The organism is Nocardia abscessus NBRC 100374, from assembly GCF_000308455.1.
Lineage (GTDB): Bacteria > Actinomycetota > Actinomycetes > Mycobacteriales > Mycobacteriaceae > Nocardia > Nocardia abscessus.
On the sequence record NZ_BAFP01000150.1, the window covers coordinates 1 to 57,671 of the forward strand.

The 57,671-nt window shown below is 67.7% G+C and carries 51 protein-coding genes, 1 pseudogene and 1 riboswitch (1 of these 53 running past the window's edge); of the genes and pseudogenes, 23 read left to right on the forward strand and 29 right to left on the reverse strand.

Going from position 1 to position 57,671, the window contains the following annotated elements; genetic code table 11:
* Positions 1-1,543: fatty acyl-AMP ligase (locus ON19_RS30370; RefSeq protein WP_051169443.1), on the forward strand; the 1,543-nt coding region annotated here is incomplete at its 5' end.
* A gap of 84 nt (positions 1,544-1,627) precedes the next feature.
* On the opposite strand, the gene ON19_RS30375 is transcribed toward ON19_RS30370, so the two are convergent.
* The 3 genes from ON19_RS30375 to ON19_RS30385 form a co-directional block, all read right to left on the reverse strand.
* Positions 1,628-2,032: an RNA-binding S4 domain-containing protein gene (locus ON19_RS30375; protein WP_083899717.1), complete on the reverse strand. Its 405-nt coding sequence runs from the start codon at positions 2,030-2,032 to the stop codon at positions 1,628-1,630.
* A 3-nt stretch (positions 2,033-2,035) separates the two neighbouring features.
* Complete coding sequence (locus ON19_RS30380) at positions 2,036-2,623, reverse strand: C40 family peptidase (protein WP_043700472.1); 588 nt, start codon at positions 2,621-2,623, stop codon at positions 2,036-2,038.
* A gap of 78 nt (positions 2,624-2,701) precedes the next feature.
* A riboswitch (cyclic di-AMP (ydaO/yuaA leader) is annotated at positions 2,702-2,870 on the reverse strand.
* A 220-nt stretch (positions 2,871-3,090) separates the two neighbouring features.
* Positions 3,091-3,348: a hypothetical protein gene (locus ON19_RS30385; protein ID WP_043700564.1), complete on the reverse strand. Its 258-nt coding sequence runs from the start codon at positions 3,346-3,348 to the stop codon at positions 3,091-3,093.
* A gap of 167 nt (positions 3,349-3,515) precedes the next feature.
* On the opposite strand from ON19_RS30385, the gene ON19_RS30390 reads away from it, so the two are divergent.
* From ON19_RS30390 to ON19_RS30420, 7 genes are all read left to right on the forward strand, one after another.
* On the forward strand, positions 3,516-4,697 hold the full coding sequence (locus ON19_RS30390) for an ATP-binding protein (RefSeq protein ID WP_043700474.1): 1,182 nt from the start codon (positions 3,516-3,518) through the stop codon (positions 4,695-4,697).
* A gap of 158 nt (positions 4,698-4,855) precedes the next feature.
* The gene (locus tag ON19_RS30395) at positions 4,856-6,811 is read left to right on the forward strand and encodes an acyl-CoA dehydrogenase family protein (protein WP_043700476.1); all 1,956 of its coding nucleotides are present in this window, start codon (positions 4,856-4,858) and stop codon (positions 6,809-6,811) included.
* Positions 6,812-7,115: 304 nt separating this feature from the next.
* Positions 7,116-8,078, forward strand: a complete 963-nt coding sequence (locus ON19_RS30400; protein ID WP_043700478.1) for an alpha/beta fold hydrolase — start codon at positions 7,116-7,118, stop codon at positions 8,076-8,078.
* Positions 8,079-8,269: 191 nt separating this feature from the next.
* Entirely contained in the window at positions 8,270-8,557 is a 288-nt protein-coding gene (locus tag ON19_RS30405) for an Rv0250c family protein (protein WP_043700481.1), read from the forward strand.
* Positions 8,558-9,449: 892 nt separating this feature from the next.
* Positions 9,450-10,280 carry a succinate dehydrogenase subunit SdhC gene (gene sdhC / locus ON19_RS30410; protein WP_043700483.1) on the forward strand — a complete coding sequence of 277 codons (831 nt, stop codon included), beginning with the start codon at positions 9,450-9,452 and terminating at the stop codon, positions 10,278-10,280.
* A gap of 25 nt (positions 10,281-10,305) precedes the next feature.
* Positions 10,306-12,246, forward strand: a complete 1,941-nt coding sequence (locus ON19_RS30415; protein ID WP_043700485.1) for a fumarate reductase/succinate dehydrogenase flavoprotein subunit — start codon at positions 10,306-10,308, stop codon at positions 12,244-12,246.
* 2 nt (positions 12,247-12,248) lie between these two features.
* Positions 12,249-12,995: a succinate dehydrogenase/fumarate reductase iron-sulfur subunit gene (locus ON19_RS30420; RefSeq protein WP_043700487.1), complete on the forward strand. Its 747-nt coding sequence runs from the start codon at positions 12,249-12,251 to the stop codon at positions 12,993-12,995.
* Between the two features lie 50 nt (positions 12,996-13,045).
* Here ON19_RS30420 and ON19_RS41455 read toward each other — a convergent pair whose 3' ends face one another.
* From ON19_RS41455 to ON19_RS30445, 5 genes are all read right to left on the reverse strand, one after another.
* On the reverse strand, positions 13,046-13,243 hold the full coding sequence (locus tag ON19_RS41455; RefSeq protein WP_043700489.1) for a hypothetical protein: 198 nt from the start codon (positions 13,241-13,243) through the stop codon (positions 13,046-13,048).
* Between the two features lie 83 nt (positions 13,244-13,326).
* The gene (locus ON19_RS30430) at positions 13,327-13,551 is read right to left on the reverse strand and encodes a DUF397 domain-containing protein (protein WP_043700566.1); all 225 of its coding nucleotides are present in this window, start codon (positions 13,549-13,551) and stop codon (positions 13,327-13,329) included.
* Between the two features lie 200 nt (positions 13,552-13,751).
* Positions 13,752-14,084, reverse strand: coding sequence for a DUF1616 domain-containing protein (locus ON19_RS30435; RefSeq protein ID WP_227954530.1), 333 nt, complete (start codon positions 14,082-14,084; stop codon positions 13,752-13,754).
* 348 nt (positions 14,085-14,432) lie between these two features.
* Positions 14,433-15,371 carry a DNA-3-methyladenine glycosylase family protein gene (locus ON19_RS30440; RefSeq protein ID WP_051169448.1) on the reverse strand — a complete coding sequence of 313 codons (939 nt, stop codon included), beginning with the start codon at positions 15,369-15,371 and terminating at the stop codon, positions 14,433-14,435.
* A gap of 320 nt (positions 15,372-15,691) precedes the next feature.
* A complete protein-coding gene (locus ON19_RS30445; RefSeq protein ID WP_043700570.1) occupies positions 15,692-18,481 on the reverse strand; it encodes an FAD-binding and (Fe-S)-binding domain-containing protein in 2,790 nt (929 codons plus the stop codon).
* A 183-nt stretch (positions 18,482-18,664) separates the two neighbouring features.
* Here ON19_RS30445 and ON19_RS30450 point away from each other — a divergent pair, with 183 nt between their 5' ends.
* Positions 18,665-20,545, forward strand: coding sequence for an ABC transporter ATP-binding protein (locus ON19_RS30450; RefSeq protein ID WP_043700493.1), 1,881 nt, complete (start codon positions 18,665-18,667; stop codon positions 20,543-20,545).
* Positions 20,546-20,557: 12 nt separating this feature from the next.
* On the opposite strand, the gene ON19_RS30455 is transcribed toward ON19_RS30450, so the two are convergent.
* The 4 genes and pseudogenes from ON19_RS30455 to ON19_RS30470 form a co-directional block, all read right to left on the reverse strand.
* Positions 20,558-22,042 carry an alpha/beta hydrolase gene (locus tag ON19_RS30455; RefSeq protein WP_051169449.1) on the reverse strand — a complete coding sequence of 495 codons (1,485 nt, stop codon included), beginning with the start codon at positions 22,040-22,042 and terminating at the stop codon, positions 20,558-20,560.
* A gap of 151 nt (positions 22,043-22,193) precedes the next feature.
* On the reverse strand, positions 22,194-22,913 hold the full coding sequence (locus tag ON19_RS30460; protein WP_043700496.1) for a TetR/AcrR family transcriptional regulator: 720 nt from the start codon (positions 22,911-22,913) through the stop codon (positions 22,194-22,196).
* 187 nt (positions 22,914-23,100) lie between these two features.
* Positions 23,101-24,096 (reverse strand): oxidoreductase, encoded by a 996-nt coding sequence (locus tag ON19_RS30465; protein ID WP_043700574.1) that lies wholly within the window; start codon positions 24,094-24,096, stop codon positions 23,101-23,103.
* 37 nt (positions 24,097-24,133) lie between these two features.
* A pseudogene (locus tag ON19_RS30470) lies at positions 24,134-25,217 on the reverse strand (DNA polymerase IV).
* 175 nt (positions 25,218-25,392) lie between these two features.
* On the opposite strand from ON19_RS30470, the gene ON19_RS30475 reads away from it, so the two are divergent.
* Complete coding sequence (locus ON19_RS30475; RefSeq protein ID WP_043700498.1) at positions 25,393-25,977, forward strand: TetR/AcrR family transcriptional regulator; 585 nt, start codon at positions 25,393-25,395, stop codon at positions 25,975-25,977.
* On the forward strand, positions 25,974-26,426 hold the full coding sequence (locus tag ON19_RS30480) for a PaaI family thioesterase (protein WP_043700500.1): 453 nt from the start codon (positions 25,974-25,976) through the stop codon (positions 26,424-26,426). The genes ON19_RS30475 and ON19_RS30480 overlap by 4 nt, the downstream gene beginning before the upstream one ends.
* A 456-nt stretch (positions 26,427-26,882) precedes the next feature.
* Here the strand turns inward: ON19_RS30480 and lon are convergent, their stop codons facing one another.
* Positions 26,883-29,213, reverse strand: coding sequence for an endopeptidase La (gene lon / locus ON19_RS30485; protein WP_051169450.1), 2,331 nt, complete (start codon positions 29,211-29,213; stop codon positions 26,883-26,885).
* A 269-nt stretch (positions 29,214-29,482) separates the two neighbouring features.
* Between lon and ON19_RS30490 the strand changes: the two genes are divergently transcribed.
* From ON19_RS30490 to ON19_RS30515, 6 genes are all read left to right on the forward strand, one after another.
* Positions 29,483-30,838 carry a DUF445 domain-containing protein gene (locus ON19_RS30490; RefSeq protein ID WP_043700504.1) on the forward strand — a complete coding sequence of 452 codons (1,356 nt, stop codon included), beginning with the start codon at positions 29,483-29,485 and terminating at the stop codon, positions 30,836-30,838.
* Positions 30,839-30,950: 112 nt separating this feature from the next.
* Positions 30,951-31,742, forward strand: coding sequence for a TIGR03084 family metal-binding protein (locus tag ON19_RS30495; protein WP_043700577.1), 792 nt, complete (start codon positions 30,951-30,953; stop codon positions 31,740-31,742).
* A gap of 340 nt (positions 31,743-32,082) precedes the next feature.
* Positions 32,083-32,772, forward strand: a complete 690-nt coding sequence (locus ON19_RS30500; RefSeq protein WP_157229893.1) for a hypothetical protein — start codon at positions 32,083-32,085, stop codon at positions 32,770-32,772.
* Between the two features lie 22 nt (positions 32,773-32,794).
* Positions 32,795-33,979, forward strand: a complete 1,185-nt coding sequence (gene lhgD, locus ON19_RS30505) for an L-2-hydroxyglutarate dehydrogenase (protein WP_043700507.1) — start codon at positions 32,795-32,797, stop codon at positions 33,977-33,979.
* A 128-nt stretch (positions 33,980-34,107) separates the two neighbouring features.
* Positions 34,108-34,578 carry an SRPBCC family protein gene (locus ON19_RS30510; protein WP_043700510.1) on the forward strand — a complete coding sequence of 157 codons (471 nt, stop codon included), beginning with the start codon at positions 34,108-34,110 and terminating at the stop codon, positions 34,576-34,578.
* Between the two features lie 10 nt (positions 34,579-34,588).
* On the forward strand, positions 34,589-35,161 hold the full coding sequence (locus tag ON19_RS30515; RefSeq protein WP_043700511.1) for a ribonuclease H family protein: 573 nt from the start codon (positions 34,589-34,591) through the stop codon (positions 35,159-35,161).
* 76 nt (positions 35,162-35,237) lie between these two features.
* On the opposite strand, the gene ON19_RS30520 is transcribed toward ON19_RS30515, so the two are convergent.
* The 9 genes from ON19_RS30520 to ON19_RS30560 all read right to left on the reverse strand — a co-directional run bounded on the left by ON19_RS30520 (position 35,238) and on the right by ON19_RS30560 (position 44,810).
* Entirely contained in the window at positions 35,238-36,038 is an 801-nt protein-coding gene (locus ON19_RS30520) for a hypothetical protein (protein ID WP_043700512.1), read from the reverse strand.
* A gap of 132 nt (positions 36,039-36,170) precedes the next feature.
* Positions 36,171-37,349 carry an MlaD family protein gene (locus tag ON19_RS30525; RefSeq protein ID WP_043700513.1) on the reverse strand — a complete coding sequence of 393 codons (1,179 nt, stop codon included), beginning with the start codon at positions 37,347-37,349 and terminating at the stop codon, positions 36,171-36,173.
* Positions 37,346-38,437: an MCE family protein gene (locus ON19_RS30530; protein ID WP_043700515.1), complete on the reverse strand. Its 1,092-nt coding sequence runs from the start codon at positions 38,435-38,437 to the stop codon at positions 37,346-37,348. Before ON19_RS30530 ends, ON19_RS30525 begins: the two co-directional genes overlap by 4 nt.
* Before the next feature lie 8 nt (positions 38,438-38,445).
* Positions 38,446-39,555 carry an MCE family protein gene (locus tag ON19_RS30535; protein WP_043700517.1) on the reverse strand — a complete coding sequence of 370 codons (1,110 nt, stop codon included), beginning with the start codon at positions 39,553-39,555 and terminating at the stop codon, positions 38,446-38,448.
* The gene (locus tag ON19_RS30540; RefSeq protein WP_043700519.1) at positions 39,552-40,550 is read right to left on the reverse strand and encodes an MCE family protein; all 999 of its coding nucleotides are present in this window, start codon (positions 40,548-40,550) and stop codon (positions 39,552-39,554) included. Before ON19_RS30540 ends, ON19_RS30535 begins: the two co-directional genes overlap by 4 nt.
* Positions 40,550-41,593, reverse strand: coding sequence for an MCE family protein (locus ON19_RS30545; RefSeq protein WP_043700521.1), 1,044 nt, complete (start codon positions 41,591-41,593; stop codon positions 40,550-40,552). Before ON19_RS30545 ends, ON19_RS30540 begins: the two co-directional genes overlap by 1 nt.
* Complete coding sequence (locus tag ON19_RS30550; protein ID WP_043700523.1) at positions 41,590-43,080, reverse strand: MlaD family protein; 1,491 nt, start codon at positions 43,078-43,080, stop codon at positions 41,590-41,592. Before ON19_RS30550 ends, ON19_RS30545 begins: the two co-directional genes overlap by 4 nt.
* Before the next feature lie 7 nt (positions 43,081-43,087).
* A complete protein-coding gene (locus ON19_RS30555; RefSeq protein ID WP_043700525.1) occupies positions 43,088-43,951 on the reverse strand; it encodes an ABC transporter permease in 864 nt (287 codons plus the stop codon).
* A 4-nt stretch (positions 43,952-43,955) separates the two neighbouring features.
* On the reverse strand, positions 43,956-44,810 hold the full coding sequence (locus tag ON19_RS30560; protein ID WP_043700527.1) for an MlaE family ABC transporter permease: 855 nt from the start codon (positions 44,808-44,810) through the stop codon (positions 43,956-43,958).
* A gap of 516 nt (positions 44,811-45,326) precedes the next feature.
* Between ON19_RS30560 and ON19_RS30565 the strand changes: the two genes are divergently transcribed.
* A complete protein-coding gene (locus ON19_RS30565; protein WP_043700529.1) occupies positions 45,327-46,001 on the forward strand; it encodes a S1 family peptidase in 675 nt (224 codons plus the stop codon).
* A gap of 52 nt (positions 46,002-46,053) precedes the next feature.
* Here the strand turns inward: ON19_RS30565 and ON19_RS30570 are convergent, their stop codons facing one another.
* Positions 46,054-47,505, reverse strand: coding sequence for an MFS transporter (locus ON19_RS30570; RefSeq protein ID WP_043700531.1), 1,452 nt, complete (start codon positions 47,503-47,505; stop codon positions 46,054-46,056).
* A 92-nt stretch (positions 47,506-47,597) separates the two neighbouring features.
* Complete coding sequence (gene lppU / locus ON19_RS30575) at positions 47,598-48,221, reverse strand: LppU family putative lipoprotein (protein ID WP_043700533.1); 624 nt, start codon at positions 48,219-48,221, stop codon at positions 47,598-47,600.
* 187 nt (positions 48,222-48,408) lie between these two features.
* Here lppU and ON19_RS30580 point away from each other — a divergent pair, with 187 nt between their 5' ends.
* From ON19_RS30580 to ON19_RS30590, 3 genes are all read left to right on the forward strand, one after another.
* Complete coding sequence (locus tag ON19_RS30580) at positions 48,409-48,918, forward strand: DUF6764 family protein (RefSeq protein WP_051169451.1); 510 nt, start codon at positions 48,409-48,411, stop codon at positions 48,916-48,918.
* 127 nt (positions 48,919-49,045) lie between these two features.
* The gene (locus tag ON19_RS30585; protein WP_372478711.1) at positions 49,046-50,269 is read left to right on the forward strand and encodes a serine hydrolase domain-containing protein; all 1,224 of its coding nucleotides are present in this window, start codon (positions 49,046-49,048) and stop codon (positions 50,267-50,269) included.
* Between the two features lie 422 nt (positions 50,270-50,691).
* Complete coding sequence (locus ON19_RS30590; RefSeq protein WP_051169452.1) at positions 50,692-51,582, forward strand: L,D-transpeptidase; 891 nt, start codon at positions 50,692-50,694, stop codon at positions 51,580-51,582.
* Between the two features lie 108 nt (positions 51,583-51,690).
* Here ON19_RS30590 and ON19_RS30595 read toward each other — a convergent pair whose 3' ends face one another.
* From ON19_RS30595 to ON19_RS30605, 3 genes are all read right to left on the reverse strand, one after another.
* Positions 51,691-53,709 (reverse strand): M13 family metallopeptidase, encoded by a 2,019-nt coding sequence (locus ON19_RS30595; protein ID WP_043700537.1) that lies wholly within the window; start codon positions 53,707-53,709, stop codon positions 51,691-51,693.
* A gap of 61 nt (positions 53,710-53,770) precedes the next feature.
* Positions 53,771-54,145 (reverse strand): DUF397 domain-containing protein, encoded by a 375-nt coding sequence (locus tag ON19_RS30600; RefSeq protein WP_043700539.1) that lies wholly within the window; start codon positions 54,143-54,145, stop codon positions 53,771-53,773.
* A gap of 10 nt (positions 54,146-54,155) precedes the next feature.
* Positions 54,156-55,007 carry a Scr1 family TA system antitoxin-like transcriptional regulator gene (locus tag ON19_RS30605; RefSeq protein ID WP_043700542.1) on the reverse strand — a complete coding sequence of 284 codons (852 nt, stop codon included), beginning with the start codon at positions 55,005-55,007 and terminating at the stop codon, positions 54,156-54,158.
* A 131-nt stretch (positions 55,008-55,138) separates the two neighbouring features.
* On the opposite strand from ON19_RS30605, the gene ON19_RS30610 reads away from it, so the two are divergent.
* Positions 55,139-55,663, forward strand: coding sequence for a hypothetical protein (locus tag ON19_RS30610; RefSeq protein ID WP_043700544.1), 525 nt, complete (start codon positions 55,139-55,141; stop codon positions 55,661-55,663).
* Here the strand turns inward: ON19_RS30610 and ON19_RS30615 are convergent.
* A complete protein-coding gene (locus ON19_RS30615) occupies positions 55,632-56,147 on the reverse strand; it encodes a DUF4190 domain-containing protein (RefSeq protein WP_043700546.1) in 516 nt (171 codons plus the stop codon). The two genes, ON19_RS30610 and ON19_RS30615, sit on opposite strands and share 32 nt — an antisense overlap.
* Before the next feature lie 112 nt (positions 56,148-56,259).
* A complete protein-coding gene (locus ON19_RS30620) occupies positions 56,260-57,048 on the reverse strand; it encodes a pirin family protein (RefSeq protein ID WP_043700582.1) in 789 nt (262 codons plus the stop codon).
* 235 nt (positions 57,049-57,283) lie between these two features.
* On the opposite strand from ON19_RS30620, the gene ON19_RS30625 reads away from it, so the two are divergent.
* Positions 57,284-57,671, forward strand: the 5' portion of a protein-coding gene (locus ON19_RS30625) for an NUDIX hydrolase (RefSeq protein WP_227954532.1). The gene runs 77 nt beyond the window's last position; the window shows 388 of its 465 coding nt (coding positions 1-388); its start codon is at positions 57,284-57,286; the stop codon falls past the right edge of the window.

Below are 57,671 nucleotides of genomic sequence, written 5' to 3' on the forward strand. Positions count from 1 at the left end.
CGACCGCCTGCATGCCGTCCTGGCCGACGCCCGGCCAACGCTCAGCGTGCTCTCGGCCCACGACGAGACCACCGCGCCGACCCTCGGACCCGCACTGGGCCGGACACTCGCCTTGCCGGTGAATCTGTCGGCACCTGAATGGAACGCGGCCGGGCAGATCGTGCCGGCCGCACAATCCGTGCTGGCGGCGGCGGGCATCACCGATCCGCTCGCGCGGTACGCGGGACCAGTGCATTCGCATTTCGTCGCGCCGGGCACGGGTTCTCTCGCGCTCGACGTCGCGGTCGTTGATCCGATATCCGACGAGCTGGCCTATTTGCAGTACACGTCCGGGTCGACCAAGTCCCCCGCAGGCGTCCGGGTCACGCACGAGAACCTCGCGACGGCGTTGACCCAACTCGGGAACGCCGTGTCGACCGCAGCCGATCGACCCATCGTGACCTGGCTGCCTTTCTTCCACGACATGGGTTTGATCCTGGGCCTCTCGCTACCGCTGTTCCTGGGCGTGCACGGCATCACGCTGGCACCGGCGGAGTTCGTGAAGCGCCCGGTCCGCTGGTTGCGCGCGATCGCCGACTACCGCGCCGGTATCACTGGGTGCCCCAATTTCGGCTTGAAGCTCGCGGTTTCGGGCACCACCCCCGCCGAGCGGGCCGGGCTCGACCTGTCCGGACTGGATATCGTGCTCAACGGCTCCGAGCCGGTCCGCGCGGATGCGCTCACCGAATTCACCGAGACCTTCGGCCCGTACGGTTTCCGCCATCACGCGCACACCCCGGGCTTCGGCTTGGCCGAGGCCACCCTCACGGTCACCGTCTGCGACCAGAACGAGGCCCCGGTGTGGCACCGCTTCGACCGGGCGGCTCTGGCCGAAGGACGCGCGGTCGCACTACCCGAGGACGCGCCGGAATCCCGCAACGGTGTGGCGCTGGTCGGGTGCGGCGCACCTGTCGGACAGGAGCTGCGGATCGTCGATCCGGTGGACGGGACCGCGCTGCCCGCAGGCCGCGTCGGCGAGATCTGGGTGGCCGGAAGCAATGTGTGCGACGGATATTTCGGCAGGCCCGATGCCACCGAGGAGACCTTCGGCGCCACGGCGCCGGGCAGCGTCGTTCGCTGGCTGCGCACCGGCGACCTCGGGTTTCAGCACGAGGGACAGCTCTACATCGCCGGACGCCGCAAGGACGTCATCGTGGTCGACGGACGCAATCACTATCCGGCCGACATCGAGGCCACGGTGCAGGCATGCGCCGCGGAGGTCAGGCCGGGCCATGTGACGGCGTTCGGGCACGACGACGGGCGGCGCGAAGACCTCGTCGTGGTCGCCGAACTCGTCACGGTCGGCGGCAGCGACCCCACCGAACTCTTCGCCTTGGCCCGCCGCATCCGCACGGCCGTCGCCTCCACACACGAGGTGATGCCCGGTGCGGTGCTGCTCGTGGAGCCGGGACGCATCCCGAAGACCAGCAGCGGGAAACTTCGCCGCGGCGAGTGCCGGGCCCGTTACCTCGCGGGCCATCTGCGCCCGGTCGCCATGATCTGACACCACCGCATCGCGCGAACCGCGCCAGCCGGGTTCGTCACGGTTTCGTGCGACGCGAACGGACCCGACGACGGGCAGGCGTGTTCAGGACTCGTCCCGGCCCATCAGGCGATCGGTCTCGCGGCGCTCACGTTTGGTGGGTCGTCCCGCACCGCGATCCCGGCGCGGCATGCTCGCCACGATTTCCCGGGGCGGCGGAGGGGGACTGCGATCGATCAGGCATTGCGCGGCGATCGGGGCGCCCACCCGCTTGGTGACGATTCGCTCCACGATGACGATGCGCTCGATACCGCTCGCCCGGATGCGTACCTCGTCACCGGGGCGCACAGGCTGCGCGGGTTTGGCCGGCGCGCCGTTCACTCGAACGTGCCCACCACGACATGCTTCCGCAGCAGCGGATCTCGTCTTGAACAGACGCACCGCCCAGGTCCACGAATCGACGCGGGCCTGGGTGGCGGTGTTCTGGATGCCGGATTCGGCGCGGGCCACTCGTTAGACGATACGGCGTGCGGTAACCACCATGTCGGGGCGCAGCGGCGTGTAGGACACCGGCGTACCCGACTGCACCGCATTCAGGAGCTTGTTGTCGCCGGCGTAGATGCCGACGTGACCGCCGCCGTTGGTGATGACGATGTCACCCGGCTGCAGTTCGTGGTAGGCGACCGGAGCGCCGACGTGCGACTGCTCGAAGCTGGTGCGGGGGAGTTCGACACCCGCCTGCCGGAATGCCCACTGAACGAGGCCGGAGCAGTCGAAGGCGCGGGGACCCGCAGCGCCCCAGGAGTACTGGGCGCCGACCTTGGTCCTGGCGGCGTCGAGGGCGATGTCGCCCGCGGTGTTCTGCTGCTGACCGAACAGGCCCGGCAGCATCGGCGCGAAATTGGGGGCCTGCGGAGCGACCGCCTGCGGCGCAGGGGCGGCGGGAGCGGCCGCGAGCGCCTGCTGAATCTGCTGGTTGAGCTGCTGGACCGGCTGTTCCCATTCCTGCGGAACATCGAAGTTGCCGACACCGGGAACGTTGATGGTCGCGGCCATGGCCGGAATCGCGGGCATGGCGCCGGTTGCGGCTACCGCACCCATGACTATCGCACCCTTGACGGAATTCGGTACCCGAGAATCCCGCTGCAAGCTGTGTTTACCCACCGAGCTACGTCTCCGATCTTGCTGCTCTTCCGCCGACCGGGTTAGCTGACGGGTTCGGACCGGGAGAGCGGCCCTACCTCGCGACCGAAATGGCCGCAAGGATTCACCCCAGACGAACCTGTGGGTCCCCGGCACGACAGTCGAGACCGGTTGGCCCCGACAGCCGTTTAGGCGGTAACTAGTGGCGCCGTTTCTCTTACGAAGCGACTGGTTCCACTAAGTCACGAGAAGATTACGGTGCCGACGCGATGTTGTCCAGCGCACAGAGCTGCGACTTTTCCATCACCGGCGGACCCGCCGCTCGATCGGCGGAAAACGGTCGGGCGCCTCGGGTCACGAACCGATCTCGTGCTAGTCGATAGATCACCGAACGGACAATGCCCTCCCGGGTACCGGCGCGGCACTCAGGATTGCGCGCCGCGCACCGCGCGCTCGAGCTCATCGATCCTGCGGCGCGCTTCGGCCAGTTCGACCTCGAGCTTGCCCAGCGCCATGACCAGCGGACCGACCGCGAGATCGGCCACCAGCTGGGGATCGTCGTAGCCGCGTTCGATCGCGACCAGGATGTTGGACCGGATGCGCTGTGCCACCGTGGCGCCGGCCGGAACGTTCCAGGACCCGACCACTTCGGCGATACCGGCGGCAGTGGGTTCGTCGGACATGCCCCTCCGTTCCCGCGCGCCGTGACGCGCGACCATTCTGGCGAACCGCCACCGGCCTGAAGAACCGACGGCGAGAGCCATAGTGCAATACCGGCCGCTAAGGCTCTCTAGGACGCGCCGTAGATGTGCCCAGATTATCCGGACGAAACGCGCTACGGTGTCGGGGCATGGACCCCGTGCGCAATCCGTATGCCCCCGGCGCGGGACAGCGCCCGCCCGAATTGGCCGGGCGCGACAAGCAACTCACGGCTTTCGACATCGTGCTCGAGCGCGTGGCACGCGGCCGCCCGGAACGCAGCGTCGTGCTAACCGGCCTGCGGGGGGTGGGAAAGACGGTGCTGCTCAATCAACTTCGCTCGGCGGCGGTATCGCGCGGCTGGGGCACCGGCAAGATCGAAGCGCGGCCGGACCAGGAATTGCGCCGCCCGCTGTCCTCGGCGCTGCACATGGCGGCGCGGGCGATCGCCACGTCGCACCGCAACCCGGAACGGGTGGACGATTTCCTGGGCATCCTCAAAGCTTTCGCGTTGCGGTCCACCGCGGACAAGGGCATGCGGGAGCGCTGGCAGCCGGGCATCGACGTGCCCGCGGTGAGCGGCCGGGCCGATTCCGGCGACATCGAGATCGATCTGGTGGAACTGCTGGTCGAGGCCGCGGCGCTGGCCGGTGACATCGGCGTCGGCATCGCGATCTTCATCGACGAGATGCAGGATCTCGGGCCCGCGGACATCTCCGCGATCTGCGGCGCGTGCCACGAACTGAGCCAGGACGCCGCGCCGCTGATCGTGGTCGGCGCGGGTCTGCCGCATCTGCCCGCCGTGCTGTCGGCCTCGAAGAGCTACTCCGAGCGACTATTCAGCTATCACCGCATCGATCGGCTGGACCGGGAATCGGCGGACCAGGCGCTGATCGCGCCCGCCCAACGGGAAGACGTGAAGTTCACCGACGACGCGCTGGACGCGCTGTACCGCAAGGCCGATGGCTACCCGTATTTCGTGCAGGCTTATGGCAAAGCCACCTGGGATCAGGCGCCCGAGAGTCCGATCACGGCCGAAGATGTCGAGGTGGCCTCGCCCGCTGCCGAAGAGGAGTTGGCCGTCGGATTCTTCGGCTCCCGTTACGAGCGGGCAACACCGGCCGAACGGGAATACATGCGCGCCATGGCCGACCTGTCCGGCGACGACGGCCCGGTGGCGACCGCGGCCGTGGCCAATGAACTCGGCCGGAAACCGGCCTCGCTCTCACCCGCCCGCGACGGCCTGATCAAGAAAGGTCTCATCTACTCCGCCGAGCGCGGCACGATCGGCTTCACCGTGCCGCACTTCGGCCGCTATCTGCGCTCGGTCTGACCGCCGCCCGGGCCGAGCAGCGATGAATTGCTCGGTATTCGTCTGTATTCCAAGATCACTAGATATTCGTAGATATCCGTCGAGCAGCAGGGCTACCGGTGGGTAACAAACCCTCCTACACTCGGATGTGACCCTGATCACGTCCAAGGGAGGACATCATGGCGACAGCCGCGAAAGTCGACGCCACCGAAGAGCAGGCCCGCGCACTGGTCGAGGAGTCCCGTGAAACGAGCTGGGCCAAGCCGTCGTTCGCCAAGGAGATGTTCCTGGGCCGGTTCCGGCTCGACCTGATCCACCCGTACCCCCAGCCGGGACCGGAGGACACCGAGCGGACCGAGGCGTTTCTGGCCCGGCTGCGGACGCTGTGCGAGTCCATGGACGGCTCGGTGATCGAAGCGGAGGGCCGGATCCCGGAGGAATACGTGAAGGGCCTGGCCGAACTCGGCTGCTTCGGCCTGAAGATCCCGCAATCGTATGGCGGCCAGGGACTTTCCCAGTTCGGCTACAACCGCGCGCTGATGATGGTCGGCTCGACGCACCCGAGTCTGGGCGTCCTGCTCTCGGCGCACCAGTCCATCGGCGTGCCCGAACCGCTCAAGCTGGCGGGCACCGACGAGCAGAAGGCCGAGTTCCTGCCGCGCTGCGCGGCCGGCGCGGTCAGCGCGTTCCTGCTCACCGAGCCCGATGTCGGCTCCGACCCGGCGAGGATGGCCAGCACCGCGACGCCGACCGAGGACGGCGAGGCCTACGTACTCAACGGCGTGAAGCTGTGGACCACCAACGGCGTGGTCGCCGAACTGCTGGTGGTGATGGCGCGGGTGCCCAAGGGCGAGGGGCATCGCGGCGGCATCTCGGCCTTCGTGGTCGAGGCCGATTCACCGGGCATCACCGTGGAGCGGCGCAACTCCTTCATGGGCCTGCGCGGCATCGAGAACGGCCTGACCCGGATGCACGACGTCCGGGTGCCGAAGCGCAACCTGATCGGACGGGAGGGCGACGGGCTCAAGATCGCGCTCACCACGCTGAACGCGGGCAGACTCGCCATCCCCGCGTTGTGCACCGCCGCCGCCAAGTGGTCGTTGAAGATCGCGCGGGAGTGGAGCACCGAGCGTGTGCAGTGGGGCAGGCCCGTCGGCGAGCACGCCGCCGTTGGCCAGAAGATCTCGTTCATCGCGGCCACCACGTTCGCGCTGGAAGCGGCACTCGACCTGTCGGCCAGCATGTCCGACGAGGGGCGCAACGACATCCGCATCGAAGCGGCGCTGGCCAAACTGTGGGCCAGCGAGATGAGCTGTCAGATCGCCGACGAGCTCGTGCAGATCCGCGGCGGCCGCGGCTACGAGACGGCGGCGTCGCTCGCCGCGCGGGGCGAGCGGGCCGTCCCCGCCGAGCAGCTGGTGCGCGACCTGCGGATCAACCGCATCTTCGAGGGCTCCAGCGAGATCATGCGGCTGCTGATCGCGAGGGAGATGGCCGACGCCCACATGGCGGCCGCGGGCGCGCTGGTCGACCGGAAGGCCGAGTTCAAGGACAAGGCGAAGGCGGCGGTCGGCGCGACGGGGTTCTACGCCAAGTGGTTCCCGCAGCTGGCAGTGGGAGCGGGTACCGTGCCCGCGGCCTACACCGAGTTCGGGGTGCTGGCCCGGCACCTGCGGTTCGTCGAGCGCAGCGCGCGCAAGCAGGCGCGGTCGCTGATGTACGCGATGGGCCGCTGGCAGGCGGGCTTGGAATACCGGCAGAATTTCCTCGGCCGGATCGTCGACATCGGCGCCGAGCTGTTCGCCATGTCGGCGGCCTGCATGCGGGCCGAGGCATTGCGCGCCTCCGGCGCGCCGGAGGGCAAGGCGGCCGAGGAGCTGGCCGACACCTTCTGCAGGCAGGCGCGGCTGCGCGTGCGCAAGCTGTTCGACGCGCTGTGGGAGAACACCGATGACGACGACCGCACGCTCACTCGCGGCGTGCTCGACGGCCGGTACGACTGGCTGGAGGACGGCGTGCTCGATCCGAGCGAGGGGACCGGGCCGTGGATCGCGGAGTGGCAGGTGGGTCCCTCGACCGAGGAGAACCTCTTGCGCCCGTTCCTGCCTTCGACGCGCACCCGTGCGGAGGCTTGACCCACGCCGATTGCGCATTATCAACCAGTCTCGGTTTTCTACTAGAAAGCCGCAGATTCGCCCCGCGACCCGAGCGGGGCGAAGCCTGCACGGACTGTCGCCGGGGAAATCTAAAGGAATCTACTGTCTTAGCTATTGCCCTGTAGATTTTTCGGACGAACGCCGGGGAGACTGCTGGATCGATCGGCAGCCTCAGTTGGGCAACGTGTCCATAACGGCAGGTGTGGAGCGGTAACGACATGGAAATTCAGCTCGACAACCGGGCAAGAAGCGCCTACCCGGCGCCTCGCCCCAGGAGAGCGCCATGTCCTCGACCATCGCCCGCCGCGCCGCCGATCACGACGGCCACCGCGTCACGGTGTCGGCCACAGACGGCGTCCCCCTCGCGGTCCGCGTCTTCGGCGCCGAGGAAGCCCCCGCGACCGTCGTCTTCGTCCACGGCCACTGCCTGCACACCGAATCCTGGTCCTACCTGCGCGGCCACCTGCTGCAACGGTGGGGAAGCGACACCAGGATGGTGTTCTACGACCACCGCGGCCACGGCGAATCCGGGGCGGCGCATCCGTCGACCTACACCATCGAGCAACTCGCCCACGACCTGGACACCGTGCTGCGGACGGTAGCGCCGACCGGGCCGGTGATCCTGGTCGGCCACTCGATGGGCGCTATGGTGGTGCTCGCCTACGCCCGGCTCCACCCGGAGACCATCGGCACCCGCGTCGCCGGGGTCGGACTGCTCGCCGGCGCGGCCAACTCGATCACCGAGGTCGGGCTCGCGCGCCTGCTGAACCGGCGGACGGTGACCTCGTTGCAAGCCGCCGTCACCCGCGCTCCGCGCGCGATGCGGGCGTCCCAGCGCCTGACCCGTCGTTTGCTCGCGCCGTTGCTGCGCGAAGCCGGCTTCGGGACCAGGAAGGTGAACCCGAGAATGGCCGCGCTGGCCACCGCGATGCTGAACGACACGCCTTTACTCACCATGGCCGGCTTCCTGCACTCGCTGATCACCTTCGACGAGACGGCGACACTGCACCGTCTCGGAACCATCCCCGCGCTGGTGCTGGCGGGCTCGGCGGACCTCATCGTGCCGTTCGCGCACTCGGTGGCGCTCGCCTCCCAGCTGGCCGGTTCCGAGCTGGTGCGCCTGGAAGGCGCTGGTCACAGCGTGATGCTCGAGCGGGCCGAAGAGGTCGCGCTGTCCATCGTCGCGCTGGTCGAACGCGCCTTCGCCACCGCGCACTCCCACACCGGCTACGCCGCCGCCGGCTGACCTTCGGCAATCGGGCAGCAACTATCGGATTTCGACCTGATACGAGCCACCAGCGGATTCTTTCGGTACTGTGTTAAAGATCACGTTGTGTGGTGGGTCACACAACTCGGTGTTGCGCGGTCCAAGGCAGACGGGCAACCGCGCGCCACGGCACCGAGTTCGCATGCCCGCCAGGGAATTCAGGAGGATCGATGACTCGCAGCGAATTCGCGGAACTACGCTACGCGGTCGGCCAGCTCCGGCAATCCATCGGCGTACTGCGCACCCAGTTCGGCGACGCCAGCACGGTGCGCCGGTTGGAGAACGACCTCGAGCGCCTCGTCATCGACGCCGACGAACTCGAGCAGTCTCCGCCGCCGGAGGTACAACGCCGCCCCCAGGACGTCATCTACGTACCGGACAGCAAGTCCGACGAGGCCGCCTGGATGGGTGCGCAAGACGAAGGGCTCGGCTTCCACTCCCGGCCACGGACGAAGTAACCCGGATGGGCGGCACGCGCCGCCCATCCCGGTGCGCTCCGGACCAGGGGCTCGGCCGCCCATGCCGGTGACGAGCGCCGCGCCCTGCGGTGACGAGCCCCACCTCGCGACAGCCGGGCCTGCGGCGACCGGCGACTCGCACACCCCCGCGACGCCGGAACCGCGGAGGATCTCCGAGTTCTAGCGGGCCATCGGCGCGCGCCGAGCATGCCGCGGTCCCGTGAATTGCCCCGGCGGCGACCTGGAAGTCTTGGGTGCGCGGCGCCACCGACCCTCGCCGGTCGCCTGCGGATACCCGGCCGGGCAGATGTCCAGCACACGCCGAGCCCAGCTACGGTGACCGCCGACTCGCCCCCCGCTGCGATGTCACGACTGGGGCCGCTTACCGATTCCCACGCCATAGCGCCTCCTCGGCTCACGCGGGAGTCCTGCGACTTCGCGAGAGTGGCGGCGCACAGAGTTTGGGTGCCGGAAGCGCACTCGATAGCGTTCGACCGATCATGAAGCCACCGGGTCGGGCCGACAACCGCGACCCACATCGCCCCGCCATCGGGCACGGCTCCGCCACCTCGTACATCTGCGCTGACCGGCCACTCGATAACCCCATTCGGTCCAGACGGAGTTCCGATCCGCCCCGAGTCCAGTCGCCCCGGTCACCACTCGAAACTCGTTCCGCTCGAGTCGAGTTCGAAAAGTCCGGTTGGCCCGCTACCCGGCGTAAGCAATCAGGCGGCACACCGAGATGTGGCGTAAATCATACGGTTGACCGTGGGGCAGGTTTGTCGAGACCCCGCTCTATCAATAGCGGACGTGTCGTATGGTGCTCAGCATCACATTCGATTGCGGAGGTAACGATGACCACCCGCACACAAGATCAGCGAGGCATCCACCTGTGAGTGCCGCACCGACCGCCGCCCCGGAAGAGGGCACCGGCGTATTCAGCAGAACAAGGGCCCGGATCTCGGAACGCACATTGCGCACCGACCGATGGTGGATCCCCCCACTCGTCACGGTGCTCGGCCTGGGCGCGTTCCTTGTCTACGGCTTGATCAGATCGTATGTGCGCACGGCATATTGGGTTCCGGACTACCACTACCTGACGCCCTTCTATTCGCCGTGCCTGAGCACCTCGTGCGTGGAGGGTTCGAGTCATTTCGGGACGCCGTTCGGTGAGCTGCCCGCGATTCTGCCACTCGGCTTCGTGGTGCTGCCCTTCCTGCTCGGGTTCCGCCTGACCTGCTACTACTACCGCAAGGCCTACTACCGGTCGGTGTGGTTCTCCCCGCCCGCCTGCGCCGTGGCCGAGCCGCACGCAAAGTACACCGGCGAGACCAGGCTGCCGCTGATCGTCCAGAACGCCCACCGCTACTTCTTCTATGTGGCCTTGGTGGTCTCGGTGATCAACACCTACGACGCCATCGTCGCGTTCCACGGCAAATCCGGCGGCTTCGGCTTCGGCCTCGGCAATATCGTGCTGCTCGGCAACGTCATCCTGCTCTGGGGATACACGCTGTCGTGCCACTCGTGCAGGCATATCGCCGGCGGACGGTTGAAGAACTTCTCCGCGCATCCGGTGCGCTACTGGTTCTGGACTCAGGTCTCCAAGCTGAACACCCGGCACATGACGCTGGCCTGGACCACCCTCGGCACCCTCGTGCTGACCGACTTCTACGTCATGTTGGTGGCCAGCAACACGATTTCGGACCTGCGGTTCATCGACTGACCGCCTCATCGAGGAGTTTCTCTGCATGGCAGAAGTGGAACGGCACAACTACGACGTCGTCGTGATCGGAGCGGGCGGCGCCGGACTGCGCGCGGTCATCGAAGCCAGAGAGCACGGGCTGTCGGTGGCGGTGGTGTGCAAATCGCTGTTCGGCAAGGCCCACACGGTGATGGCCGAAGGCGGCTGCGCGGCGTCGATGGGCAACGCCAACGAGAAGGACAATTGGCAGGTTCATTTCCGCGACACGATGCGGGGCGGCAAGTTCCTCAACAACTGGCGCATGGCCGAATTGCACGCGCAGGAAGCGCCCGACCGGGTGTGGGAACTGGAAACCTACGGTGCGCTGTTCGACCGCACCGCGGACGGCCGCATCAGCCAGCGCAATTTCGGTGGTCACACCTACCCGCGGCTCGCGCACGTCGGTGACCGGACCGGCCTCGAGATCATCCGCACCATGCAGCAGAAGATCGTCTCGCTGCAGCAGGAGGATTTCGCCGAGACCGGCGACTACGAAAAGCGCATCAAGGTCTTCGCCGAGTGCACGATCACCGAATTGCTCAAGGACGGCGACCGCATCTCCGGCGCGTTCGGCTACTGGCGCGAATCCGGCCGCTTCATCCTGTTCGAGACCCCCGCGGTGGTGCTGGCGACCGGTGGCATCGGCAAGTCGTACAAGGTGACCTCGAACTCCTGGGAGTACACCGGCGACGGCCACGCACTGGCGCTGCGCGCGGGCGCGACGCTGATCAACATGGAGTTCCTGCAGTTCCACCCGACCGGCATGGTCTGGCCGCCCAGCGTGAAGGGCATTCTGGTCACCGAGGGCGTGCGCGGCGACGGCGGGGTGCTGAAGAACACCGAGGGCAAGCGGTTCATGTTCGACTACATTCCGCCGGTCTTCAAAGGGCAGTACGCCGAGACCGAGGAAGAGGCCGACCAATGGCTGCGGGACAACGATTCCGCACGCCGCACGCCGGATCTGCTGCCGCGCGACGAGGTCGCCCGCGCGATCAACGAAGAGGTCAAGGCCGGACGCGGCACCGAGCACGGTGGCGTCTATCTGGACATCGCCTCCCGGATGCCGGCCGACGAGATCGTGCGGCGGCTGCCGTCGATGCACCACCAGTTCAAAGAACTCGCGGACGTGGACATCACCAAGGAGCCGATGGAGGTCGGGCCGACCTGTCACTACGTGATGGGCGGCGTCGAGGTCGATCCGGACACCGGTGCGGCCACGGTGCCCGGGCTGTTCGCCGCGGGCGAGTGCTCCGGCGGCATGCACGGGTCGAATAGGCTGGGCGGTAACTCGCTGTCGGACCTGCTGGTGTTCGGCCGCCGGGCCGGACTGGGCGCCGCTGCCTATGTGGAACAGCTCGGCGCGCGGCCGTCGGTCTCGGACGACGACGTCTCGAAGGCCGCGAAGGCCGCGGTAGCGCCGTTCGATCCGCCCACCGACGGCAACGGGGAGAACCCCTACACCTTGCACACCGATCTGCAGCAGACGATGAACGACCTGGTCGGCATCATCCGCAAGGAGCACGAGGTCCGGGAGGCGATCGACAAGCTCAGCGAGCTGCGCGCGCGATTCCGTCACGTGACAGTGGAGGGTCATCGCCAGTTCAATCCCGGCTGGCATCTGGCGCTCGACCTGCAGAACATGCTGTTGGTCAGCGAATGCGTGGCACACGCGGCGCTGTTGCGGACCGAGAGCCGCGGCGGGCACACCAGGGACGACCACCCGTCGATGGATCCGGATTGGCGGAACAGGCTGCTGGTCTGCGCCGTGGACCCGGGCACGATCGGCGACCCGATCCCCGACGTCACGGTGACGCGCAAGGAACAACAACCGATGCGCTCGGATCTGCTCGCCCTCTTCGATCTCGGCGAGCTCGAAAAGTACTACACCCCGGACGAACTCGCCGGGCACCCGGCCACGGCCGGGCACTCGACGGAGCGAGAGGCGTAACGATGGGTTACGACGCCACATTCCGCGTATGGCGCGGCGATCTCGACGGCGGAGAACTGCACGATTTCACCGTACTGGTGAACGAGGGCGAGGTGGTGCTCGACATCATCCACCGGCTACAGGCCACGCAGGCGCCCGACCTGGCGGTGCGCTGGAACTGTAAGGCGGGCAAGTGCGGTTCTTGTTCGGCCGAGGTGAACGGGCGGCCGCGTCTGCTGTGCATGACACGAATGTCCACCTTCGGCGAGGACGAAGTGATCACGGTGACGCCGATGCGCACGTTCCCGGTGATCAAGGACCTCGTGACGGACGTGTCGTTCAATTACGAAAAGGCTCGACAGATACCGTCTTTCACGCCGCCCGCCGATCTCAAACCGGGCGAGTACCGGATGAAGCAGATCGACGTGGAGCGTTCGCAGGAATTCCGCAAATGCATCGAGTGCTTCCTGTGCCAGGACACCTGTCACGTGGTGCGTGACCACGAGGAGAACAAAACCGCGTTCGCGGGACCGCGCTATCTGATGCGGATCACCGAATTGGAGATGCATCCGCTGGACGTCGGCGATCGGACCGACCTCGCCCAGGACGAGCAGGGGCTCGGCCTGTGCAACATCACCAAGTGCTGCACCGAGGTCTGCCCGGAACATATCAAGATCACCGACAACGCCCTGATTCCGTTGAAGGAACGAGTGGCCGATCGCAAATACGACCCGGTGGTGTGGTTGGGCAACAAACTGTTCCGCCGTTAGGCCACACAGAGACGACCGGCCGGGACGATTCCCGGCCGGTCGGCGCACCCTTATAGTATTGCCACTACACCGAGGGCGACGATCCACACCAGCAGGCCGACGAGCAGCGCCGACAACAGCGAGTTGGTGAGGACGAAGACTCCGACCGCCGACACCGCGAACAACAGTGCGACGATCAGCCATTCCACCCAATCGTCCGGAAACAATTTCTTGTACCGGGGATGGGAGCTCTTGAGCCCTCGGTCCACGAATAGAGGGCTACCCGTAATTCAGCCGCGGCAAACGTCTTTTCGTTGTCGAATATCTGTCATTTCGTGATCTTCGAGGCGCCCTACCGCGGCCGATCGAACTCACCGTCGTGCACCCCGGCCGTGAAAGCGGCCCACTCTCCGGGGGTGAAGACCAGCACCGGCCCGTCGGGGTCCTTCCCGTTGCGCAGGCCGACGTGTCCGTCGGCCAGCAGGGCCACCTCCACGCTGTCGCTGCCCGGCCCTTCTCCGGCCTTCCGCCAGGTGGCGCCGGTCAGGTCGATGTTCGCGTTGCCTTGAATGCTCACGAATTGGACTCCTTCGCTGTCTGCCGGGGCAGACGTGTACGGACCGAGAATCCAGCACAACTGCTGGACGCATTCACGCGCGCCCGATAGTACCGCCGCTGACCGGCACTGTCGGGCGAACAACGAGGCCGGATGATCGGGCCGGTGACACCGGCAGGCCGGGACGATTCCGGCGCAACACTCAGCGGGATCACAAGCTCTCAGCGGCGGCGCTGCACCGGCTCGGCCCACGCGCGGATAGCCGCCACCACCACCCGGCCGGAAGGGCGAAACCGATTGCGCGGCGGCACGATCCACCGGCGAATCGCGCCGACCGACGCGGTGGGAGACGGCAACGCGATCGTCGACCCGGTGCGCGAGACCGACACGTCCAGCCGGAACAACTCCGCGAACAGTCGCGTATCGCTTTCGGGCAGGTCCGGCGCGATCAGGAAGGTCCACCGGTTCGAGCGCGGGTGCGCCAGGATCGGGCCGAGCCGAACGCTCTTGCTCTGCATGTGTGCCTTGACCGCCTGCCCCAGGCTGCTCGGCATGGTCAACGCCCAGACCGATCCGGCGCGCATCACGATGCGGCCGAGTTCTGGTGGGTCGACAACGGCGGGCAGGTCACATTCCCGCCGATAGAACTGACATCTGGACCGTGGTGTATCTCCAAGTGGCCGCTGCTCCACCGACAACCCCCTGCAGTTGTGTGGTTCGACAATTAGGTGCACGCCATACCGAAAGCCCCTGCGATCCGACTGCGCCCCCGCTCGTGCCGAGATGCATACGGAGATGGTGCTACCTTCAGTTTCGCGTTGCTGCCGCCCGGATTAAGGGATAAAGACAGTGCAAAAGTGGGGAAAATAGGTTTGAGCCGGGACCTATGTGAAAGCTGTGACTCAGTGCCGGCTGTGGTCGGTGAGCGGAGTCCGGGGGCCGAACTTCGGTTTGTGGAATTGGCCGCTGATTTCGAGCAGGCGGATCGCCCGGTAGCGGTGCGGGCGCAGCGGTTCCAGATATTCGACCATCGCCTCGTCGTCCATCGGACGGCCGAGCAGGGTCCAGCCGACCGCGGCGGCGAGGTGGTAATCGCCGACCGACAGCGCGTCCGCGTCGCCGAAGGCCCGCTGCGCGATCTCCGCGGCGGTCCACACCCCGATTCCGGGGACACTGCACAGCATGCGCGCCGCCTCGGCCGGATCGACTCGCGCCGCACGCTCCAGCGACTCGGCGAGCCGCGCCGCGCGCACGATGGTCTGCGCGCGCTGTGGTCCGACATTGGCCCGGTGGTAGACCCAGGAGGGGACGCGCCGCCAGGTATCGGCGTCCGGTGGCAGCAGCATCCCTTCCGGCGCGGGGCCCGGTGCGGGTTCGCCGAACCGCCGCACCAACTTCCGCCACGACGCGCGTGCGGAGATGGTGTGCACTTTCTGCTCCAGCACGGCGGGCACCAAAGCTTCGAAGACCAGACCCGTGCGCAGCATGCGCAGTCCGGGGAAGCGGCGATGGGCGTCGACGAGCTTCGGATGAGCGGGGAGGAACGCCGAGACGTCCTCGTCCAGACAGAGCATGTGCTCGATACCGTCGAGGAATTCCGTCGCGCCCGGCCCCCACGCACGCGCCTGTACCGCGCACGGGCCGGACTGGGTCAATCGGTAGGTGACCGGCCCGGTCGGCAAACGGGAGGCGTGCCAGTGCGCGCCGTCGCCGGTCACTCGGTGGCAAGGATCTCCGGTGCCGCGGCCGAGCGGCGCGACGGTGCACGCCAGATCGATCGGACGATCCGTGGTCACGGTCCGGCTCGCTCCCGGCTCGACCGTCACGCTGCGCACCCGCATCATTCTGCCCGGTGCGGCGCGCGGGGGCGCGTCCCCCTCGACCCGCGTGACGCGGATTATTATCCGAGACACACCATAAGGCTTTTCATACCATTTGCGCATAATCGGAGTTTCCCGGACTCGGATGTAACAGCAGGCGATTCACGGCGATAACGATCTCGATCGGCAAATAGCTGGCAGAAGCCATTACGGAGGTTATGGAGATGATCACCAATCTGCTCAACTGGCTGCTCAACGCCTGGGGTGGGGTCTTCGCGGGCAGCTCGGGTTACCAGATTCCCCCCGGCATCCTGCCGTTCGGTAGCTGAACCGCGCGAAGGTCAGCGACCCGAAAGAAACTGCGCGATATGCCGCGCCTGTCGCCCGGCCAGGGCAGCGGCCTGGGTGCGACAGGAGAAGCCGTCGGCGAGGAGGATCGCGTCCTCGCCCGCGGCGCGCAACGCGGGCAACATGCCGTTCTCGGCCACCGCCACCGAAATGTCGTAGTGGCCTGCCTGCATTCCGAAGTTTCCCGCCAGACCGCAGCACCCGGTGATTTCTGTCACCTGCACTCCCATGCTGGCTAATAATTGGCGATCGATATCGAATCCCAGAATCGCGTGCTGGTGACAATGCGGCTGGACCACCACGGATTGTCCGGTTCGCGTCGGCGGGCGCCAGGTCGGCTGTTCGGCGAGGAACTCGGCGAGAGTGCGCACCGCGGCCGCGGTCGGCGCGGCTCTCGGGTCGTCCGGCAATAGTTCGGTCAGGTCGCCACGCAGGACCGCGGTGCAGGACGGTTCCAACCCGACGATCAGACCACCTGATCGGACGTGTTCTTCCAGCGCAGTCAACGTGGCCCGCAACCGCGCACGGGCGCCGTCGAGCTGCCCGGTGCTGATCCAGGTGAGACCGCAGCAGACGCGGCGCTCGGGGATCCGCACGCGGTAGCCCAATGTGGTCAGCAGCCGGGCCGCGGCCAGCGCGATCTCCGGATCGAACGCGTCGGTGAAGGTATCGATCCACAGCATCACCTCGCCGGAACCACCGGCCGTTGTCGGCTCCTCGGGCGCATAGGACGACTCGGCCAGCAGGGCGCCCTCGTCCAAGTCGCGCCAGATCCGGCGGAAACTGCGCTGGGCCAGGCGCGGGACGTTCCGCCGCGGATCCATCCCCGCCGCTCGTAAACCGGCCCGGCGCAGCGCCGCCCGGCCGGCCAGCGCGTTGACCACACGCGGCAGCCGGGCGGCCACGGACAACCACCGGGGCAGCCAGCCCAGCGAGTAGTGATCGATCGGGCGCAGCCGATGACGGTAGCGCCGATACAGCGTCTCCGACTTGTAGGTGGCCATGTCCACGCCCGCCGGGCAGTCCTTCTGGCACGCCCGGCAGGACAGGCACAGGTCCAGCGACTCGGCCACCGCCTCCGAGGACCACGGCAGCGCACCGCGCACCACCTCCTGCAGAATCCTCGCGCGCCCGCGCGTGCTGTCCTTCTCATCCCGGGTGGCCAGGTAGGACGGGCACATGAAACCGCCGTCGGCCCGGCATTTGCCGACGCCGACGCAGCGGTGGACCGCGACGCCCACATCGCCGCCGTCTTCGGCGAACGCGTAACCGTTCGACGGCCGGACCCGCGGCAGTCCGGCCAGCCGCAGGTCGGCGTCGATCGGACGCGGTGCGACGAGCACGCCCGGATTCAGGACGTCACCGGGATCGAACAGCGCCTTGTACCCGGCGAAGACGTCGAGCACCGCAGGGGAGTACATCACCGAAAGCAGTTCCGAGCGGGCCCGGCCGTCGCCGTGCTCGCCGGAGAGCGAACCGCCGTGCCGGACGACCAACTCCGCGGCGTCGAGGAGGAAAGCGCGGAAACGGCGCGGCGCGTCGGTGATCGGGAGATCTAGGCGGACGTGGATGCAGCCGTCGCCGATGTGCCCGTACAGCAGCCCATCGACGCCGTGGGCGCGGGTCAGCGCGGCGAAATCACGCAGGTAGGCGCCGAGGCGCGCGGGTGGGACCGCCGCGTCCTCCCACCCCGGCCAAGCCGGCTGCCCGTCGGGCGTGCGACCCGCGAGCCCGGCGCCATCGGCCCGGATCCGCCAGAGCGCGGCGGCGGTGCCGGGATCGGTGACGATCCGGGTATCCATCGCGCCTGCCGTCCGGCACAGCCGCTGTGCGACGGCCAGCGCGTCGGCCTTTGTCTCGCCCGCCGTCTCCACGAAGAGCCAACCGCCGCCACGCGGCAGGTCGGGGACCAGTCCCCGATGCGCGCGGACCACGTCGACCAGCCGCGCGTCGATGCCCTCCACCGCGATCGGCGCGCAGGCGAGCACGGCGGCGACGTCGTCGGCCGCGGTGGCGATGTCCGGGTAGCCGAGCACCGTCAGCACGGTGGCCGCGGGCAACCCGACCAGCTCGACAGTCGCATCCAGCAGCAGGCCGCAGGTGCCCTCGCTGCCGACGAACGCCTTCGCCGCCGACCCGCCGCGTTCGGGCAGCAGGTGTTCCAAGCCGTAGCCGGAGGCCTGCCGGTCGAAGCGCCCGAGATCGGTCCGCAGCACCGCGAGATTCGCCCGGCTGAATTCCGCGAGACCCGGGACCGCGGACAGGTCGGCGGCCAGTGTGCGTTCGGTGCCGGTGCCGTCGAGGACGCGTAACGCGCGCACGGTGTCGGAGGTGCGGCCCCACGCGACGGCGCGCGGTCCGCAGGCGTTGTTGCCGATCATGCCGCCGAGCGTGCAGCGATTCTGCGTCGATGGGTCCGGGCCGAAGCGCAGGCCGTGCGGGCGAGCCGCGCGCTGCAATTCCGAAAGCACCACGCCGGGCTGCACAGTGGCGACCCGCGCGGCCGGATCGATCGCGACGATCCGGTTCATGTGCCTGCTGAAGTCGAGCACCAGCCCGGAGCCGATGGCGTTGCCCGCCACCGATGTTCCCGCGCCACGGGCGGTGACCGGCAGTCCCTGATTCCGGGCGAACTCCAGCGTGATCGCCACGTCCTCGTCGCCGCGGGGGAAGACGACCGCGGCCGGAACGACCCGATAGTTCGACGCGTCCGAGGAGTACTCCGCACGACGCCGCTCGGAGGTGTCGACCTCACCCGCGAGCGTGCCGCGCAGTGCCGCCATCCGGTTCTCGGTCACCACGTAAGCCTAGGTGGGGTTTTCCGCAGCGGAGGCCCGGACCGCGGCCGGTTTTCGCTGTCGGCGGAAACGGCGAGTATCCGGAATCAGCTTGAACTCAACCATTGTTCAGGTCTTAGTGTCGGTGGCCAGGTCTTTGATGGGTGGGGGAGCGAGAGGGAGAACAACGTGAGCATCGAATCCGTGGCGTGGAGCCAGATGTACCGGCGGGCGAACGCGCCGCAGGAACAGCGGCCGTTCCGCCGCGCCACCGCTGAGCGCATCATCCGGTTCGCCGCGCCGCACCGCCGGAGGATCGCCTCGTTCCTGCTGTTCAGCGTCGTCTCCGCGGTGCTCGCCGTGGCGACGCCGGTGCTCGCGGGCCGGGTGGTCAACAACATCGTGGGCGGCGCCGCGCCACGGGTGGTGATCATCCTCGCGCTGGTGATCGGCGCGCTCGCGGTGTTCGACGCGGGGCTCGGGCTGGCGATCCGGTGGATGTCGGCGCGGATCGGTGAGGGGCTCATCCTCGACCTGCGCACCGCCGTGTTCGACCACGTGCAGAAGATGCCGGTCGCGTTCTTCACCCGGACCAGGACCGGCGCGCTGGTCAGCCGCTTGAACAACGACGTCATCGGCGCCCAGCGCGCGTTCAGCGACACGCTGTCCGGCGTGGTGGCGAACCTGGTGACCCTCGCGCTGACACTCGGCGTGATGGTCAGCATCTCGTGGCAGATCACGCTGCTCGCGCTGCTGCTGCTCCCGGTGTTCGTGATGCCGGCGCGCCACATGGGCAACCGGCTGGCCCAGATGCAGCGGGAAGCGGCCGGGTTGAACGCGTCGATGAGCACGCAGATGACCGAGCGGTTCTCCGCGCCGGGCGCCACGCTGGTCAAGCTCTTCGGCCGTCCGCAGCAGGAGTCCGACGAATTCGCCCTGCGGGCGCGCCGGGTACGGGACATCGGTGTGCGCACCGCGATGTTGCAGACCGTCTTCGTCACCTCGCTCACGCTGGTGTCCGCGCTGGCGATCGCGCTGGTGTACGGGCTCGGCGGCTGGTACGCGCTGCGCGGGCAGCTGGACGCCGGCGCGGTCGTGTCGCTGTCGTTGCTGCTGACCAGGCTCTACACGCCGCTGACCGCGCTGGCCAGCGCCCGGATGGAGATCATGGCCGCGCTGGTGAGCTTCGAGCGGGTCTTCGAAGTGCTCGACCTGAAACCGCTGATCGAGGAGGCGCCGGGTGCGCGAGCGGTTCCGGCGGGTCCGGTGGCGGTGGAGCTGGACGAGGTGACCTTCGGCTACCCGTCGGCCGACAAGGTGTCGCTGGCCTCGCTGGAGGACGTGGCGAATCTGGACACCCGCGGTGGCGTGGAGGTGCTGCACAACGTGTCGCTGCGCGCCGAGCCCGGGCAACTGGTCGCGCTGGTCGGTTCGTCCGGCGCGGGTAAGTCGACCATCGCGCAGCTGGTCTCCCGGCTCTACGACGTCGACGGTGGCGCGGTCCGGTTGAACGGCGCCGACGTGCGCGAACTGACCACCCGCTCGATCCGCGAGACGGTCGGACTCGTCACCCAGGACGGGCACCTGTTCCACGACACCATCCGGGCCAACCTGCTGCTCGCCCGGCCCGAGGCCGCCGAGGACGAGCTGTGGGACGCGCTGGAACGCGCCCGGCTGCGCGAGCTGGTCGCGTCGTTGCCCGACGGGCTGGAAACCGTGGTCGGCGAGCGCGGCTACCGGCTCTCCGGCGGTGAGCGCCAGCGTCTGACCATCGCGCGCCTGCTGCTCAAGCAACCGCGCGTGGTGATCCTGGACGAGGCGACCGCGTCGCTGGACTCGACCTCGGAGGCCGCCGTGCAGGAGGCGCTGGCCGAAGCGCTGGAAGGCCGGACCGCGCTGGTGATCGCACACCGGCTGTCCACCATCCGCGCTGCCGACCAGATCCTCGTGCTGGAGGAAGGCCGCATCGTGGAGCGCGGTACGCACACGCAGCTGCTGGCCGCCGACGGCCGCTACGCGGAGCTGTACCGCACCCAGTTCGCCGAGGAGCCGGTCACCGCGGCAGCTTGACCTGCCGTTCGGCTAGCTCGCCGTGTGGTCCGCGGTACAGGTGGTGTCGGTGTCCGGCAGCGCCCCCGCACCGAAGTAGGCGTTGATCGCGTCGTTCACGCAGCTGCTCAACTCGGGCCGGAATGTCATGTGGATGCGGACATCTTGCAGGGTGACCATGCGCGACTCGGACAGGTACTGGTGCAGTCGCACGGCGTGGGCATAGGGAGTGCGCGGATCTCCCGTCGCCTGGACGATGAGCGCGGGCACCGCGTTGCGGACCACGGTCGGCGCTTCGACCGGCCGAGGCCAGAAGGCGCACGGTTGGATGTTGCCCGCCAGCGCGCCGAAGACCGGTTGCGTGGTCCGGGTCTGTTCGATGTTGCGCCAGTACCAGGTGGGATCGATCGGTGCGCCGACGTCACCGCAGGCGATCTGCGCCAGGACGGAGTTCTCGTTGTCCCGCAGCGCCTGCACGATGGCGCGCAACCGGGGCGTGCGTGCGGTCGTCGGCGGACCGCCCGCGTCATCGGCGATCTCACGCACCGTCGCGGCCAACGGCTCGTTCAGCCGGAAGTTCGTCAGCAGGGCGTGCAGGATGAACGGAAACCAGTGGTCATCGATCGCGAACCCATCGATGACGACCGGTTGACGGGCGACGACGCGAACCAGCTCCTCGACCGTCGCCCGCACCTGCTGCGGCGTCGCGCCGAGCCGGAACTCGTCGTCGCGGGCCCCGGCCCACACCGCCCAATCGTCCAGCGCTATCTCATCCGCGGGACCCCAGTCCTGCACCAAGCCCGTCCAGTACCGGTCCGGGTCGATCGCGCTGTCGAGCACGATCCGATCGCTGCGCTCGGGGAACATCTGGGTGAACACCGCGCCGAGGTACGTGCCGTAGGACAAGCCGTAGAAGTTGATCTTCTCCTCGCCCAGGGCGGACCGGACGATATCGATGTCGCGCGCCGTATTGCGAGTGGTCAACTGCCGCAGCATGATCGGATCCCGGATGACACAGGCCGCGGCCATGCCCGCGGACTGAACGGTGTCGTGCACGAAACCGAGCGGTTCCAGGCCCGCCGACCGGACCATCTCACCGACCGGCCACCCGCACCGCGGAGTTCGGCCGGACTCGCCGACCCCGCGCGGATCCATCCCGATCAGGTCGTGACTCGCCAGCACGTCCGGCGAGAGCACGTCGCCGAGCAGGTCCACACTGTCCAGTCCCGGCCCGCCGGGACCGCCCGGGTTCGACAGCAGCACTCCCCGCCGCCGTGCCGGATCGCCTGCCTTCACCCGGGATATCGCGACGGTGATGGTGCGATCGCCGGGCTGCCCGTAGTCCAGCGGCACCAGGACGTCCGCGCACTCGCCGCCGGCCTTGTCCAGATTCTCGATACCGCACGGCTTCCACTCGAGCTGCTGGCGATAGTACCGGTCCAAGCCCGCCGGGTACGCCTCCTGCACCGGATCGGCCTGACTGTAGGCGGGCACCGCCAGCAGCACGGACACCGCCATGACCGAAATCGAACGCCAGAACAGCTTCGCGGACAACAGACTTCGCCTCTCGACCGGAGCGAGCACGTGGGTGGATGCGAAAGAACCGTATCCGATCGGGGCTTCCGATGGCGGCAACCCTTCCCGCGTGCGGCGTGATCGGAGATTCGAGTCAGCTGTTCCGGCGTGCCGCGAGCCCGTCCAGCACGCGGTCCAACCCGTAGCGGAACTTCCGCTCGCGCAGTTGTTCCGGGTCCTGGTCCCACGCTTCCTGCGCGACCCGCGGAAACTCCCGTGCCGCTTCTTCGGCGGCCGACCGCAACGCGGCCAACCACTGCTTCTCCGTCTGCCCACTGCGGGCCAGCATGCTCAGATATGCCGCCTCGGTGATGCCGATGCCGACCACGTAGCTGATGACGGTGCCGATGCCGTCAGCCGCCTCCGCGACGGGGAAGCCGCCCGCTTCGAACAGCCCCACCATCCGGTCGTTGAGCCGCATCACGTTCGGCCCCAAATAGGACAGCCCGACCTGGCCGAGGGTCGAGGCCATCCAGGGATGCCGGAGGATCATCGCGCGCAGGCTCCGCGCGCACTCCTGCGTCGCGGTGCGCCAGTTCGCCGGGTCGTCGATCTCCGGAACGCTGATCTCGCCGTAGACCTCGTCGACCACCAGCTCGATCAATTCGTCGCGATTGGCCACGTGGCGGTAGAGCGATGTCGCGCCCGCGTTCAGGCGGGCGCCGAGCTGGCGCATACTCAGCGCCTCCATGCCCTCCGCGTCCAGCAGCGCGACCGCCTCGGCCACGATGTGCTCCCTGGTCAGGGCCGGTTGTTCCCGGCCCCGCCGCGGGCGCGTCCACACCGATCCCACTTGCTGCTTGTCCGCGGGCATGGGCACTCCTTTCGTTGAGCGCCAGCCTAGCGCACAACGTTCGCTGAGGAGCACACCCGTCTCAAAGGCGTACAGTGTCCTCAGGGCTGCAGGCGGTTGCCGGGTAGCAGCGCGGATCCGGCCACGAGATCCGGAGCCCGTTACGGCAGCCCGGCGCGTACCGGCATCGCTGGAACGCAGGCGACTGTCAGAATTCGCCCGCGACACGGAGAACGGTTCGGCCCGAGTGTGTGCCTTTCCGGATGCCGTGCAGCACCTTCTCCGCGTCGGTGATCGGGGAGTGCTGCCGCAAGGCCGAAAGATGCTGCGGGCGCAGCTCTTTGCCGAGCTGTGACCACACCTCGCGGCGGCGCTCGATCGGGAGGTTGACCGAATCGATGCCCTCGAGGGCGACGCCGCGCAGGATGAACGGCATCACGGTGGTGGGCAGGTCGGAGCCGCCGGTGAGGCCGCTGGCCGCGACCACGCCGCCGTAGCCGATGGCGCTCAGCACGTAGGCGAGCGAAGCGCCGCCGACGCTGTCGAGGGCCGCGGCCCACCGCGCTTTGGTGAGCGGACGCGGCTTGGCGTCCGGGTCCTCCGGCAACCGCCCGATCACCTCGTTCGCGCCGATCTCGCTGAGCAGATCGGCCGCGTCGCTCTTACCGGTGGAAGCGATGACTTCGAAGCCGAGGCCGGACAGGATGTCGATGCTCACGCTGCCGACGCCGCCCGTCGCGCCCGTGACCAGCACCGGGCCCGCGTCCGGGGTGAGGCCGCGCTCGAGCACGGCCAGCACGCTCAGAGCCGCGGTGAAACCCGCGGTGCCCAGCGTGGCGGCATCGCGCAGACTGAGGTCCTCCAGCTTGACCACCCATTCGGCGGGCACCCTGGCGTATTCGGCGAAACCGCCGTTGTGCGAGACGCCGATGTCGTATCCGTGCGCGATCACCGGGTCGCCGGGTGCGAAATCGTCGTCGGCGGACTCGACCACCTCGCCCACGAGATCGATCCCCGGCACGATCGGGTAGTTGCGGACCACCCCGCCGCCCTTGGTGATCGCCAGACCGTCTTTGTAGTTCGCGCTCGAGTAGTGCACTTTGATCGTCACGTCGCCCGGCCCGAGGAAATCCTCGCCGACCTGCTGCCGGGTAAGGACGATCCCGCTATCCGTTTCGTGTGCCACCATCGCCCAGAACTCCATGCGGACGAGCATACGAGTGTCCGGACCGGTCCGGGAGCTACTGCGGCAGGAGTTCCAACCGGACGCCGAGCAGACGAACCGGACGGTCGAGGTCGAAGCGGTCGACGATTCGCAGTGCCGTTTCGGCGATGCGCGCGACATCGATCGTCGGTTCGGAAAGTTTCTCCTGCTTGCTGCGGGTGTAGAAGGTATCGGTCCGCACCGTCACGCTGACGCGGGTGCCGACCCGGCCCGCGGCGGCCATCTCCTCGGCGACCTCGGTGGCCAGCCGCGCGACCTGGGCGCGAATCTCGCCCGGATCGGTCAGATCGTGCGGGAAGGTCTCGGACTTGCTGCGGCCCACCGGAATTCGCGGTTCGGTGGTGACATCGGTATCGCCTTTGCCGTGGCCGAGCACCCACAGATACGGACCGGTGTTCGGCCCGAACTCCGCGGCCAGCCGATGCCGATCGGCCGCCATCAGATCGCCCACGGTCCGCACGCCGAGGTCGGCGAGGCGCGCGGCGATCCGATTGCCGATGCCCCAGAGGGCACTCGTCGGGCGATGGGCCATCACTTCGGTCCAGTTCGCGGCGGTGAGCCGGAAGACGCCCGCGGCGGCGCCCGGGCCGGTGACGGGCTCGGCCGACGACTTGCCTGCGGACTTGGCGAACCCGGTGGCGAGCTTGGCGGTGAGCTTGTTGTCGCCGATGCCGATCGAGCAGGTCAGTTCGAGTCCGGCGATGGCGGCGCGCACCTGCTGCGCCAGAGCCTCCGGATCGTCGGTGTCGGCGGCCAGGAACGCTTCGTCCCAGCCCCATACCTCGACCCGGCCGGGAAACGTCCGCAGCAGCGCCATCACCTCGTCGGAGGCGTCCTCGTAGGCGGTCATGTCCAAGGGAAGGAACACGCCCTCGGGACACCTGCGCTGGGCGCTGCGCAGCGGCATGCCTGCGCGCACGCCGAACGCGCACGCCGAACGCGCGCGCCGGATAGGACGCACAGGTCACCACCTTGCGTGGCTCGGTGGGATCGCCGTGGCCGCCGACGATGACCGGCAGTCCCCGCAGTTCCGGATGGCGGCGGAACTCCACCGCCGCCTGGAACTGGTCGAGATCGACGTGCAACAGCCATCTGGCCACATGCCGTTCTTACTCCAGTGCTCCGACATCCTGGCGCGATTCCGGGGCGATCGGCCGGGGCCGACCTGCGCGCCTGATCGCGACCGGCGAACCGAGCGAGCTGCGCGCCTGCATCGGGCAGGACGGCGATTCGCTCGGCATTGCCATACCCGGAGAACAGAACTAAATTCTGTATATGAAGATTCGAAATCGGTTACTGTTGGCGGCCGAGCGACAGTTCGCCGAGCACGGGGCGCTCGATGCGACGCTGACGCAGATCCGCGACGCGGCGGGCGCCAGTGTCGGCGCGCTCTATCACCATTTCCCGGACAAGGCCGACCTGTACCGGCAGGTGTGGGCCAACGCGCTGGTCGACTACCAGGAGCATTTCTGGGCGGTAGTCGGCGAGAGCACCGACGCGCGCGACGGCGTCACCTCAGGTGTGCGCGAGCACCTGCGCTGGGTGAGCGAGAACCAGTACCGGGCGACGGTGCTCACCTCCGCACGGCCGCCAGGGGTCCGGGAGAGCGAGAGCAATCGCCGCTTCCTGTCCGACGTGACGCGCTGGTGGCGCACGCACGCCGGATACGGCACGGTGCGCGATCTTCCGATCGATCTGGTCTACGCGCTGTGGCTGGGCCCCGCGCAGGAATACACACGGCAGTGGCTGGGCGGCGAGATGCGCATCGCCCCGGCCGACGTCGCGGGCGAACTCGCCGACGCCGCCTGGCTCGCCCTCGCCGCCGATCGCACCCGAGCCACGAAAGAGGTCTCCCAGTGACAGTCGCCACGACCCTCGACATCGACAGCGCCAGAAAGGTGCTCGCCGCACAGCCCTTCGCCGCCCTCGTGGGCACCGAGCTCACCGCGTTCGGCGACGGCGCCGCCACCCTGATCATCCCCTTGCGGCGCGAACTGACCCAGCAGTTCGGCTACGTGCACGGCGGCGTGCTCGCCTACGCCGCCGACAATGCCCTCACCTTCGCCGCCGGAACGGTTCTCGGCGCGAACGTACTCACCGGCGGTGTCACGGTCACCTACCTCCGTCCCGCCGCGGGCGCGTGGTTGCGCGTCGAGGCATCCGTCACGGGCGCGACCCGGCGCCAAGCGGTTGCCCACTGTTCGATCTACGCGGAGAGCCCGGACCGCGAACCGGTCCTGTGCGCGGTGGCCCAAGGCACCACCCGGCTCGCTGAAACCGACCTGACCGGTGCGAACACCGCCCCTTGACCGCCCTGCCGTCCTCTGTCGCCGACGGCCCGAGCCTGGGCGCGTCGCGCATCGCAACACCACTCCGCCGGACCGCACGTGCGGCTCACGCTGCCGAACGCACCGTGCCGCACGCTGTCGCGGCGAACTGTCGAATGCGGCGCTCGACGCTTGCCCGCGACAGGAGCGGAAGAGGCGACGCGCGCCGGTCGACGAGAACGCCGTGCCGCATGCTGTCGCGGCGGACTGCCGAATGCGGCGCTCGACAGTGCCCCGCGACAGGGGCGGAACCGCGACGCGCCGGTCGATGAGAACGCCGGGGACCGCACGGTATCCGAGGAACAGCCCGGCCGAGCCGCGCCGGACGGATACCGGTGCGCAGTGGTCGCATGGCATGTCTCCGGCCTGGCAGGTCGATCAGGCGTATGCGAAAGGCCGGGCACGGAGAGTGTCCGTGCCCGGCCTGTTCGTCCCAGGTCAGGCGGTCGCGGCGAAGGCAGGGCCCAACGCCGGTTCGGCGACCGGCTCGATGGCGTAGGCCAGGATGTCGGCCACGTCGGCGACCGGGCGGACATCCAGTGCGGCCAGCACTTCCGCCGGCACGTCGTCCAGATCCGGCTCGTTGCGCGCCGGGATGAACACCGTCTGCAATCCGGCCCGCTGGGCGGCGAGCAGCTTCTGCTTCACGCCGCCGATCGGCAGCACCCGGCCGTTCAGGGTGACCTCGCCGGTCATGCCGACGTCCGATCGCACCTGACGCCCCAGCGCCAGCGACACGAGTGCGGTGACCATCGTGACGCCCGCGGACGGTCCGTCCTTCGGCACCGCACCGGCCGGGAAGTGGATGTGGATGTTGCGATCCAGGACCGACGCCTCGATGCCGATCTCCTCCAGGTGTGAGCGCACGTAGGTCAGCGCGATCTGCGCGGACTCCTTCATGACGTCGCCGAGCTGGCCGGTGAGGGTCAGCGAGCGCTCACCCTCCGCGGCGTTCGCCTCGATGTAGAGGACGTCGCCGCCCGCGCCGGTCACGGCGAGGCCGGTGGCCACACCGGGGACGGCGGTGCGTTCGACCGAGTCGGGGGTGAAGCGCGGACGACCCAGGTAGTCCTTCAAGTCGCCCAGGCCGATCGTCAGGGCATCGGTGTCGACCTCGTAACCCAGTTCGGGGTCGTAACCCGATGCGGCAGGCGTCGTTTCGCGCTCGGACAGCCGGGTGGCCGCCTTGCGCAGCGCCTTGGCGATCAGCCGCTCCATCTGCCGGACGCCGGCCTCCCTGGTGTAGTTGGCCGCGATCTCGCGCAGCGCTTCCTCGCTGACGGTCACCTCGGCGGCGGTCAGCGCATTGCGCTCGAGTTGCCGCGGCACCAGGAAGTCACGCGCGATGGCCACCTTGTCGTCCTCGGTGTAGCCGTCGACGGTGATCAGTTCCATCCGATCCAGCAGCGGGCCGGGGATGGTCTCCATGACGTTCGCCGTGGCGATGAACAGCACGTCGGAAAGGTCCAGGTCCAGATCGAGGTAGTGGTCGCGGAACGTGTGGTTCTGCGCCGGGTCCAGTACCTCGAGCAGGGCGGCGGCCGGATCGCCGCGGAAGTCGGAGCCGACCTTGTCGATCTCGTCCAGCAGGACGACCGGGTTCATCGAACCGGCTTCCTTCATGGCCCGGACGATGCGACCGGGCAGCGCGCCGACGTAGGTACGGCGGTGGCCGCGGATCTCGGCCTCGTCGCGCACGCCACCAAGGGCGACGCGGACGAACTTGCGTCCGAGGGCTCGCGCCACGGACTCACCCAGCGAGGTCTTGCCGACGCCGGGCGGGCCGACCAGCACCAGCACCGCGCCGGAGCCGCGTCCGCCGACGACCTCCAGGCCGCGGGCGGCACGCCGGGCCCGGACCGCCAGGTACTCGACCATGCGGTCCTTGACCTCGTCCAGGCCGTGGTGATCGGCGTCCAGGACCGCGCGGGCGGCCGAGACATCGGCGCTGTCGGTGGTCTTCACCATCCACGGCAGCTCCAGCACGGTGTCCAGCCAGGTCCGGATCCAGCCGGATTCCGGGCTCTGATCGCTGGCCCGCTCCAGCCTGCCGACCTCGCGCAACGCCGCCTCGCGCACGGTGTCGGGCAGATCGGCCTGCTCTACCCGGGTGCGGTAGTCGTCGGCGCCGTCCGGCTCGTCCTCGCCGAGTTCCTTGCGGATGGCGTTGAGCTGCTGGCGCAGCAGGAATTCGCGCTGGCTCTTCTCCATGCCCTCGCGAACGTCTTCGCTGATCTTCTCGCTGATCTCGGCCTCGGCGATGTGCGCTTTGGTCCACTCGATCAGGGTGGTGAGCCGCTCGGCCACGTCGGGGGTCTCGAGCAGTTCGCGCTTCTGCTCGAAGGTCAGGTATGTGGCGTAGCCCGCGGTGTCGGCGATGGCCGACGGGTCGGTCAGCTGGTTGACCGCGTCGATGACCTGCCAGGCCTCGCGGCGTTGCAGCACCGAGACGACCAGCTTCTTGTATTCGGCGGCCAGTTCCTTGGTGCGGCCGTCGGGTGTGGGCGTCTCGACCGGCTCGGCCTCGACCCACAGCGCGGCGCCGGGGCCGGTGACCCCGTGCCCGATCTTGGCCCGCCGTTCCGCCTTGAGGACGGCCGCCGGGGCTCCGCCGCGCATCCGGCCGACCTGCTCGATGGTGGCGACCACGCCGTAGGTGGCGTAGCCCTCGTTCAGGCGCGGCGCGAGCAGCACGGCGTCGGTGTTTGCAACACGCGCGGCATCGATCGCGGCCTGCGCCGATTCGTCCAGTTCGATGGGCACGACCATGCCCGGCAGCACGATCGGATCGGTCAGGAACAGCACCGGCAGGTTCTGTGGTGTAGTCACGTCTTCGACCCTTCCAAAAGTTGAGCGTTGCCTACTCAACCCACGGGTATCCGGGTTTGTTCCACTCCGATGCCTCGTTCGCTGAGGGCGAAGAGCGGCACGGCCGCGCTCGCCGTTCGCGTTGACACCCCATCCAAGGCAATGAGAACGTTGTGGCCTTGATATCTCATACCGGCGGTACCGCCGGATCGGCTTAGGGAGTCCCATCGATGTCGTCGCTCGCCGCTGGCGTGTTCATCGACTGGGAAGGATTGACCGGGCAGCCGAAGTTCGTGGTCGACCTGATCACGTTTCCGGTCTTCAGTGCGCTGGCGGGCTGGTTGACCAACTGGACCGGCGTACTGATGCTGTTCTGGCCGCTTCTGTTCCGCGGCGTCCGCATCCCCGGCCTGCATGTGCTCTATCCGTACTTCCCGCGCCGGGTCCAGGTGCTGCCGACCTTCTCCGGCGATGGCCGCCGCCTCGGATTCCAGGGCTTCATCCCGGCGCGCGCGGAGAAGATGGCCAGCATCTGCGTGGACAAGGCGCTGATGCGGATCGGCAGCCCGAGGGACTTCATCCACGAACTCGATCTCGACGGCATCGCCGACTACATCGCGGTGCTCGCCCGCGAGCAGGTGCGGCCGCTGGTCGACGAGCTGATGTACCGGGAGAACCCGGACCTGTGGCGCACCGTGCCGCGGGCCGCCAAGCAGCTGATCTACCAGCGGGTGGATCGGGAACTGCCCGCCCTGTCCCGCCGTGCGTTCACCTCGCTCGGCGACAACGTCGACCAGCTGATCGACATCAAGAGCTTCGTGATCCGCTACCTGCAGGAAAACCCGACCATCCTGAAGGACCTGACCACCACCATCGCCGCGCCCGAACTGCGCTTCATGGTGCGCATCGGACTGCTCGGCGCACCCTTCGGCGTGCTGCTGGCCCTGTACCTGCATGTGCACCACCACATCCCGGTGGTCGGCTGGGTCCCGGGCTGGGTGATCGTCCTGCTCGCCTCGGCGGCGATCGGCGTGATCGTGAACGTGATCGCGGTGAAAATGGTGTTCGAGCCGGGTGACCCGCAACCGAGGTACAAGTACCTGTGGAAGCAGGCGCTGCTGGCGAAGCGACAGCCGCAGGCGGCCACCGATCTGGCGCACATCCTGGCCTACCAGGTGCTGACGCTGCCGAACTTGTCCAAGGAACTGCTGGAGGGCCCGAACGGAGACAAGACCCGGCAGCTGCTGGAGCGCTTGATCGCCGACGAGATCAGTCGTCAGCTCGGCCCGACCACCACGCTGGTGCGCGCGGCCTTCGGGCGCCGCCAGTTCGACAACCTCACGGTGGGCGCGGCGGGCGCCGCGGTCGGCTTGGCGCCGACCCTGGCGGAGGACGAGGAGTTCACCCTCGAGCAGGCCAAGACCATCGATGAATTCGCGGCGCGCAAGTTGCGGGACCTCACGCCGGGGGAGTTCATGGAGATGTTCTACGCGTCCGTGGAACAGGACGCCTGGCTGCTGTATCTGCACGGCGCGGTGCTCGGTCTCGTCGTCGGAGCCAGCCACCTGGTGCTTTTCGGCTGGTAGCCGGACCGTCGCTAGCAATATAAAACAAGCATGCTTGCCTTTTTTTGACCTCGCTGCGATGCTGGTCCCGGCGGCACACGAGGCGGTGTGCCCGGAACCGGCAGGGGAACAGATGGCTGACCTCGAGGCGCTACTCGGCGACTTCGCCGACGAATGCGCGGACCTGGAACGACTCGTCGGCCCGCTGGCGCCCGAGGAATGGGCTCGGGCCACACCGGCGCCGGGCTGGACCATCGCCCACCAGATCGGCCACCTGGCCTGGACCGACGAAATCGCGACGATCGCCACCGCGGATGCCGAGGGCTTTCAGAAGTTGCTGGCCGATGCCGGGCCTCGTGCGCTCACGTTCGTCGACGAGGCCGCCGAGCATGCCGCGACCGAACCGCCCGCCGACCTGCTCGACCGGTGGCGGCGCGGACGCGCATCGCTCACCGCCGCTCTGCGCGCGACGCCCGGGGGCGTCAAACTGCCCTGGTTCGGCCCGCCGATGAGCCCCGCCTCGATGATCACCGCCCGTATCATGGAGACCTGGGCACACGGGCAGGACGTGTCCGACGCCCTCGGCGTGCACCGCACGCCCACCGCACGGCTGCGCACCGTGGCCCATATCGGCGTGCGTACCAGGAACTTCGCCTACACCGTGCACGAAAAGACCCCTCCCGCAGGAGAGTTCCGCGTCGAACTGACCGCACCGGACCGCACGATTTGGGCGTGGGGTCCCGAGGATGCCGAGCAGCGCGTGTGCGGACCAGCGCTCGACTTCTGCCTGCTGGTGACTCAGCGCCGCCATCCGGACGATCTGGCCATCGTGACGCAAGGCGACGACGCCGCGGAATGGCTAGAGATCGCGCAGGCTTTCGCGGGTCCGACGGGCACGGGAAGGACGGCGGGCCAGTTCGCCTGACCCGCCCACACCCGACCCGCTCGGTGACGATTCGGGAGCGGGCGAGCGCCACACTTGGGTGCGCCGTGTTCATGTCGACGGCCGGACGCCGTTGGCCGGGTGTCTCGAGGTGGCAGTCGAGAATGGCGCTCGCCAGCTAAACGAATATTTACCCCCCGGTGTGCTCACGGAAACATCGGCGCCACGTAGGCGGCGGCGCCTGACGTTGTGCCCTTGACCGGGCTGTCCCGCCGTGTGATCCTGCTCTCTTCGACGCGACATACCCCGCAACCGCACAGGTAACCTGGACGGGCGTACAGCTTTCCATGATGCTGGTCCGTCGCAGGGAAAGGAGCGCATCGTGACAGCACACCGACCTGCCCAGTTCGCGCGGCATGCCGCCGTCGTGCTCGCCGGTGCCGCCAGCTTGAGCCTGACCGTCGCGGCAGGCACCTACATCGTGCAGCAGATCGCCGATACGCAGCACCCTGATAGCAGGCTCGCCGCGCCTATCGCCCCCGTCGCTCCCGGTGCGCCCGACCACCGACGCGAAATCGTCTCCTATCCGGTACTGACCGGCAGCAGTTCCGTCCTGCCCCCTGCGGTCCTCCTCGCTCCGCGCGCCGCCGAGCCGGAAACCGTACAGGCACAGATTGATTCACCGCCCGCGCCCGCGCGCACGCCTGTCGGCGGCACGGTCCGCCTCGGCGACGCCTACCTCGGCGCGCAGGTCGCGACGGGGGAGGCCGATACCGTCTCGGTCACCGTGGATACGAACGCCTTCACGGTGCTCACTGGTTTCCTGCGCTCCGGCCCCGCACCGGAGCAGCCGGATGCGTCCACCGTGACCACGATGCGTACCGACCTCGACACCCAGAGCGGCGAAGTGCGCCTGGCCCTGTCCGACCCGAGGCTCGGCGAGCACGACCTGCGCCTGAATCGTCATGGCGCGCCCGCCGCGACGCCACCTCCGGCCGCCGCCGGGAAGCAGGGCACCACCGAACCGGTGCGCACCACTGCGCAGGGCGCAGGAGATTCCGCGGCGGTGTGACCCACCGCTTACCCTGCTGGGCATGAGCGCCTACGACTTCTGCGTCATCGGCGGCGGCATCGTCGGCGTCGCGACCGCGCACCGGATCCTGGCGCGCTATCCCGGCGCCCGCCTGATACTGCTGGAGAAAACCCAGCACCTGGCCACGCATCAGACCGGGCACAACAGCGGCGTCATCCACTCCGGGATCTACTATCCGCCGAATAGCTTGAAGGCCACGCTGTGCCGCCGTGGCGCTCGCTGGACCGAGGAATTCGCGGCGGCACAAGGCATTCCGTACCGGATCTGCGGCAAATTGCTGGTCGCCACGGACGACGTCGAATACGAACGTATGCTCGCGTTGCACGAACGTTCGATCACCAACGGCGTGGCCGTGGAGCTGATCGACGCTGCGGAACTCGCGCGGCGCGAACCGCGCGTCACCGGTGTCGGCGCACTGTTGGTTCCCGGCACCGGGATCATCGACTTCACCCGGGTGACCGAAGCGCTCGCCGAGCAAGTGCGCGGCGCCGGTGGCGAATTCGTGCTCGGCGCCGAGGTCACCACGCTCACCGAGACCACGGATGCGGTGACGGCCGCCGGGCCGACCGGTTCGTGGACGGCACGCAGGCTGGTGGTCTGCGCGGGTCTGCAGGCCGACCGAATGGCACGAGCAGCGGGGCTGCGCACCGACTTTCGCATCGTGCCGTTCCGCGGTGAGTACTACCAACTGCCGCAGGAGCGAAACAACCTGGTCAGCACCTTGATCTATCCCATTCCCGATCCCGAATTGCCGTTTCTCGGCGTGCATTTGAGCCCGACGATCGACGGCACGCTGACCGTGGGGCCCAACGCGGTGCTCGGCCTCGCCAGGGAGGGCTATCGCAAAGGCAGCTTCGACGTCAGGGACGCGCGAGAAGTGCTCGCCTTCCCCGGATTTCACCGGGTGGCCAAGGCGAACGTGCGCACCGGGCTGCGCGAACTGCGCAACTCGCTGTTCAAGCGCGGGTACCTGGCGCAGTGCCGCCGCTACTGTCCGGACCTGACGCTCGACGATCTGCTCCCGCGCGAGGCGGGTATTCGCGCGCAAGCCGTCCTGCGCGACGGAACCTTGGTGCACGATTTCATGATCGAGCGCACCGAGCGCTCGGTTCATCTGCTCAATGCCCCCTCACCTGCGGCGACCTCGGCTATGCCGATTGCCGAGCACATCGTCGACCAGCTCTGAGCGACGCCGCTTCCGAGCGACCGACCGGTAGCTATCCGACATCACGGCACACCGAATCCTGCCGAGCCCTCGAATAAAGAGGAGAGCTGTAGTACTTTTAACGCCAGTCGTGGAACAGGGAGGGCCTAATGGGCCACATCAAGTACGCGAGTGACGTCGGAGCGCCCGTCGAGGTCGCTTTCAGCTACACCGACAACCATCTCTTCGTACCGGATTGGATGTTCGGCATCGCGGACTTCGTGCCGACCGGCGATCAGGACCGCGGACTCGGCGCGGTCTTCGCCGCCACCACCCGTGTCGGACTCTTGCGACCCGCGTCGACCTGCGAGATCACCGAATACCGCCACAACGCGGTGATCGGGTACACCCTGCGTGGGCGCATCTGCGGCACGTTGCGGCTGCGCTTCGACCCGCTGGGTTACGGGCGATCGGTGCTGACCTCCGAGGCGGAGTACAGTCCGCCCCGCGGATCGGTCGCGCGCCTGGGCGCCGGTCTGGTGGATGCCGCGGTCAAATCGGCGCTACGGCGTACAGAATCCCGGTTGCGGAGGGAGATAGAGGAATTTCACGGTACCGATCTTGTCGGTCGGATTGCGTAGGGTGCCAACCATGATCATCGTGAGCACCGACGGATCCTGCCTCCGTAATCCCGGCGGCGCCATCGGCTGGGCTTGGGTCAATCATCAGGGCTCCTCCGCCAGCGGAGGAGCCGCGTCCGGAACCAACCAGGTCGCGGAATTGCGCGCGGTGCTGGAAGCGATCGTCGCGCATCCCGGGTCCGAACCTCTGCTCATCGAGAGCGATTCGCTCTACGCGATCAAGTGCGCGTCGGAGTGGGTGTCGGGGTGGCGGCTCAACGGCTGGCGCACGTCCACCGGCGGCGCGGTGAAGAACGTCGAACTCGTCCGGCAGATCGATCGGGCCATCGCGAGCAGGCCGGGACCGGTCCGTTTCCGCTGGGTACGTGGTCATGTCGGCAACTACTTCAACGAGCAAGCCGATGCGCTGGCCGGAGAAGCGGCTCGGCAGGCCGCGGTCACCGCGGCTGTCGCCGAGGCGAACACCGTGGAAATGCTCGCGGTGACTGTGGAAGAAGCGTCGACGGCGCCGGAAGCGCCGAAGGACAAGGCCGCGGGGAAGGCGGCCGCGCCGTCGGCGCCACAGACTTTGACGCTGTTCTGATTCGTCCGCGAATCGCCGAAGACCGCCCGAATGACCTCCGGCGGTGGTGGCTCGGCCCACCGCCGGAGGCGCTCGGCTAGTTGCCCGGCTGCGGTGCGGGCTGACCAGACGGAGCGGGCTGCGGAGCGCCGCCCGGCGCGGGAGCGCCGGGAAGGCCGGTACCCGCACCCTTGAGCATCGGCGAATCGAGCTTCTCGACCAGCCACTTGTCGCCCGACTTCGTCAGCTGGGCGATCACCACGACGAACTGCCGCTCGGGGTTGGCCTGGGTGAAGTTGGTCCGGTACTGCGTGAGGGTCACCAGCACCTTGGCCGAGGTCTTGTCACCGGACTGGTAACCGCACTGCACGTCGTCGGCCCAGGACTTGACCTTCGCCTGCACCATGGCGTCCTCGAGCGCCTTGGTCGCGTCGTCGAACTCCTTCAAGAACTCACCGGTCGAGCCGGCTTTCACCGTGGTGAAATAGTCGCCGAGGTTCTTCGAGTAGTCGTAGACCGAGACGTCCCTGCCGAATTTGCACGCGGCGCTGGTCGAGTCGCGGATCGCGTCGAGCTTGTCGCCACGATCCTTGCCCTGCATGAAGAACACGACCACCGCGGTGATCGCCGCGACCGCGAGCACACCCGCCACGAACGCGGCCACCAGCGGAAGCGAGGTGGATTTCCCGGACGGTGCCGGCGCGGCCGCCGCGGGAGCGCCGCTCTTCGTTGTCGACTTCTTGCCCGCCTCGGGCTTGTCCGCCTTCTCCGCCTTGGACAGCTCGGGCTTCGCCGCGCCGGCGGCATCCTCCGACTTCTCGGCCACCTTGTCGGTGTCCTTGTCGGCGGCGGCCTTGGCCTCGGCGTCCTTGTCGTTCTCGGCGTCGTCGGTAGACATCGATAAAACCTGCACTTTCCCGGCGCGCGTCGGTGCGCACCGATTGGCTTCAGGGGCCCGCGAGAGCGGGCCTTACGCGTTCCACCGGCGAGTATGCCCGGCCGACGGGTGGACCGCCGGGCCGGGTACGACTCACCGCACCGGAGGCAGGGTCCGCTCGTTCGGATCCACACCCGGGGGCATGTGTGCGCCGTTGTTCGGCACGTCCGGTCGCGGCGCGTTCGCCGCACCGCGGATCTGCTGACCCGGCGGCGGGTTCTCACAGTAATTCCACTTCGGGATCGTGCCGTCCTGCACGACCTCGTTGCGGATCTTCGGAGTGTTGTAGGTACAGAACGGCCGCGGCCAGATGTCGATCATCGCGTGGAATTCGTTCCCGTGCGCCGGGACGCCCAGCGCCTCGCCACCGAGCGCGAGCGAGGGGAACAGCGCACGCAGAGCGGGCAGCCGCAGCTGCGCCGCCTTGGTGATCGCCTGGAAGTTGGTTGCCAGGCTGGTGATCGGGTCGGCCGTCCGGTCCACCACCGCGCCGAGGCTGGTGAGCTGGCCCGGCGCCTGATCGAGCACCCGCTGCAGTTCCGCGTTCGCGTTGTTGAACTGCTCGAACAGCACCCCGGAGTTACGGGTCAGGGTGGCCAGGTCGGGCTGCGCGTTGGACGTCGTGTTGGCGATGGTGCGCAGATTGGTGATCAGATTCGTGGTCTGCGGCAACAACGAGTCCAGGCCGGCCATCGCCAAGCTGATCCCGTTGACCATGCCGCGCAACTGATCCGGTCCCGCGCTGAGCGCGATGTCCAGCTCGTTCAGGATGACCTGGAAGTGGTCCGGATTGATCTGCGCGATCAGGGCGCTGGAGTTGTCCAGGACCGACCACACCGGCGTCGGCGTGTGGATCTTCTCCGGATCGAACTTGATCACCGCGCCGTTGGCCAGGTACGGCCCCTGCTCGGCGTTCGGCCGGAAATCGATGTACTGCTCACCCGCACCGGACAGCGCCTGCACCGCGATCCGGGTGTCCACCGGGATCTTGTACTTCGACTCGATCTGCGCGGTGGCGGCGATGGCCTGCCCGCGATCGGTCAGCTCGATCGAGGTGACCTTGCCGATGCGCCACCCGCGCAGAGTCACGTCGTTACCGGGCTGCAGACCGCCGGAGCGGTCCAGGTTCACCGTGACGGTGTAGTCCGACCGCAGCGGGTTCACCCGCATGACGTTCACCATCAGGTACGCGGCGCCGACCAGCAGCACGAGCACCAGGCCCAGGTTCGACAGGAAGATCTTGCTTCCGAACAACTTGCGCACGGAGGTCATCGGTGTCCTCCCGTCACCCTGCCCTGCACCAGCTGCAGCACTTGAAGCAGGCTGCCCGCGAAGTCCTGCAGGTCGTGGAGGTCCTGGAGCTTGCCGTGCTCCGGATCGGTGAGCGCGCTGATGTCGAGATTGGTCGCGGTGGCGTACACCGCGAAGCTGCCGCCGCGGAAGGTCGCGTCCACCTTGGGCCGCAGCACGCGGAGTCGATCGAGCAGCACGCCGAAGTTGTCGCCGGTCTTGGCGATCGCGTCCATCAGCTGGTGGGTGTTCTCCAGCAGGCCGTTCAACTGCGCGGTGGAGGTGTCGGCGTAATTGCCCAGCGCGGCGCTGGCGGTGGACAACTTGGTCAGCAGATCGCCGATGGCCCGGTTGTTCTCGGCGATGGCGCCGATCATCTGGGGCAGCGTGTCGGCCACCTCGCCGAGCTCGGACCGCCGTGCCTCGATGGTGTTGGCGAGGGTGCTGAATTCACCGAGCACACTGTCCACCCGGGCCGAGTTGGCGTTCAAACTGCCGACCACGCCGGTCATCTCGGTGATCAGGTGGGCCAGCTGCTCGCCGCGGCCGCCGACGATGGAGTCCAGCTCCGAACCCAGCCTGGACAGGCTGGCGATGCCGCCGCCGTTGAACAGCATGGATACCGAGATGAGCAACTGCTCGACGGTCGCGCCCGCGGAGGTGCTGTCGAGCGTGAGCGTGTCGCCGTCGTGCAGCATTTCCGCGCCGGGCTCGGTCTTGGGCTTGGACACCGCGACGAAGACATCACCGAGCGGAGTGGCCTGACGCAGTTCCGCCGTGCTGCCCTTGGGCAACTCGATGTCCTTGCTGATGGTCAGATCCACGACGGCCTGGAAGTTCTTCGTCTTGATGTCGGTGACCACGCCGACATCGGAACCGCCGATCTTCACCTTCGCCTGGTCCGGCAGGTTCAGCGCGTTCTCGAACACCGCGTGGATGGTGTAGGTCTCGCCGGACACACCCGGTTTCGGCAGCGGCAGCTTCTCCACGGTGAGCCCGCAGCCGGAGGTGACCGCGACACCGGCCACCGCGGCGACGGCGACCAGCGCCCTGCGTGCCTTGATCGTCATTCGGTACGTCATTTCGTCAGTCCGAGCAGTGCGGCGGTGAGCCCGTAATCGGGTCCGAAGTCCTGCATGTTTCCGGTGCGGCAGCCGTCTGCCTTCATCTGGATGCGTTCGCAGAACAGGCTGACGATCTCGCCCGACAGCGCGGTGCCGATCACCGCGTGCAGCCGGACGTATCCGTGCTCGCGGTTCACGATGCCATCGATGTTCTGCATGACCATCGGCGCCACGTCGACGACCTCGGTGATGCCGTAGGCGTTGTCGCGCAGCTGCTGGGTCACGTTGGTCAGGCCGGTCATGGTGCCCGACAGCTGATCCTGGTACTGCGTCAGCGTGGTGCTCGTGTTCCGCAGGAAGGCGAGCAGCTGATCGAGCGTGGCCTGCAGACCGGGCGCCTGATCGGCGAGCAGGCCGGTCATCTGGGTCACCCGGTTGCTGAAATCGCGCACCGACTGGTCGTTCTCGGCCAGCATGGTGGTGAGGTCGTTCAGCTTGATGATGATGCTGGAGATCGCGTCCTTGTTGTCCACACCGACCTTCAGCGCGCTGGACAGTGCGTTGAGGGTGTCGCGGATCTTCTCGCCGTTGCCGTTGAGCATGGGGTAGAGCACCCGGCCCGACAGCGGTCCGATGCCCTCCTGGCCCGGCTCCGGCTTCAGCGCCGCGGCGAACTGGTCGATGGTCTTGATCATCGTGTCCAGCTCGACCGGCGTCTTGGTGCGTGCCTTGGGCAGGTGCGCACCGTCGCTCAGGGCTGCGCCGCCGGTGTAGACGGGGGTGAGCTCGATGTGCCGGTCGGTGACGATGGACGGGGAGATGATCGCGGCGATCGCGTCTTTCGGGATCTTCACGTCCTTGTCGATGGACATGTGCACCTCGATCAGGGTGCCCTTGGGCACGATCTTGTCGACCTTGCCGACATCGAGCCCGAGCACCGTGATCGGATTGCCCTCGTAGATGCCCGCGATGTTGTCGAAGTCGGCGGTGATCTGCAGGGTGGTGCCCAGCGCGTCGTTCACCGAACTCGGCAGCAGCGAGCAGCTGCCGACCGTCAGCGCGGCGGCGCTGATCAGGAGCGTCTTCGCGACGGTCCTCAGCGGAAAGCCCGTGCGGAATTTCATCCCTGGCACCCTTCGATCACTTGGGCGAAGCACAACCAGTTGTCCGGGAAGAGCCACGGCAGGCCGACGTCACCGTACGGACCGCTGCCACCCCACGAGTTCGCCAGGTAGCGCACGGTCGGCGGCATGATCGACAGCATCCGGTCCAGGTTGTCCTTGTTCTTCTGCAGACCCTCGGCCATGGTGTTCAGCTGCGCGATGGTCGGGCCGAGCTGCTCGTTGTTCTCCGCGCCGATCACCTCCAGCTGCTTGGTCAGCGCCGCGACGTTGTCCAGCAGCTGGCGCAGCAGCGCCTGGCGCTCCATCACCCGATTCGCGATGGCCTCGCCCTGGGTGATCACCAGCAGGATGCTGTTGCGGTTGTCACCGAGAATCCTCGTGACCCGGTCCAGGTCCTTGAGCAGGGTGTCCACCTCGGCCTTGCGGCTGTCGATCACCTTCGCCAGCGCGCCGACGCTGTCCAGCGCCTGCGCGGTGAGCTGCGGTGACCCGTTCATCTGCTCGTTGATCAGGTTCAGCGAGTCGGACAGCTTCTTGGTGTCGAGCGCCTCGAACTTCGGGGTGCCGATCTGCACCACGTCGGACAGGTTGTACGGAACCGCGGTGTTGGACACCGGGATGCGCTTGCCCTTCAGTCCCGAGCCGTCACCCGGCTCGAGGTCGACGTACCTGGCCCCGAGCAGCGTGGCCATCTTGATCGAGGCGCGGGCGTCCGGTCCGAGTTTCACGTCGTCGCTGACGCTCAGCGTGAGCATCACGTGGCTGCCTTCGATCTCGGCGCCGACCACCCGGCCGGAGGCCACCCCGGCGACGTTCACCTTGTCGCCGACTCTGATGCCCGCGGCCTGCACGAATTCGGCCTTGATCGACTGCTCGCCGACGCCGATGAGCTTGTAGACGCTGGACACCAGCAACAGCGCCACGATGAGGACGCCGCCGATGATGCCCAACCAGAAGTTCCGGTTGCTCTCGAACCTGGACCTGAGCTTCGTCATCATGGGCGGCACACCGCCGAGTGCGAGGTGCCACCGATCTGGGAGAACAGACCGCGCGGGAAGAGGACGCCGTAGAGCGACACGTCCAGACCGCACAGGTAGGCGTTGGCGTAACCACCCTCGGAGGTGTGCCTGCCCGCCGCCGAGAGGACGTTCGGCAGGTCGATCGCCGCCTGGTCTAGCTTGGCGCCGTTGTCGATCAGCAGCGTCAGCGCCGCGCTGGTGGAGTTCTGCGCGGTGCGCAGGCTCGGCTGGATCTGGTCCATCATGCCGACCAGCGACGTGGTGGCGCTGGCGATCTGCTCGGTCGAGGAGAGCAACGACTGCCCTTGCTCGTACAGCCCGCCGATCAGGGCCCGGGTCTGGGTCACCAGGGTCTCCAATTCATCACCTCGTTTGGCCAACCCCGACATCACGCCCGACAGGTTGGTAATCACATCGGACAGGATCGCGTCCCTGCGCTGGAAGTCGGTGGCCAACTGGGCGGCCTGAACGATGAACGCGCTCAACGAGACGCCGTCACCCTGCAACGCCTGGATGAAGGTCTCCGACAGCCGGTTGACCTGCTCGGGCTGCAACACCTGGAACAGCGGCTGGAATCCGTTCAGCAGGCCCGACACGTCGAACGACGGCTCGGTGCGATCGATCGGGATCGAACCGTTGTTCTTCAACGGCGCCGGGTTCGGCGTCTTCCCCGGAGCCAGCGCCACGTACCGCTGGCCGATCAGGTTCTGGTAGCGGACCAGCGCTTTGGTGTCGCTGTAGATCGTCTGGTCGCGCTGCACGACGAAGGTGACCTTCGCGACCGACTTCTTCAGATTCGCGTCGCGGTCCCGCTCGATCTTCTCGACCTTGCCCACCCGCACGCCGGCCATGCGCACGTCGTCGCCCTCGTGCAGACCGAGCACGTCGGAGAACGTCGCGGAGTAGGTGTAGGTGTCACCGCTGACGATGCGTGCGAGCGTGTTCCACACCAACACCGTGACCAGGACGGACACGATCGCGAAGATGCTGAATCCGATCAGCGGTTTGCGGATGCTCATCGTCGGGCACCGTTGTCGGACACCTGCATGGTTCCGCCCTTCAGAATCGAGCTCAGCAGCAGATACTCGGCGGTGGTCGGCTTGCGGCCGAGCAGCGCGGTGATCGCCGAGTCGCCTCGGTAGGAGATCGGCGCGGCCGACGGCGTGCCCTCGGGCGCGGCGGCCGGAGCCGCGGGCGCCGGCGCTGCGGCAGGCGGGAGCAGGCCCGGCGGCAGCATCGGGAACAGTCCCTCGAGCGGAGTGCCCGCGAACGGAGCGGGTGCGCCGCCGGTGGGAGCGGCCGCGGTGGCGCGGTTCGGGTCCGGGGTGGTGATGCCGGGAATCAGCGGCAGGCCGGGCATCGGCACCACCGGCGGCAGTCCGGCGGCCGACTCGAGCGCCCGCGGCTTCAGCTGTTCGGGCAGCTCGCCGACGTCCGCGACGGCGGGAGCGGTGAAGCAGCTCGGGCCGGCCATCTCGCCGTAGCGCGGGCAGTCCGCCACGGTGTAGGGGCGGTACGGGGTGAGGGTGAGACCGGCATCCCAGACCTGCTGCTGCTGCGGACCCCAGGTGAACGTGGTGTCCATCCGGCGCATGGTCTCGCTCAGATTGAGCAGCGTCCTGGTGATCGCGTTCGGGTCCGCGGCGAGGGCGCCGAACATGTCGTTCGTCCCCGCGGTGACCTCGATACCGACGTTGGGATTACGGGCGAACAGGTCGTTCACCGTATCGATGGTCCCGCTGGTGCCGGTGATCAGCGAGACCAGCTCGCTGCGGCGGTCGGCGATGGTGCGCGCGGTCTGCACCGAGCTGCCGAGCACGTCGACCAGCTCGGGCGCGGACTGGTTGAGCGCGTTGAACGACGCGGAGAAGTCGCCGAGCAGCACACCGAGATCGGGAATCGACTCGTCGACGGCCAGCAGCCAGCGGTCCAGCCGCTCGACGGTGGAGCCGGGCATCCGGCCGCTGCCGTCCAGCGCCTGCGACAGGGTGCCGAGCACCCGGCCGAACTGCACCGGGTCGATCTTGTCGAGGATGTTGCGGACCGTGGTGAGCGTGTCCTGCAGCGCGATGGTGCCCTTGCTGCGGTCTTCCTCGATGACCGAGCCCTCGTGCAGGTACTGGTCGGCCGGGCCGTTGAAGACGAGTTCGACGGAGGTGACGGCGAACAGGTTGCTCGGAACCACGCGAGCGGTCACGTTGGCCGGGATGTCGTCGGCGAACTCCGGCTTCATCTCGATGCGGACCTTCTGCAGCTCGCCCTTGGCCGCGATGTCGACGGTCTTCACCGCGCCGACGAGCACGCCGCGGAACTTCACGTCGGCCTGCTCGGGCAGACCGTCACCGGTGGTGGTCAGGTTCGCGGTGACGTTGACCTTCTCCTGGAAGTACCCCTGGTAGCGCAGCATCAGGAAGCCGAGCACCAACGCGAACACGACCAGACCGCACACGCCTGCGATGAGCAGCTGCCGCATCGTGGGCCCGCGCCCACTGGGATCGATGATCATCTGGTCTCTACCCCGAGATTCGGATGCCTGGGTTGATGCCCCAGATCGCCAATGTCATGAACAAGTTCGCGAAAACGACCGCGATGATGCACATCTTGATCGCGCGGCCCGCGGCCACACCGACGCCCTCGGGGCCACCGGAGGCGAAGAAGCCGTAGTAGCACTGGATGAACGTGGTGATCGCGACGAACAGGATCGCCTTGATCAGCGAATAGATGACGTCGGTCGGGACCAGGAACTGATAGAAGTAGTGCTGGTAGGTGCCGGTGGCGGTGCCGCCGATCAGCTGCACGGTGAGTGCGCAGGAGACGTAGGCCATCGTCAGCCCGAGGCAGTAGAGCGGGATGATGGCCACCATCGCCGCGAACATCCTGGTGCTGATCAGATAGGGCAGCGGCCGGATGGCAATGGATTCCAGCGCGTCGATCTCCTCGGAGATGCGCATGGCGCCCAGCTGCGCGGTGAACCGGCAGCCCGCCTGGGCGGCGAAGGCCAGTGTCGCGAGCAGCGGGCCGAGTTCGCGGGTCGTTGCGAACGCCGAGATCGCACCGGTGATCGGGCTCAGGCCGAGCAGGTTCAGCGAGTTGTAGCCCTGGATGCCGACCGTCATGCCGCCGAAGGCGCTCAGGATGACGACGACGCCGATGGTGCCGCCACCGACGACGAGATTGCCGTTGCCCCAGGTGACGTCCGAGAGCAGGCGCCAGACTTCCTTGGGGTAGTGCTTGAGCGCCAGCGGAATCGAGCCGATCGAGCGCAACAGGAAGAACACCTGATGGCCGAGCCGGGCGAGCAGATCGACCGGTGCCTGCGCGGATTTCCGGAACGCCTGGAGAGGCCGCAGCAGCGGCGGTACATAGGTTGATGACACCGGCTCAGACCACCTGTGACGGGAATAGTGCGTTGTAAACCTGGGTGATGATGAGGTTCACCCCGAACAGCATGATGGCGGAGCTCACCACGGCGGAATTCACCGAGTTCGCGACACCACCCGGACCACCCCGGGTGTTCAATCCGGTATCGCAGGCGATGATTGCCGCGAGCAGACCGAAAATCAGCGATTTGACCAGCGCGACAAGAAGGTCGGTGGTCACGGCGAACGACGAGAAGGTGCCGACATAGGAGCCCGGCGTACCGTTCTGCGCGAAGATATTGAAGATGTAGCCGGTCAGGAAGCCGACGAAGACCACGAAGCCGCACAGCAGCACACTCACCAGCATCGCGGCGCCGAGGCGCGGCGCGACCAGCCTGCGCATCGGGTCGACGCCCATGACCTTCATGGCGTCGATCTCTTCGCGGATGGTGCGCGAGCCGAGGTCGGCGCAGACCGCCGAACCGACCGCGCCCGCGATCATCAGCGAGGTGACCAGCGGGGCGCCCTGCTGGATGATGCCGAGGCCGTTGGCCGCGCCGATGAACGAGGTGGCGCCCACCTGGCCCGCCACCGAGCCGACCTGGATGGAGACGATCACGCCGATCGGGATGGCGACCAGCAACGTCGGCGCCGCCGAGACGCTGGCCATGAACGCGCATTGCCGGATGAACTCGCCGAACGGAAAGCGCCTGCGGAAAATCGAGACGAACAGTTCGGCGACGGCCGCGAAACCCATCGTGATCTGCCTGCCGAAGGTCTCCAGCGAACGCTTCGGATGATCTTGCCAGTAAGACCTCGTCCAATCGACCGCATCACTGAACCGTGACCCTGATGGTGGACTCTCGGTCGACTGCACTGGCTAACCCTCCTCGACGCCGGTTGGCTGCCCCGACGACTCGTTTGCTTGACGCACCTTACTACGGAGTAGTGCAGAACACACCACCGACTTGTGACCGCAGTCATAGATGTCGCTCACCGTCGCGGGAAAGGCCGCAAACCATTGGGAACGTGCCCAAAGATAGCGGCCCGACCTCTGGCACAAGCTACAGCCCCATCTGCGCGAATCCCGGATCTGTAGCGGCGGTTCGGAGAATTACTTTGGAGGATTCTCATCGAAAATCGGATTTGTTTCCGAGGACCAACACAACGCCTCCTTACTATCACTCGAGCACTAATGGACACGAGATTTTCACAATTGCGATAGCGGAATGCTATTGTCGCGTAAGATACATTTGATCACAGATGTATGAAATAGGGTTGAAGCGCGGAACAGTGGGGACAACCCGGTAGTAGGTGACGCGCCCGAGGTCGATTACTGACACGATGGGTGCGACAGATTGATATCGTGCGGGCTTCCGACGTCTGGAGGGACATGTTCAGCAAACTCGCCAAGGTGGCCAACGCCGCCTTCGCCGTCGCCCTGGGCGCGGCGCTGCTCGGCACGGGCGCTGGGGCCGCTAACGCCCAAACGGGCCCGCCGGTGTTGGGCGGTGGATCCGGCATCATCATCGACAACCAGTTCGAGTGCACGGTCACGACTGTCGGCCACGACAACGCGGGACGTCTGGTCGGACTGACCGCCGGGCACTGCGGCGATCCGGGCGCACAGGTCTACGCCGAGGCCGATCGGGGCGCGGGTGTGATCGGCCGGTTCGCCTACTCCAACCATGACCTCGACTACGCCGTCATCCAGTTCGATCCGGGCAAGATCACTCCGGTGAACCGGGTCGGCAACGTCACCATCACGGGAATCGGCGGACCGGCCACCTTCCCGCAGATCGTGTGCAAGGAAGGGCGCACCACCGGCAATACCTGCGGTATCGCCTGGGGCGACGTATTCCGGACGAACGTCGAGACCTGGAGCCAGATGTGCGTGGTGGAAGGCGACTCCGGTGCGCCGGTCGTCGTCGGCAGCACGCTGGTGGGCATGGTGAACGCCTACCTGGCCATCGCTTGCTTCGGTCCTGAGGTCGGTACCAACTTGAGCGCGGTCATGGCCGACGTCAACGCACGCGGCGGCGTCGGCGCGGGTTACGTCCCGATCTGATCGGACACCACCCGATGAGCGGCCCGAACGGACAGCGATCCGTTCGGGCCGCTCATTTTTCGGTCGATGCCGGTGCGAGCGCCGGACCCGCGACCGCGCACTGCGGCATGCAATCCACATTGTCCAAGGTGGCCGGGCGCCGCTCGGGACGCAGCAGCACGGCGGCGAGCATCGCGCCGAGCACCAGCAGTCCGACACACAGCCACATCGCGGTAGCGAAGCCGTCGTCGAAGGCGGCCGGATCGCCCAGCGCGCCCGAGATGCCCGCCAGGCCGGGCAGCGCCGCCACCGCGAGCAGTTGCGCGGTGCGCGCCACTGCGTTGTTCACGCCCGAGGCGATGCCCGCCTCGCTCGCGGGCACCGCACCGAGCACCGCGCCGGTGAGGGGAGCCACCAGCACCGCGAGCCCCAGTCCGAAGACGAGGACACCGGGCAGCACATCGGTGAGGTAGGTGGTCTCGGGCCCGATGCGCAGCAGCAGCACCAAGCCCGCCGCCGCCAGCAGCGGGCCCGCGGTCATCGGGATGCGCGGCCCGTGCGCCTGCGCCCAGCGCCCGGCGGGAGCCGAGAGCAGCAGCATGATCAACGTGATCGGCACGGTCGCGACGCCGGACATCAGCGGCGAGTATCCCGCCACCAATTGCAGTTCCAGCACCAGCAGGAAGAACACGCCACCGAGTGCGGCGTAGACCGCGAACGTCACGAGATTCGCCGCGGTGAACACCCGCGAGCCGAACAGCGCGGGCGGCACCAACGGGTGGTCGCTGCGCAGCTCGATCAGGACGAACGCCCCCAGCAAGGCGACACCGGCCACGATGAGCAGGGGCATCGTGTCGATCAGTCCGAGGGTCAGCGCACCGAGTGCCAGCGCCACCACCAGCGCGCCGGGCACGTCGAGCCGGGTGGCCGCGTTCGGATCGCGGCTCTCGGGCACATGTCGCAGTGCGACCAGCACGACGACCACGGCCAACGGCACGTTGAGGAAGAAGATGGACCGCCACCCCGCGAGATCGATCAGCCAGCCACCGAGGAACGGTCCGAACGCACCCGCCACACCGCCGAAGCCGGACCACAGGCCGATCGCCGCGCCCTGATCGCGCTGATCGATGGACGAGGAGATCAGGGCCAGGCTGCCCGGCATGAGCATGGCGCCCGCGACGCCCTGCAGGATCCGGGCCGCGACCAGCATCTCGATGGTCGTCGCGGCCCCGCACAGCACCGAAGCGATCGCGAAAGCGATGGTTCCGGACACGAAGACGCGGCGGCGCCCGAGCTTGTCGCCGAGCGAGCCGCCCAGCAGGATGAACGAAGCCAGGGTCAGCGTGTACCCGTTCAGGGTCCACTGCAGTCCGGCGACATCGGTCTCCAGCGATTCGCCGATTCGCGGCAGCGCGATGTTCACCACCGTCGCGTCCAGCGAGGCGACCGACGATCCGAGGATGGTGGCCAGCAGAATCCAACGACCGGTGCCGGACTGCAGCCGCGGTAACTCGGTGGTGCTCACCAACCCAACCTAGCGGTCCGCGTGCGGCAGGCGGAGACAAAACAAGGGCCGCGCCCCGTGGGGCACGGCCCGTACCGCGATCGGAGGTCCGGTCAGAGTTCCTGAACGCAGACGACGAAACGGCGCTTGTCGTAGACGTATCCGGTGCCGCTGCCGCAGACACTCACGTCATCGGCGCCCTCGACGCGTTTCACCACCTTCACGCCTTTCGCGGGCGAGGTGCCGGTGCAGTCGATGCGCTTGGGATCGTCGCCGCCGACGTCCATGCAGCCGCCGATCACCCAGTCGATGTCCAGGCACAGCGCACCCTGTTCGATGCCGTTGATGGTCTCGGCGTAGTAGTTGTCGGCGTCGCTGCTGCACTGCGAGCTCTTCGACTTCTTGTCGATCACCTTGTAGTTCGACTCGCGGCTACCGCACGACGCTTTCTCGATGGTGGCGTTGGTGGTGGTGCCGCCGAGTTTCACGCAGTCGTTGATCGCCGCGTCGAAGTCGGTGTCGCCGCTCGGCTTGCTCGTGGTCGGCTTGCCGGTGCTCGGCGTCGGCTTGCCCGAGGACGGTTTCGGCGTGCTGGTCACGACCGCGTCGATCGTCCCGGTGTCCACCGCGGGCTGAGCGGTGCCGCTGATTGTGGAACTGCACGCGACCAGCGACAGTCCCGCCGCTATGGCGAGCCCGGCAAGGGCGAGACGACCCCAGGTCAGTTGACGAGACACGTACAGTCCTCCCGAGCTGTAACGCCGGCGAACTCACGCCCCCGTAATCCGAAGTTGCCATGGCTGTGCTTGAAATACCACGCCATGAATACACCATCGACCGAGCGCACGTCGAGCCGAAGCCGGAAACGACCTGCCGCCAACCGGTCTGGGTATGGTGGGATTTCTGGTTCGAGAGGAGTTCCCGGTGAAGCTGATCAGCGCAATCGTCTGCTCGACCGCCGCGATCGGAGGCTCCCTCGTCTACCCGGGAGTGGCCGCGGCCGCCGACGTGCACTGTCGCTCGGAACACGGGACCGACGTCACCGTCATCGATGGGGAGACGGCCTGCCGCGCGGCGACCGACAGCTACGGCCGAGCCGGGGCCACCGGCATCGATGGGGTGGGCTATGCCAACGCGACGCTCGGCGCGACGGCCATCGGCATCGGCGCGGCGGGCGGCGTCGGCGCGAGCGAGGGCGCGGGCGGGATGCCCGTGGCGGTCGGCTTCGGTCCCGACGCCGTGGCGCTGACCTCGATCACCGACGATCCGGAGGCGCGGACGTTCGCGATCTCGATCGCGCTCGAAGGGTCGCGAGCGGGCGTGGAGACCGCCGAACAGGCGGTCGTCTGCCTGGGCGTCGCGGCCTTCGCGTGGAACGCGACCACCGGCGACGCGTGCCTCGCCACGCCTTTCGGGCTCTGGCAGACCCACTGAACGGGTTACCCTGGTTGACCAGCCCGACTAACGGCGGTCAGGAGGTGACCCCATGGTTTCGGCAATGGCGGCGGACGACTTCGAGCCCGCCGATTCGGCGCGCGGGCAACTGGCGGCACCGCGCGAGATGCTGGTCGACCCGCGTTTCATCCGGCTCGCCGATCAGTTCTTCGGGATCTTCGCCCAGCCCACGCGCGGTGGCGGCGCACTGTCGGTCTATCTCGACGGCAGACCGGTGGTCGACATCTGGGCCGGTTGGGCGGACAAGGAGCGCCGCTGGAACGGCGATACCGTCGCACTCACCTTCTCCACCGGCAAGGGCGTGGCTTCGACCGTCGTGCACCGACTGGCCGAACGAGGGCTGATCGGCTACGACACGCCGGTCGCCGAGTACTGGCCGGAGTTCGCCGCGCACGGCAAAGACGACATCACCGTGCGCGATGTGCTCTCGCATCGCGCCGGATTGCACCGGGTGCGTGGCCTCGTTCCCGGCCGGGAAGGCATCCTGCACTACGACGCGGTGGTGCGGGCGCTGGCCGACAGCCCGCCGGACCCGCGCCGCATCCGCACCTCCGGCTACCACGCGATCACCTTCGGCTGGCTGGTCGCCGAGATCGTGCAGCGGGCCACCGGCACATCGTTCACCGAGGTCTTGCGCACCGAGATCGCCGAGCCGCTCGGCTTGGACGAGTACTGGTTCCGCGTGCCGGAATCCGAACGGCATCGGATCGCCAAGATCTTCCGTCCGCTCGGTCCACCGGGAATCCGCTGGAACACCGCTTCCTCGGTGTTGTCCTGGGTTCGACCCGTGCGCGGGCTCGCCGAGGCGGGCATGCCGGAAAGCTTCGACGAACTGGTCCGCGACCCCCGGGTGCACGACTCGGTGATGCCCGGTTGGAATGGGGTGTTCACGGCACGCGCACTGGCGCGGATGTACGGCGCGCTGGCCAACGACGGGGTGGTCTACGCCGGCCGATCGGAACGGGGCGCGTCCGATGCCGGTGCGGGCGGATCGGAGCGCGTCGTGCGGTTCCTCCAGCCGGAGACGATCGCGACGATCAGCCACGTGCAGCCCGCCCACAGCCGCGACTACGTGCTCGGCGTGCCGATTCGCTTCACGCTCGGTTATCACCGGCCGGTGCTGATGTCCAAGCAGCAGCCGCGGAACGCGTTCGGTCATTACGGCGTCGGCGGCTCCGGGGCGTACGCCGACCTGGACCTCGGCATGTCCATCGCGTTCGTGACCAACGGGCTCGGCAGCATGGTGACCGCGCTCGGCGACGCCAGGCTGGCGCGGCTGGCCGCCACGGCGCAGACCACGGTGCGCAAGCACAAGCAGATCGCCCACTAGCGAGCCTTCCGGCGACGCAGGTGGAGAGCCGATGCGTCCCTTCGCGATGCCGCACAACATCGCGACCGGTCCGCATCGCGCGATTCCTGACGCGTTGCCAGTGAGCTTTGTCACTAACAGGTTTGCGGCGAACCAACTTTCACCTATCTGTCGATCATCATCCGACAGTCATTCGATGGCCTGACCGGGCCATTTCGCGGCATCGATACCTGCCGGAATCAATTGTGACCCACAGCACAAAGTGGCCGAGTGACGCATAACTCTGAAACGCAGGTGGCTCGATCCCGTGCCGAAACGGTAGGAAGGGACGAACGGGTCGGGCCGTCAATACCTGTGGGGCGCTCTTCTGGCTCCGCGCCGAAATGAAAGATCTCGCTACGTGCGCTCTCGCGCGCGCGAGAGATGGAATGGACGAGAAACCTATGCAAGCCGCTTTGCACACCGCGTCGTTGCCTGCTCACCGCAAGGGAGCTCGGCTAGCCCGTCGGTTGCGCGAGGGCGTCCTGCTGTCCGCCGCGATCGCGGCGGCCGGTGTCATGCTCGTCGCGCCCGCGCAGGCCGAACCGATTCCGGGTATCGGCACCGGCTCGGCCACCGAGCCGGCGCCGCAGGCGAACTTCGCCCCGCCCTCGATCAACATCGCCGACGGCGAGGTCGTCGGCGTCGCGCAGCCGATCATCATCACCTTCAAGGAACCGGTGGCCGACCACGCCACCGCCGAGCAGGCCATCAAGATCACCTCTTCGAAGCCCGCTCCCGGCCACTTCTACTGGCGCGGCGACAAGCAGGTCCGCTGGCGGCCGGACGAATTCTGGCCGGACAACACCGACGTGCAGGTGCAAGCGGGCGGCACAACCAGCTCGTTCCGCATCGGCGACGCGTTCGTCTCCACCGCCGACGACGAGACCCACACCATCACCGTCACTCGCAACGGCGAGGTGGTGAAGGAGATGCCCACCTCGATGGGCAAGCCCAAGCACGAGACGCCGAACGGCACCTACATCGTCGGCGAGCAGCAGCGCAAGATGATCATGGACTCGTCCACCTACGGCGTGCCGATCACCGACCCCGAGGGCTACAAGCTCGAGGTCGAGTACGCCACCCGCATCTCCAACAGCGGCATCTTCGTGCACGCCGCTCCGTGGTCGGTCGCCCAGCAGGGCGTCTCCAACGCCAGCCACGGCTGCCTGAACGTCAGCACCGAAGACGCCCAGTGGTTCTTCGAGAACGTGCGCCGCGGCGACCCGGTGATCGTGCAGAACACGCAGGGCGGCACGCTCAGCGCCAGCGACGGCCTGGGCGACTGGAACTGACTGAGCCGCCTCTGTCTCCTCAGTGCCCCCTCTAGGCGCTGACGAGCAAGACTCCGGTGCTCCGGTCTTACTGTGACCGGAGACCGGCTGCGCTGAGCGCCGTTGGGACTACCAGATCTTCACGCGCTCAGCGGGTTCCAGGTACAGCGCGTCGCCGGGCTTGACGTCGAACGCCTCGTGGAAGCTGTCGATATTGCGCACCACCGCATTGCAGCGGAACTCCGGCGGCGAATGCGGGTCGGTGGCGAGCCGGCGGATCGCCTCCTCCATGCGGGCTTTCGTGCGCCAGACCTGAGCCCAGCCGTAGAACACCCGTTGCAGGCCGGTGAGCCCGTCGATCACCGGAGCGGCGGCGCCGTCCAGCGAGATCTTGTACGCCTCCAGCGCGATGGAGAGACCGCCGAGGTCACCGATGTTCTCGCCGATGGTGAACTGGCCGTTCACGGTGTGCTCGTCGGGCAGTTCCTTGGGTGAGAGCACGTCGTACTGTTCGATCAGTGCGGTAGTCCGCTTACCGAATTCGGCGCGGTCCTCGTCGGTCCACCAGTCCACCATGTTGCCGTCGCCGTCGTACTTCGCGCCCTGGTCGTCGAAGCCGTGTCCGATCTCGTGGCCGATCACCGCGCCGATGCCGCCGTAGTTGGCCGCGTCGTCGGCGTTCATGTCGAAGAACGGCGGACGGAGGATCGCGGCCGGGAAGACGATCTCGTTCATGCCCGGGTTGTAGTAGGCGTTCACCGTCTGCGGGGTCATGAACCACTCGTCCCGGTCGACCGGACCGCCGAGCTTGTTCAGGTCCCGATCGTGCTCGGCCGCGTAACCCCTGCGGTAGTTGCCGACCAGGTCTGCCGGGTCGATCACCACACCGGAATAGTCCCGCCACTTGTCGGGGTATCCGATCTTCGGGGTGAACTTCTCCAGCTTGGCCAGCGCGGCGAGCCTGGTGCCCTGGCCCATCCACTCCAGCTCGGCGATATTGCGGCGGTATGCCTCCTGCAGGTTGGCCACCAGCTCGACCATCCGGTCCTTGGCCTCAGGCGGGAAGTGCTCGGCCACATACAGTTTGCCGACCGCCTCGCCGAGCAGGTCCTGCACCAGCGTGACGCCGCGCTTCCAGCGTTCCCGGTTCTCCTCGGCGCCGGTGAGCGTGCGGCCGTAGAAGTCGAAGCTCTCCTCGACCACCGCTTCGGTCAGATACGGCGCACGCGAGCGCAGCACCCGCCAAGCCGCCCAGGCCTGCCAATCCGCGAGCGGCTCCTCGGCCCACAGCCGCGCGAACGTGCGCAGATAGTCCGGCTGGCGGACCACCAGCTCGGCGAACAACTCGGGTCCGACCGGGTCGACGCCATCGGCCGACGCGGAAGTCCACGCGGCCCAATCGAACTCGGGATTCTCGGCGACCAAGGCATCGAACGTGACCAGGTTGTACCTGAGTTCGGCGTCGCGGCGGCGTACCACGTCCCAGTGCCCGGCGGCCAGTTTCCGCTCCAGTGCGAAGACGCGGTCGCCGACGGTGTCGAGGTCGCCCGGCAACAGTGCGGCGACGTGGGAGTCGGCGGCGGCCAGGGCGAACATGCGGTTGATGTGCGCGATGTACTTCGCCCGGATCTCGGCGAACTCGTCGGACCGGTAGTACGACTCGTCGGGCAGGCCGATGCCGGACTGGGTGGCGTGCACCAGGTAGCGGTTGGAGTCCTTGTCGTCGGTGTCGACGAAAACGGCGACGGCTCCACCGACGCCGGTGCGCTGCAACCGGCCGAGCAGCGCGGCGAAAGCCTTCTTGTCGCCGACCTCGGCGATCGCGGCGAGCTCGGTGGCGATCGGCGCGAGCCCGGCCGCGGCCACCGCATCGGTGTCCATGAAGCTGGAGTACAGGTCGCCGATCTTGCGTGCGTCGCTGCCCGGCTCGGCGTCGGCGTCGGCGGCATTCCGGATGATCGCCTGCACGTCCAGCTCCGCCTGGTCGTACAGCGCGCGGAAGGCGCCGTCCACCGCCCGGTCGGCCGGAATCCGGTGCTCGGCCAGCCATTTGCCGTTGACGTGCGAGAACAGGTCGTCCTGCACCCGCACGTCCAGGTCGAGGTGGGACAGATCGATACCGGAAGGGCGGGTCGATTCGGAAGTCACGGTCTCCAGTATGCCGATGTGCCTGCCGGCCGGCCCCGGGCCAGGGCGCCGGGCAGGGACATCAGACGGGTGACACGACGCGGTCGAATTCGCCGTCGTGCGCGCCGAGCACGAAGGCGTCCCACTCCTGCGGGGTGTAGGTGAGGGTGATCTCGCCGTGGCGCAGTGCGGTGTGACCGTCGGCGGTGGTGTGCGCGCGCAGTTCGCCATGCGATCGCCCACGGGTGCGCAGGGCGTCGAGGAACGCGGTCCATTCGGCTGCGGTGACGGTGATGACGGGCTCTTCGGCGGGGCGGTCGGCCGGGTTGCGGCGATACTTGCTGTCACGGATGAGCACCGCGTCACCCTCGAACCGGACCTCGACGCATTGGTTGCCATTGTTCGATCTGGTCGATGTGAACCAGCCGGTGCGTACCGGCCGTGCGGTGATGGCCATGGGCAGGATTTTACACGCGGGAATAGCGTCTGATCAGGGCTAACGACTCCATTCGTGAGAGCGACTGCTGCACCGCGCGCTGGTAGGCGAAGCGCAGATCGCGGACCAGATCCGGGTCTTCGACGGCCCCGCCGAACACCGCGCTCTCCACCCAGCCGAAGGTGGGCAGCTGCTCGCCGGCGAAGTCGATGAGGTGGAAGCTGGACCCGCCGAGCACCGCGCCCGCGGTGGCCGCGAACGGGATCACACGCACCTCGACGGTGTCCAGCTCCTCGATCATCTCCGCCAAGTAGTCCAGCTGCCCGCGCAGCACGTCCGGACCTCCGGTCTGCTGCAAGAGGGTGCCCTCGCCGAACACCGCGGTCAGCTCCACCGGCTGCGCGCCGCGCAACCGCTCTTGGCGTCGCATCCGGATCGCCACCAATTGCTCGACCTGGACGGGGCGGATCATCACGTCGGCACTGATCAGGGCGCGGGCGTAGTCCTCGGTCTGCAACAAGCCGGGCACGACGAGACTGTCGTAGCTGCGGATGCTCTGCGCGCCGTATTCCATGCCGTACAGCCGCTGCAACTCCGGCCCGATCAGTGCGGAGGACTTCGTCCACCAGCCGCGCTGCTTACTGGTTTCCAGCAGGGCCAGCAGCTCGGCGCGTTCCTCGGCTTCCACCTCGAGCAGTTCGAGCACCGGGCCGATGGTCTTGGTGGTGAGTACCCGCCTGCCCTTCTCGACATGCGACCAGTTGGCCGGGGTGAATCCCACTCGCCGCGCGAAGCCCGCGGAGTCGAACCCCCGCTGTTCGCGCAGTTCACGCAGCCGAAGCACCAGTTCCCAACGGGCCACGGTGGGCGAGACGGGTGCCATGGGTGGGGATGCTACGCCCGCGCGGACGCGCCGCGCGGTGACTATTGTCAAGCGACTTGCGCCGGGCTACTGTCGAGACCAGCGATCGATATCTTCCGAGCACGCTCCACCGGCAGCGAGGCGAGGTTGTCATGAGTACATCGCGCATCGAATCAGGCAGACAACTGGCGTCCACGGAGTTCCCGGCGATCCAGGACGCGTTCGCTCGCTGCCGCCGCTACCGCGAGGACAACAAGCTGTACGCCCTCGTGGACCCGATCCTCGGTCGCATCATGCTGGAAGTCGGCGCGGTCGGAGCGGTCGTGATGCCCGCCGTGTTCGGCCGGCGCGTGCGCGAGCGGTTGGCCGCCGGAGCCGAGTCCCGGCCCGGCCCGGTCATCGCGCATCCGCGTGCGGACCGCTGGACGTTCCTGACCGGCCCCACCGACAACACTTATTTCGACACCGGACTGTTCGCCGATCTGTTCCGGGTCTGCGCCGCGATCGCACTGCCGGGCAGCCACATCGTGCTGCCCTCACCCACCGACGAGCACGGCGGCTACCGAACCTGGGTCGTGGCGCCCGACGGCGACTTCCGCCGCGAATTCGCCGAGGTGATCGCCGCGACCCGGGCGTGCGCCGCGACTACCGGGGCGTCGGCGCGGGTGGCGGAGTGAGCGTGACGCTGTACTTGTCCTGCAGCTTCTGATTCCACTCGCGCTCGCACTGCTCGATCTTGGACTGGTCGTTGCCCGCCTTGTTCACGCAGTCCACGAAGTCCTTGCCACCCGAGTCGATGAAGAAGCTGTAACCGACGATGGTGAACAGGACGGCGCCGACGATGCCGAGCACACCGAGGACCACACCGGCGATCGCCATGCCCATGCCTCCCGCGGTGCCCGCGCGGGCCTTGACCACCGCGATGATGCCGAAGATGACGGCGAAGACGCCGCCGACGTAACCGCCGATGATCGTCCAGAAGAACAGCAACGCGAGGATGCCGAACACCAAGGCGGTGATCGCCAGGCCACGGCCTTTCGGCGATTCCTGCCAGTAGCCGGGCTGACCGGCGTACTGGCCGCCCGGAGGCGGTGGGTACTGCCCCGGCGGTGGGTATGGCCCCGGGTACTGGCCGGGCGGCGGGGGCGGATATTGCGACATGGACTTCCTCTCCGTCGTTGCCTCGCGATGCTCGGTCCGGACGAGGTGATCCGGGGGTGCACGCGTCGCCTACTGATCGCGCTCCCTACGGACGGATGTTAATGCGAACCGGCTATTGGGCGCCCAGTCGTGCGTGCATCTCCCATACCAGGATTTCCGAAGGCCGCCGCGCCACCACACGTTGGCCACCCGACCTGGTCAAACGCACCGCGTCCCCCTCGTAGAGCAGACCCACGCCCTCCATGTCCACCTCTCCGCGCGCCACGAATAAGTGCAGATAGGGCGCGTCGGGTAGGTCGACCACCTGCTCGGTGCCCGGCTCCGCGCTCACCATACGTGCCACGTGCAGCGCCGAATGGCTGCTGTTGATGGCGATGGCGGTGCGATCGCGGTAGCGAGGCAGGCCGGAGGCGACCGTCACCAGACCGCCCCCGGCCAGTTCGTCGTCGATTTCGAGCTGCTCGTAACCGGGGATGAGCCCCGGCTCGTCGGGCACCACCCACATCTGCACGAAATGGACGGGCTCGTCGTGTTCGGGGACCCGGCCGTCCAACCGCCACGCGTCGTTCTTCTCCGAATGCAGGATGCCGGTGCCCGCGCTCATCCGCTGGGCCAGCCCGGGATAGATGACACCGCTGTGGCCCAGGGAATCCTGGTGCACCAAGCTGCCGCCGAGCACCCAGGTGACGATCTCCATGTCGCGATGCGGGTGAGTGTCGAAACCCTGCCCCGGGGAGACCACGTCTTCGTTGTTGACCAGCAGCAGGCCGTGGTGGGTGTTGTCGGGATCGTAATGTTCCCCGAAGGAGAACGAGTGCTTCGAATCCAGCCAGGAGACCCGCGTCTTCATGCGGTCGCCGCCACGGTGGACATCGATGTGTGGTGTCGTGAGTGTGGACATCATGGTCCTCCTCTCGGGACCGTGCACCGATCGCCATTCAGGGTAGGAGCACTTCCACCGCGGTACTCCGCATTCCTAGTAAATTGTGCCGCACTCGGCATTTTACGCGAGCGACCGGAAGGTGAACGGCAGGCGAGCAGAACCGACCGGTAGGTCGAAACGCCGGGTCACCTCGTCGGATATCGTGGTCCGACCCCGATTGCCAAGCGCGACAACGACAACCGGAGGTAACGACGTGCTGGACCCCGACGACCTCGCCCGGATCGAGCAGCAACTCCGCAGCGAAGCTCGTCGCGACGGCATCGCGCATTTCGTGATCGGCGTCGCCGTGTTCCGCGAAGGCCGGCTTCTGGTGGTGCGCCGGGTCGCCGACGACTATCACGGCGGTATGTACGAACTGCCCGGCGGGGGCGTCGAATCGGGGGAGACATTCGCCGCGTGCGTGGAGCGGGAATTGCTGGAGGAAACGGGCCTGCGGATGCGCGCCGTCACCGACTTCCTCGGCGGATTCGATTACGCCACCCGGACCAAGGCGAAAGTGCGGAAATACACCTTCGTCGTGGAGGCACAGCCAGGTGACGTCGCGCTCGCGCCAGGGGAGCACGACGCCTTCGCCTGGATCG

Coding starts and splice junctions, on each gene's coding strand:
- ON19_RS30380 (WP_043700472.1), bottom strand. CDS start 2,623: ATGGGTGCGGTAGCCGCAACCGGCGCCATGCCCGCGATTCCGGCCATG.
- ON19_RS30385 (WP_043700564.1), bottom strand. CDS start 3,348: ATGTCCGACGAACCCACTGCCGCCGGTATCGCCGAAGTGGTCGGGTCC.
- ON19_RS30390 (WP_043700474.1), top strand. CDS start 3,516: ATGGACCCCGTGCGCAATCCGTATGCCCCCGGCGCGGGACAGCGCCCG.
- ON19_RS30395 (WP_043700476.1), top strand. CDS start 4,856: ATGGCGACAGCCGCGAAAGTCGACGCCACCGAAGAGCAGGCCCGCGCA.
- ON19_RS30400 (WP_043700478.1), top strand. CDS start 7,116: ATGTCCTCGACCATCGCCCGCCGCGCCGCCGATCACGACGGCCACCGC.
- ON19_RS30405 (WP_043700481.1), top strand. CDS start 8,270: ATGACTCGCAGCGAATTCGCGGAACTACGCTACGCGGTCGGCCAGCTC.
- ON19_RS30415 (WP_043700485.1), top strand. CDS start 10,306: ATGGCAGAAGTGGAACGGCACAACTACGACGTCGTCGTGATCGGAGCG.
- ON19_RS30420 (WP_043700487.1), top strand. CDS start 12,249: ATGGGTTACGACGCCACATTCCGCGTATGGCGCGGCGATCTCGACGGC.
- ON19_RS30435 (WP_227954530.1), bottom strand. CDS start 14,084: ATGCCGAGCAGCCTGGGGCAGGCGGTCAAGGCACACATGCAGAGCAAG.
- ON19_RS30440 (WP_051169448.1), bottom strand. CDS start 15,371: ATGCGGGTGCGCAGCGTGACGGTCGAGCCGGGAGCGAGCCGGACCGTG.
- ON19_RS30445 (WP_043700570.1), bottom strand. CDS start 18,481: ATGGCGGCACTGCGCGGCACGCTCGCGGGTGAGGTCGACACCTCCGAG.
- ON19_RS30455 (WP_051169449.1), bottom strand. CDS start 22,042: ATGGCGGTGTCCGTGCTGCTGGCGGTGCCCGCCTACAGTCAGGCCGAT.
- ON19_RS30460 (WP_043700496.1), bottom strand. CDS start 22,913: ATGCCCGCGGACAAGCAGCAAGTGGGATCGGTGTGGACGCGCCCGCGG.
- ON19_RS30465 (WP_043700574.1), bottom strand. CDS start 24,096: ATGGAGTTCTGGGCGATGGTGGCACACGAAACGGATAGCGGGATCGTC.
- ON19_RS30475 (WP_043700498.1), top strand. CDS start 25,393: ATGAAGATTCGAAATCGGTTACTGTTGGCGGCCGAGCGACAGTTCGCC.
- lon (WP_051169450.1), bottom strand. CDS start 29,213: ATGGTCGTGCCCATCGAACTGGACGAATCGGCGCAGGCCGCGATCGAT.
- ON19_RS30490 (WP_043700504.1), top strand. CDS start 29,483: ATGTCGTCGCTCGCCGCTGGCGTGTTCATCGACTGGGAAGGATTGACC.
- ON19_RS30495 (WP_043700577.1), top strand. CDS start 30,951: ATGGCTGACCTCGAGGCGCTACTCGGCGACTTCGCCGACGAATGCGCG.
- lhgD (WP_043700507.1), top strand. CDS start 32,795: ATGAGCGCCTACGACTTCTGCGTCATCGGCGGCGGCATCGTCGGCGTC.
- ON19_RS30510 (WP_043700510.1), top strand. CDS start 34,108: ATGGGCCACATCAAGTACGCGAGTGACGTCGGAGCGCCCGTCGAGGTC.
- ON19_RS30515 (WP_043700511.1), top strand. CDS start 34,589: ATGATCATCGTGAGCACCGACGGATCCTGCCTCCGTAATCCCGGCGGC.
- ON19_RS30520 (WP_043700512.1), bottom strand. CDS start 36,038: ATGTCTACCGACGACGCCGAGAACGACAAGGACGCCGAGGCCAAGGCC.
- ON19_RS30525 (WP_043700513.1), bottom strand. CDS start 37,349: ATGACCTCCGTGCGCAAGTTGTTCGGAAGCAAGATCTTCCTGTCGAAC.
- ON19_RS30530 (WP_043700515.1), bottom strand. CDS start 38,437: ATGACGATCAAGGCACGCAGGGCGCTGGTCGCCGTCGCCGCGGTGGCC.
- ON19_RS30535 (WP_043700517.1), bottom strand. CDS start 39,555: ATGAAATTCCGCACGGGCTTTCCGCTGAGGACCGTCGCGAAGACGCTC.
- ON19_RS30540 (WP_043700519.1), bottom strand. CDS start 40,550: ATGACGAAGCTCAGGTCCAGGTTCGAGAGCAACCGGAACTTCTGGTTG.
- ON19_RS30545 (WP_043700521.1), bottom strand. CDS start 41,593: ATGAGCATCCGCAAACCGCTGATCGGATTCAGCATCTTCGCGATCGTG.
- ON19_RS30550 (WP_043700523.1), bottom strand. CDS start 43,080: ATGATCATCGATCCCAGTGGGCGCGGGCCCACGATGCGGCAGCTGCTC.
- ON19_RS30565 (WP_043700529.1), top strand. CDS start 45,327: ATGTTCAGCAAACTCGCCAAGGTGGCCAACGCCGCCTTCGCCGTCGCC.
- ON19_RS30585 (WP_372478711.1), top strand. CDS start 49,046: ATGCTGGTCGACCCGCGTTTCATCCGGCTCGCCGATCAGTTCTTCGGG.
- ON19_RS30590 (WP_051169452.1), top strand. CDS start 50,692: ATGCAAGCCGCTTTGCACACCGCGTCGTTGCCTGCTCACCGCAAGGGA.
- ON19_RS30600 (WP_043700539.1), bottom strand. CDS start 54,145: ATGGCCATCACCGCACGGCCGGTACGCACCGGCTGGTTCACATCGACC.
- ON19_RS30605 (WP_043700542.1), bottom strand. CDS start 55,007: ATGGCACCCGTCTCGCCCACCGTGGCCCGTTGGGAACTGGTGCTTCGG.
- ON19_RS30610 (WP_043700544.1), top strand. CDS start 55,139: ATGAGTACATCGCGCATCGAATCAGGCAGACAACTGGCGTCCACGGAG.
- ON19_RS30615 (WP_043700546.1), bottom strand. CDS start 56,147: ATGTCGCAATATCCGCCCCCGCCGCCCGGCCAGTACCCGGGGCCATAC.
- ON19_RS30620 (WP_043700582.1), bottom strand. CDS start 57,048: ATGTCCACACTCACGACACCACACATCGATGTCCACCGTGGCGGCGAC.